This is a genomic window from Bradyrhizobium sp. 61, assembly GCF_023073075.1.
Taxonomy (GTDB): domain Bacteria; phylum Pseudomonadota; class Alphaproteobacteria; order Rhizobiales; family Xanthobacteraceae; genus Bradyrhizobium; species Bradyrhizobium barranii.
Map to the genome: position 1 here is coordinate 56,583 of NZ_JADPIU010000047.1, position 55,388 is coordinate 111,970.

A 55,388-nucleotide genomic window follows, 5' to 3' on the forward strand; every position below is an offset into this window, starting at 1 on the left:
GCGTTGTCGCTGACCTATCTCGCGGCGGCGGTCGCGGTGGCCGCCGTTGGCATGGCCAGCCATTCGATCGTCCTGGTCACGATCGCGATCTTCGCGTCGGGATTTTGCATCGTCGGGGGACAGATCGCCTCGAACGCGCTGACGGCGACCTTCTATCCGACGGCGATCAGATCGACCGGCGTGGGCTGGGCGCTGGGCATCGGCCGCATCGGCTCGATCGTGGGGCCTCTGATCGGCGGCGTCATGCTGGCCCGCGACATGGGACCGCAGCCGCTGTTTGGCGCTGCGGCCGTCCCGGCATTGATCGCCGCGGGGGCGGCCTTCGTGCTGGCACGGCGAGGCTAGCCGAGGCGATATCTCTTGTGCCGAAGTGCCAGCGCTGCTTTCCTGCAACGCTCGTGTGCGCTTGTTGCCAACGAAATGACGTTGCAAGTTGCGGCCTGCCGCAATAGCCAAGATGTCGACGTTTTCTTTGGACAAGCTCGTCGTTTGGACAGGTCTGCGTCATGACCTCCAATGACGCACCGTTGAGGAATCCCGCAATGTCCATGCTGCCCAATTCGCAAGAGGCCCGGGATGTGGCCTACCAGCTCCATTCCTATACCAATGCGCGCGCGCATCAGCAGGCCGGTCCGCTGGTGATCGAGCGCGGCGAGGGCCCTTACGTGTTCGACGCGTCGGGCAAGCGCTATTTCGAGGCCATGGCCGGCCTGTGGAGCGTCGGGCTCGGCTTCAACGAGAAGCGGCTGGTCGAGGCGGCGCACAAGCAAATGCTGGCGCTGCCGTTCTACCATACGTTCTCCGCCAAATCGCACGGGCCCTCGATCGACCTCGCGGAGAAGCTGGTAGCGCTCGCGCCGGTGCCGATGAGCAAGGTGTTCTTCACCAATTCCGGCTCGGAGGCGAACGACACCGTCCTCAAGCTGATCGCTTATCGCTCCAATTCGCTTGGCCAGCCGCAGCGCAAGAAGATCATCAGCCGGATGCGCGCCTATCACGGCGTCACCATTGCCTCGGCAAGCCTCACCGGCCTGCCGAACAACCACCGCTCGTTCGACCTGCCGCTGCCCAACATCCTGCACACGGGCTCGCCGCATTTCTACAAGGACGGCGCGCCCGGTGAGAGCGAGGAGGCGTTCGCGACGCGCCGGGCCGAGGAGCTCGACGCGCTGATCCAGAAGGAGGGCCCGGATACGATCGCGGCCTTCTTCGGCGAGCCGGTGATGGGCGCGGGCGGCGTCGTCGTGCCGCCGGCGACCTATTGGGAGAAGATCCAGGCAGTCCTGAAGAAATACGACATCCTGCTGGTCGCAGATGAGGTCATCTGCGGCTTCGGCCGCACCGGCAAGATGTTCGGCTGCGAGACCTACGGCATCAAGCCGGACGTGATGGTGGTCTCCAAGCAGATCACCTCGAGCTATTTCCCGCTGTCGGCGATCATCCTGAACGACCGCATGTTCGAGCCGATCGCGGACGAGAGCAACAAGATCGGCGTGCTCGGCCACGGTTTCACTGCGGGCGGCCATCCCGTCGGCTCGGCCATTGCGCTGGAGAATCTCAAGATCATCGAGGAGCGCGGCCTGGTCGCGCACTCCGCCGAGCTCGGCGGCTACATGCAGGGCAAGCTGCGCGAGCTCACCAGCGATCCGCTGGTCGGCGAGGTCCGCGGCGTCGGCATGATCGCGGCGATCGAGCTCGTGCTCGACAAGGGACGCAAGACCGCCGCCAGCACGCCCGGCGCCGTCGGCGGCATCGCCAGCCGCATGCTCCAGGAGCGCGGCGTGATCTCGCGCAACATGCTGGATGCCATCGCCATCTGCCCGCCGCTGATCGTCACCAAGGCCCAGATCGACGAGCTGGTCGCGGCGATCACGGGCGTGCTGAACGACATGAAGCCGGAAGTGGCGAAGCTGACGCCGGCGTAGGCTCTCTCCTCGTCATTGCGAGGAGCCCGCAACAAAATTGCGAAGCAATTTTGCGCTGGCGACGAAGCAATCCAGACCGTCTCCGCGGAAAGATTCTGGATTGCTTCGCTTCGCTCGCAATGACGGCGTTGATGCAGTGAGCCTCGATTTATCACCGTCACCCTGAGGTGCTCGCCTCTTCGGCGAGCCTCGAAGGGCGACGGCCGACTGGCCGCAGCGGGGGCCGCTCATCCTTCGAGGCTCACGCCTCGCGCCTCAGGATGACGGTTTAACCGGCTCCACCCGTTGGACCCCGATCACGCGGCCTTTCTCGATCGCGAGCGCCAGCTCGCCGCGCTTGAGCTTCAAGGCGGCGTCGCCGAACAGCTCGCGGCGCCAGCCGCGCAGGGCGGGGACGTCGGCCTCGTCGTCGGCTGCGATCTCTTCGAGATCGTCGACGGTGGCGATCACCTTGCTGGCGACCGCGTGGCGCTCCGCGGTCATGCGCAGCAGGACCTTCAACAGCTCGACGATGGCGGCGCCATTGTTGTTGTTGCGCGGCTTCTCCAGCTTCGGCAGCGTCGCAAAATCCCGCGCCAGCCCGCGCTCGACCGCGGCGACGATGTCCGCGCCCCATTTGGATTTCTCGAACCCCTTCGGCACCGAGCGCAGATGGGCGAGCTTCTCCAGCGTGTTCGGCGCGTGGGTCGCGATGTCGCTGATGGCTTCATCGCGCAGCACGCGGCCGCGCGGCACGTCGCGGCTCTGCGCTTCCTGCTCGCGCCAGGCCGCGACCTCCATCAGGACCGCGAGGTCCTTGGGCTTGCGGACCCGCGTCTTCAGCCGTTCCCAGGCGCGCTCGGGGTGGAAGTCGTAAGTGCGGGGCGAGGTCAAAACCTCCATCTCGATGGAGACCCACTCGCTGCGGCGCCGCTTCTTGAGGTCGGCATCGAGCGCGGCGAACACGTCGCGCAGGTGCGTGACGTCGGACACCGCGTAGTGCATCTGCTCTTTCGTCAGCGGCCGGCGCGACCAGTCGGTGAAGCGGTGGGTCTTGTCCGGGCGGTGGCCCGTGACCTTCTCGACCAGCGCGTCATAGGCGATGCTGTCGCCGTAGCCGAGCACCATGGCCGCGACCTGGGTGTCGAACACCGGGTGCGGGATGATGTTGGCTTGGTGCCAGATGATCTCGATGTCCTGGCGGGCGGCATGGAATACCTTCAGCACGCCCTCGTTGCCCATCAGGTCGAAGAACGGCTTGAGGTCGATGCCCTCGGCCAGGGTGTCGATGACGATCGCTTCCTCGGGGCTGGCCATCTGCACCACGCACAGCAGCGGGTAGTAGGTGGTTTCGCGCAGGAACTCGGTATCGACTGTAATAACGGGGTGCTTGGCCAGCCGGCTGCATGCAGCCGCGAGGTCAGCGGTGGTGGTAATCAAATCCATGAACGGCCCATGACACTTGGTATCAGCCGTTCTGCCGAAAGCGCTGTGATGTCAAGGGGCTCTAAGCGAATTCGAGCCTTGCATCGGGCCGGAATCGTCTCTTTCCGACGAAATTCCTATTCGTAACGGATCCGGTGCGAGGATTTGCGCGCGCAGGGCAGCGCCACCACGACCACGCACATGGCGACCAGCGCCAGCCCCAGGAACTCGAAAACCAACAGATCCACGGCGAAATCTCCAGAAACATTGATAGATTTGTCGGGGGTATGTTGAGGGTCTGTTAATGCTCGTGGTTACCGGCCGCCCGGCAAGCCGGATGGTGGACGGGGGGTTAACGGGGGCGGGCTCGACCATCACCCCATGAGCTTCGGCAAGGCGGCGGCGAGCGCGTCCACGGCGGCACGGACTTTGGGCGGAATCCGGGGCGAACGGGGCCACAGCGCGTGGCAGTCGTAGAGGAATTCGGGCTGGCCTTCGAGGAGGCCGACCAGCGCGCCGCTGTTGAGACGCTCGCGGACCAGCCAATAAGGCAGCCAGGCGAGACCCATGCCTTGCGAGGCGGCGTCCGCGATCGCCTCCATATCGTCGAGCCTCAGCCGGCCTGAAGGCATGATCTCGCGTGCCGGCTGGTCGGTCTGCGGAAACAGCCACGGCCGGACACGCCCAGAGCGGCGATAGATGATCGCCTGATGCAGGGCGAGATCGTCGAGCGATTTCGGTTTGCCGTTGGCGCGCAAATAGGACCGCGCGCCGCACACCACCATGCGCTGGCTTGCGATGCGCCGCGTGATCAGACCGGACTGGTCGTCGAGATCGCCGGTCCGGATCGCAAGATCGTAGCCGGCCTCGATGATGTCAGCGATCGGATCGCCAAAGGAGAGGTCGAGCTCGAGATGCGGATACTTTCGCGCGAGCTTCATCAACAGAGGGGCGATGCAGTGCCGTCCGAGCAGGGCAGGCATGGTCACGCGCAGCCTGCCGCGCGGCGCGGAGAGTTCATCGGCCACGACCGCGTCGGCGGCTTCGGCCTCGCTGAGTACCGCGCGGCAGCGCTCGTAATAGGCCTGGCCAGCCTCGGTCAGGCTCTGGCGCCGCGTGGTGCGGTTGAGGAGGCGGACGCCGAGACGTTCTTCGAGGAAGCGCACATGCTTGCCGACCATCGGCCCTGACATCTCGAGGGCGTCGGCCGCAGCCGCGAACGAGCCAAGATCGACGGCCCGGACGAACACGGCCATGCTGGTCAGGCGGTCCATGATTGAAAACTCCTGGTTTCGACTGTTCGCGTATTCGGGCCATTTATCCACTTCGGTGGGATCGGCATAGCTCCATTCAGTTCAATTGTTTTGGAGTGTATCCATGACCCGCGTCGTTCGCTTTCACCGGCATGGCGGTCCGGAAGTGCTGTGCATCGAGACCATTGACGTCCCACCGCCGGCGAAGGGCGAGGTGCAGATCCGGGTCAGGGCGCTCGGTCTCAACCGTGCGGAGGCCCTGTTGCGGACGGGCAGCTATATCGAGACCGCGACATTTCCGTCCGGCCTTGGCCTGGAGGCGGCGGGCATCATCGAGGCCGTCGGCGCAGGCGTGGCCGGCTTTGCACCGGGCGATGCGGTCAGCATCGTGCCGCCGCTGTCGATGGTGCGATGGCCGGCCTATGCCGAACTCGCGACGTTTCCAGCCGAGCTCGTCGTGAAGCATCCGCCCGAGCTTGGCTTCGAGGCGGCGGCTGCGGTGTGGATGCAGTATCTGACGGCCTACGGCGCGTTGGTCGACATCGCCGGACCTGGTCGAGGGGATGTCGTCGCCATCACGGCGGCGTCGAGCAGCGTCGGGCTTGCGGCCATCCAGATCGCGAACCGGATCGGCGCTGTCCCGGTCGCCCTGACGCGGACCTCGGCCAAGCGGCGCGCCTTGCGCGAGGCCGGGGCCGCCCACGTGATCGCCTCGGACGAGGAGGACATCGGGGCGCGGCTCGCGGAGATCGCCGGTGCAAACGGCGTCCGCGTGGTGTTTGACGCCGTCGGAGGTCCGGCATTCGAGCCGCTGACCGCGGCGATGTCACCGGGCGGTATCCTGATCGAGTATGGCGGGCTGAGCCCCGCGCCGACGCCGTTCCCGCTCTTCAACGTGTTGACCAAGAGCCTGGTCCTGCGCGGCTACCTCGTGCACGAGATCATCCGCGATCCCGTGCGCCTTGCGAAAGCAAAGGCGTTCATCCTCGACGGGTTGTCAGACGGCAGCTTGAAGCCGGTGATCGCCAGAACGTTCCCGTTCGAGGAGATCGTCGAGGCGCATCGCTTCCTGGAGTCGAACAATCAGTTCGGCAAGATCGTTGTGACGATCTAACCGCGCGCGGCGGGTGGGTCACGTCGCGGCGATCAGCCTCCCTCGAATATTCTCTTGCGGGCATTTTCGACGTGCGTGCGCATGGCGCGGCGGGCGCCGTCCTCGTCTTGTGCCTCGATGGCCTCGAACACGCGGCGATGCTCCTGCTGTCCCCTCAGAATGCGACCGCGCGGCTGAATGAGCGATAGGTTGCGGTTGAGATTGACGCCAATGGCGATCTGTTCCCTCAACGAGGTCAGCGTCTCGACAAAGAAGCGGTTGCCGCTCGCCTCCGCAATCGTGCGGTGGAAGAGGAGATCTTCCTCGACACCAAGGCCGCCCTCGCGCCCTTGGGCGACCATCGTATCCAGCCTGGTCAGCACCTGCTGAATGCGGCGCAGGCTTTGCCTGTCCCGATTACGGGCGGCGAGGGCCGCGGCATCGCCCTCGACGGCCATCCGGAACACGAAGCAGCGCTGGATGTCGGGGATGCTGCTGACAGGCGCGAAGTCGAAGGCATTGGCGGCCGGGCGCCGGGTCACGAACCAGCCCGCGCCCTGGCGTGATGCAATCAGCCCGTCGTCGCGCAATCGCGTCAGCGCCTCGCGAACGACGGGCCGCGACACGCCGAGGAGTTCGGCAAGGCCATGCTCGGGCGGTAGCCGGCAGTTCACGGGAAGGATGCCGATCGCGATCTGACCCAGCACGTGGTCGTAGATCCGGTCGCTCAATCGTCCAGTCGAGGACGACAGCGGCAACTCCACGGATTTCATCGCAGGCTTCTTCAAGTCCGGCTCCGCCCGGTTTTGCGTTCGGCTTCCAAACAAGTTTTTGACATTTCAGTCCGTGCACAAGGCGCTCGGCCGCCAGTTCAAAACAGCTACAGAACAGACCGCTTGACAACCAGCGAAGATTTCGTCGATGCTTGCCTTACAAATAAATAACAAGTTGCGCAAAAAATAAAGCGCGTGGGAGGCGAGAATGAAACCGAGGTCAGCAACCCCAATGGTCGCCGCCCTGTTGGGGGCGTGTCTTTGCAGCGGAGCCCTGGCCGCTCCGATCAGTCTTTCGATCATCGATACCGGCGGTGACCTGGCCTCGGTGCAGACCATCATCGAGAACTACAAGAAGGCGAATCCGGACAAGGTCAGCGAGATCAGAATCCAGCGCGCGCCCGCGCCGGAGCTTCCGGCCAAGATCAAGGCGCAGCAGGACGCCGGACGCCTCGATATCAATCTGGTGCTGACCGGGCAGGATGGCGGCGCGCTGCTGGCCCAGAACGGCCAGCTCATCGCCATCCCCGATTATCAGAAGAACTTTCCGCGCGACGGCCTCACCGATGCGGGCAAGGCGCTTTACGACGAGGGCAAGGGCGTCCTCATTCCGTCAGTCGGCAATGCCGGTGGACCGGTGCTGATCTACAATCCGGCGAAGGTGCCGAGCCCGCCGAAGACCGCGCAGGAATTGCTGACTTGGGTGAAGGCGAACCCGGGCAAATTCATGTATGCGCGTCCGGCGAACAGCGGGCCGGGCCGCGCGATCCTCCAGGGCTTTGCCTTCATTCTTGGGGACTCCAAGCCGCTCGACCCCGAAAAGGGCTGGGACAAGAGCTGGGATTTCCTGAAAGAGCTCGGCAAGTCCGTTGAATATTATCCGACCGGTACCGCGATCACGTTGAAGGAGTTCGCGCAGGGGCAGCGCTGGATGATCGCCGGGATCATGGAATGGGACATGAAGCCGCGCGCGCAGAGCGTGATCCCGCCGGACTCGAAGATCGCGATCTTGGAGAACACCACGTTCGTGGTGGACGGTCACTATTGGTGCATCCCGAAGGGCGTGCCGCAGGAACAGGTCGATGTCATCGTCGACCTCATGAAGTTCATGTGGAAGCCGGAGCAGCAGGCGCTCACCTGGAAGGCCTTCATCGGTCCAGTCGTGAAGGCCGCAGCCCTCGCATCGGCGCCCAAGGAAATTCAGGACGAGGTCAAGGAGCTCTGGCGTCCTGAATACGATCAGATCGGGACCAAATGGAAGGTATCGCCTCCACTGGGCGTGACCGAACTGAGCTACGCGATGGAACGGTGGGACCGTGAGGTCGGTGCCGATCAGGTCAAGAAATAACAATAACCGGGACCAAGACGCGAGGGCGCGCAGGCGCGGCCCTCGCGCGCGTATGCGGGGCGGGGAATGGCCGACTCTATCGATAAGCTGCAGATGTCGATCACCAAGCGTTATGGCGGCAAGGTGGTGCTCGACCACTTTCCGCTGGAGGTCGGCGGCCGCGAGTTCGTCACCTTCCTGGGGCCGAGCGGCTGCGGAAAGTCTACGGCGCTCGGCATCATCGCGGGCCTCGTGCCGCCGAGCGACGGCGAGATCCATCTCAACGGACGACGGATTGACGATGTCTCGCCCGAAAAGCGCGGGTTCGGCATGGTGTTCCAGAACTACGCGCTGTTTCCGCATCTGACTGTGTTCGGCAACGTCGCCTTCGGCCTCTCTCTCCAGAAGCGGCCGTCTGCGGAAATCGAGCAGCGCGTGCGGGACATGCTCGGTTTGGTGCGTCTTGCCGGTTATGAAGAACGCTACCCCGGTCAGCTCTCGGGCGGACAGCAGCAGCGTGTCGCCATCGCGCGCGCTCTTGTGCTGCACCCTCGGTTGATGCTGTTCGACGAGCCGTTGTCCAACCTCGATGCAAAGCTCCGCGTCGAGATGCGCGCCGAGATCAAGCAGCTGCACGCACAGCTCGGCCTGACCTCCATCTACGTCACCCACGACCAGGCCGAAGCTCTCTCGCTCTCCGACCGTATTGTGGTGCTGCGTGAAGGCGTGCTCATGCAGGTCGGTACGCCGCAGGAAATCCACGACCGTCCCAAGAACGTCTTCGTGGCGGATTTCATGGGCTTTCGAAATTTCCTCGATGTGACACTCGGCAAGGAAGCGGGCGGTATGATCGAAGCCGGTTTCAAGGGGCAAATCCTGCAGGCCAGGGCCAGGGATAGCTTCCGCCCGGGCGAGCACGCCGTTCTGGCTATCCGGCCGGAAGATGTGCGTCTCGGCAAGTCTGGTGATGGCGTCAACGTGCTGCGCGGCAAGGTCGAGCTGGTCGAATATCTCGGACGCGAGCAGGAGGCCGAGATCGCGCTCGATGGCGGCGCACGGCTCTGGGTCCGTTCGCACGAGAAGCTCGTTTTGAGCGAGATGCTGGATCTGACCTTGCCGGCGGACAAGTTCGTCCTGCTGCGTCGCGAGTGAGGGGACAGATCGTGGGCCGCATCCGCTCTGATTCTCGCAGCGAACTGGACCTCGTCGCGATCCTCTGCCTTGCGCCGTCGCTGCTCTACGTGCTCGCGATGTTCGTCTACCCGTTCCTCTACGGGATCTACATCAGCTTGCAGCCGAAGAAGCGCGACGCCGGGATATTCTCGAACTATGTCGCGTTCTTCAACGACGCCTACCAGTACAATACGATCAAGACGACCTTCATGTTGGCGTTGCCGACGACGGTCGCGGTCGTGTCGGTTGCGCTGTTCCTCGCATACGGCATGCGGCGTGGCATCTGGTTCGAGCGCACCATCACGACCATTCTCGTGCTTCCGATCTCGCTCGGTGTCGTCTTCCTGTCGGAAGGGATCCTCGGCTTCTACGGCCACAATGGCTGGCTCAACCAGTTGCTGCTTGCGGTCGGATTGATCCAGAACCCGCTCGAGCTGACGCATAATTCTATCGGCGTCACCTTCTCGCTGTTCATGCAGAACTTTCCGTTCTGCTTCCTGATGTTGCTCGGGTACATCTCCGGCATCGACCCGAGCCTGGAAAGCTCCGCACGCATGCTGGGCGCCGGGCCCTGGACCATCTTCCGGCGTGTCATGTTCCCGTTGATCGCACCGGGCCTGATCATTGCGTTTGCCCTCGTCTTCGTGATGAGCTTTGCCGTGTTTCCATCCGCGGTGATGGTTGGCCAGCCGGCCGGTTCGACGCGGACGATCTCGATCGCGGCCTACCAGCAGGCCTTCGAGCAATACGACATGTCCTACGCATCCGCGATCGCGGTCATCATGGGGCTCTGCCAGCTCGCGGCGCTGGTGGTCATCGTGCTGGTGCGCCGCCGCATGACGATTGCAACAACCATGGGCGTCGGCAAACGCTGAGGGGGCGCCAATGCGCGGGCGGATGTGGAAATTGGCGATCTACCTGTTCCTACTGGGGTTCATCCTGAACCTGCTCGGAATCGTGACGCATGTCGTGGTCAGCTCGTTCGCCAAACGCTGGTTCGGCAAGCCGTTGCCGCCGGCGTTCACGACGGATTGGTTTACCTACGCCTGGCGGGAGTTCGAGCTCTCCCACGTTCTCTTCATCACGCTGTTCATCGCGCTGGCCGTGGTCTTCATCGCGCTCGTGATCGGATTTCCGGCGGCCTACGTGCTGGCGCGGCGGAATTTCAACGCCAAGCCGGTCCTGCTGCTGCTCTACTTTTTGCCGCTGCTGATCCCGCAGATGACCTACGGCATTCCGCTTGCCACGACGCTTTATGGGTTTGGTGTCGGCGGGACGGTCATTGGCGTCATTCTCGCCGTGCTCGTCCCCATGGTTCCTCTTGCCGTCTTCATTCTGTTGCCGTTCTTCGAGCAGATCAGCTTGAACCTTGAATGGTCGGCGCAGATGCTCGGCGCGAGCCGGCTGCAGATATTCCGCCGCATCCTGTTGCCGCTGATGCTGCCCGGCATTTTGACGGCGGGCCTGCTGGTTCTCGTGAATACGATCTCGAACTTCGAGCTGGCGTTTCTGCTTGCGGGCGGGGGATCGCAGACCCTGGTCGTGGCGCTGTATTACAACGTCTTCGCTGGCGGTGTGCGGCCGGTCTATTCGATCGATGCGATGGCTGTCATCTACATGTGCACCGTCATGGCCGTGCTGCTGGTTGCATTGCGGTTCGTGCGTCCGACGCAGATGGTGTTCAGGCTCGACGGCCGACGCAACTGACGCAATCACGGCCCCTGAAATGATTTCGGCGCCCCACACCGTGGAGCGCCGAGCTTGTTTGGCTGATCGCCTTCCTTACGGCAGCTTCAGCGAGGTCTCTGCGTTGTACGGCTTCAGCGTCTCGTCGGCGGCCTTCTGGGCGGCGACGAGGGCCTCCTTCGGCTGCTTCTTGCCGTTGAGGACCAGCATGACCTCGTCCTCCAGCGTCTTGCGGACCGGCACGGTCTTGTAGGTCGCGAACCAGGGTTTTGCGACGTCGAGCTGCTCGACGGCGCTCTTGGCGTCCGGGTTCTTGTTGAGGAAGTCGACCATGTCAGGCGTCTTGTAGGCGGCCATGTTGGGCGCGAAGTAGCCGGTGGCGCGGCTCCACCAGGCGCTCTTCTCGGGCGAGGTCATCCACTTGATGAGGGTCCAAGCGGCCTTCTGCTTGTCGGCTTCGAGGCCGGCCGGAACGATCAGCGAGGCGCCGCCGATCGGCACAGCGTTGCGGACGTTGCGCGGGATGAACGCGACCTTGTAGTTGAACTTCGCGTTGTCGCGCACATAGGTCAGCGAGCCCGTGGACAGCATCATCATCGCGGCATTGCCGGAGATGAAGGAGGTGCTGACGGCAGGTCCGGGCGTGGCGCCGGGGGCGTGGACCTTGTGCTTGTAGACGAGGTCGTTCCACCAGGTCAGTGCGCCGAGCATCGAGGGCGTGTCGTAATAGACCTCGCCGCCGAACTCCTCGTTGTAGTAGCGCCCGCCATTGGTCATGGTGAGCGTTTCCATCATCCAGCCGCAATAGTCATAGGCGCAGGGGATCGCTATGCCCCATTGGGTCACCTTGTCGCCCTCGCGCTTGGTGAGCTTCTTGGCCCAGTCGGTGAGCTCGGCCCAGGTCTGCGGCGGCTTGCTCGGATCGAGGCCGGCTTCCTTGGCCTTGTCGGCGTTGATGTAGAGCAGCGGCGTCGAATTGTGGAAGGGCACGCCGTAGACCGAGCGGTTGATCACCGCGTTGCCTTGCAGCGCGGGGAAGAACTGGCCGAGGAACTGGTCCTTGGTGGTGCCGTCGGCGGCGATCAGGCTGTCGAGATTGGTGAGCTCGTTCTCGATCTGCATGTCGAGCAGGAAGTTCGCGGACATGATCACGGCTGACGGCGGCTTGCCTGCCTTGATGGCGGCGCGCGTCTTGATCAGCGTGTCGTCATAGGAGCCGGTGTAGACGGCGGTCGCCTTGATCGCCGGATGGGTCTCGTTGAACTCCTTGATCAAGGTGCCCATGTCGCGGGCGAGCTTGCCGTCGACGGGAACGGGGAAGAACAGGTCGATCTCGGTCGGACCTTCGGCCATTGCCGGGACGGCGAGGGCGCCTGCCATAGTGCCAGCCATGGCAAGGCCAAGCATGAGCCTGCGGGTAAACAGCATCGAAAAATCTCCTATTTGATGCCTGAGGTGACGAAAGAGCTGATGAAGCGTTTCTGGAAGATCAGGAAGGTGATGAGCAGCGGCGCGATCACCATCAGCGTGCCGGCGGCAATCGTGCCCCAGGCCTGCGTGCCTTCGGCGGTCGCGGTGAAGACGGACAGACCGACCGTGAGCGGCCGCTTGTCCGGCGAATTGATCACCATCAGCGGCCACAGGAAGTCGTTCCAGTGGCTGGTGACGGAGATGATGGCGAAGGCCGAGAAGCTCGGCATCGACAGCGGCACGTAGATGTGGCGGATGCGCTGGAGAAGGCTGGCGCCGTCGATCAGGGCGGCGTCTTCCAGCTCGGTCGGAATCGCTTCAAAAGCCTGCCGCATGAGGAAGGTGCCGAAGGCCGAGGCGAAGAACGGCATCATCACGCCGGCGAGCGTGTCGTAGAGCCCGAGCTGCGCCACCAGGCTCAAATTCGGCACGATCAGCAGCACCGGCACCAGCATCAGCTGCATCAGGAACAAGTAGAAGATCAGCGTCTTGCCGGCGAATTCGAGCCGCGCAAAGGCAAAGCCGGCCAGCGTGATCGTGACGAACTGCACCAGCAGGATGCCGGTGCAGATGATCGTGGTGTTGAGGGTGTAGCGCGGGAAATCGCCGATCTCCCAGGCATCCCTGACATTGTCGAGCGTGGGCTTGAGGCTCGGGATCAGCTCGGCCATCACGTTGATGCCGTCCGACGCCGGGCGCAGCGTCGCCACGCCCATCCACAGGAACGGGATCAGCCAAACGATCGCGAGCAGCACGGTCAGCAGAAAGCCGAGCTTTGGCGTGATCTCGCGGCGCGTGGCGAGCGGGGCGTCCCTAAGCAGCCAGTCGATCAGCGTCATGCTCCGCCCTCACGATTGGCCATCGTCCGGAAGGAGAGCGCGGTGAGGCCCATCAGCGCCGCAAGCGTCAGCAGCGTTGCCGCCGAGGCCTTGCCGATGTCGTAATGCTCGACCGCCTGCTGGTAGATGTAGAACAACACGAGATTGGTCGAGTTCGACGGTCCGCCCTTGGTCATGACGAAGACGTGGTCGACCTGCGTGACCGCGTTGAGCGTGGCGATGACGATGACGAACAGGAAGGTGGGCTTGAGCTCGGGGAGGATGATGTAGCGCAGCCGCATGAACGGGCCGGCGCCATCGAGATGCGCGGCTTCCATGACATCCTCGGGCACGGCCTGGAGGCCGGCGAGGAAGAACAGCATGTAGTAGCCGGCGTTCTTCCAGATGGTGATCACCATGATCGCATAGAGCGCGATGTCGGGGTCTCCCAGCCAGTTCGGCACCACCGGAAGCAGGCTGCCGATGTAATAGTCGAGCAGGCCGACATTGGGCAGGAAGATGAACAGGAACAGCGCGGAGGCCGCGACCATTGGGATCAGCACCGGAAGGAACAGCGCGGCGCGCAGCGCGCTGCTCACCGCATTGGTGCGCGACAGCGCTAGCGCGAACAGCAGTGCAAGTCCGATGCTCGGGATCGCTGTGCCGATGGCGTAGACGAGATTGTTGACGACCGCACCGGTGAAGGCGGGGTCGGCTAGCACCGCACTGACATTGTCGAGGCCGACGAAGCGGACCGGCGCCTTCGGCGTGGCGCGCTGGTAGAGCGCGTCGATGAGCACGCGCCCCATCGCGCCGTAGGTGAACAGCGCGAGGAAGACCAGCGATGGCAGAAGCAAAAGGTAGGCGGGCAGCGAGGCTTTGAATCGGCCAAGAAACCGCTTCAGGACGTGCAGACGCGGTGCCGCCGAAGTCGCGACCGGGAGAGCCGCGGGTTCAGCGAGGCTCATCTCATCGCGCCGGGAAATTGAGCGCATAGTCGCGGTCGTTCATTCCCGTCGGTGCGGCGAATGGAAAGCGCAGACTGGTGTCGAGGAAGTCGTGGCTGTGCACGACCAGGTTCTCGCCGTCGATCAGCACCACGCCATAGGCCGGCGGCTCATGGCTGGCGAGATGGTCGGTCGCGGCAGCGTCAAGCTCGAACCAGACCTGGTGGTTGGTGCCGCGGAGCGTCGAGAACGGGATCTTGCCGTAGCTGCCGAAGATCGGCCGGTGCACGTGGCCGAAGAAGAGATGGCGGATGCGTGCGCGATAGGGCGCGATCACCTCGGCGAATTCGGCGCTCTGCGCCAGTGCGATCTCGTCCATCGCGTGGACGCCGACCTGGAAGGGCGGATGATGCATGAAGACGACGAACGGCATGTCGGCGGGCGCGGCCGCCAGCGTGCTCGCGAGCCAGCCGAGGCGCTTGGCGCACATCTCGCCGGCGTGGCTGGTTTCGTCCAGCGTGTCGAGGAACACGAACAGGCCGTGCTCGGTGGTGCGGGTGCCCTGGACGAAGCCGTTCGGGTCGCGCGGCGCGGCCTTCAGGCCGTCGAGGCAGGCCACGCGCTTGTCGTGATTGCCGACCATGGCGACATAAGGGATTTTCAGCGCGGCCATCGCTTCGGCGAAATTGGCGTAGGATTCAGGCTCGCCCCAATGGGTGAGATCGCCGGTCACGACCGCGAAGGCGGCATCGGACTGGTGCTTGTTGATGTCGGCAACCGCCGCATCCAGCCGGGCGCGCGGATCGAGGCCATAGAGCTTCAGTCCGGGGTTCGCGAGATGCGTGTCGGTGATGTGGATGAATTTGAAGGGCATGGCGCGTCAGGACTGTTGGAGGATGGGCGCCTCCGGCAGGACGTCCCTGACAGGCCGTTAGAGCGCCAGTGTTTCAGTTTGATGACAGCGGTTCCTACGGCGCGTGGAAGGTGTGGACATACTTGGGACGACCGGGCGAGCGTACTCTGGGGCCGAATGACCTCTCACGATTGAGGCGCAAGATGCGGTCTACCTTGCCGCGAAGATGCGGTCGTGGTTTGCTCATACTGCTCACCGAATTTGCATCACGAGACCTCCGAATGTTGCCGCCGCGTGGCCTCCCCAAGCTGGGTTTGCTTGCCGTCTCCCTGCTGCTTGTCGTCCTCTCCGCCGTCCCCGATGCGGCGCGCGCCGAATTCAATTTCGCCCGTTACAAGGAGACCGATCTCGACGAGTTCCTGGCACGGCGGCGACCGGCCACCGGCCTCGACGTCTACCCGATGTCGCCGCTGAAGCTCGACGTCACGCTGGCCTCCAACGGCGAGCCGTGCGCAAGCGGCGCGCTCAAGCGATCGCTGATCATGAGCGGCATGCCCAAGACCGACGCCGACGCCTTGCAGGCGACCAACTGCATCGCGGTCCGCTCCGCCAAGGGGCGCGAGCTGAAGGTCTTCATCCAGGATGTGGTTTACGGCTTTCTCCCGAACGAGGTGCCGGTCGGGGACAAGCTGTCGATCTATGCGATCCATGCCTTCACGTCCCCCGAAGGGCCAGGACTGCTCGTCAATGAATTCCTGACCCCGCGCAGCTTTCCGCGCGCCGACAAGCCGGCAGACAAGACGATGACCTCCTGTGGATGCTGGACCCAGGACGAGCATCCCGGCGTCGATTTCACCTCCGACAAGGCAGGCGGCGCGGTGGCGGCGATGGCGGACGGCGTCGTCGTCAAGATCGAGACCAGCGAGCAGGCGCCGGCCGACCTGCCCGTGATCGGCGGTTGCGGCCGCTATGTCGTGCTCAAGCACACCTATCCCAATGGCGGCGTCGTCTACACGCGCTACGTCCAGCTCGGCCGCATTGTCGGGCCGAAGGGAGAGGCGCTTGCGGTGGGCGCGAGCGTCAAGGCAAAGGACACGATCGGCGAGATCGGCCCGAACAAAGTTCTGCATTTCGAGATCCGCCCCGTTGCGCCCGGCACGACGACGACGAACAAGGCCTGGGCCGAGCGGTACGCCAACGTGCCCGACATGGAGTGGTCCCGCTACGATCCCGTCGATCCGCAGAAGTTCGACGCGGCGTCGTTCGGTGGGGTCAGGAAGGCGACGAAGTAGGAAGGTGCGTAGGGTGGATTAGCCGAAGGCGTAATCCGCCACTGTGAACCAACTCCAGGTTGTGTTATCGATGGTCCATGTCCGACTACCGCCGCGCATTCATCCCCGGAGGGTGCTGGTTCTTCACCGTGAACCTGCTCGATCGGCGGAAAGCTCTTTTGACCCACCACATCGAAATCTTACGGGACGCGGTCGCCGCAACGCGACAGAGCCATCCTTTCGAGATCGACGCTTTCGTAGTTCTACCGGATCATCTCCACGCAATCTGGAAGCTGCCGCCGGACGATGCCAACTTTTCGGTCCGCTGGAGGCTGATCAAGACGCGATTTGCCAAAGCACTCCCAGCGAACGAGCGGCTGAGCGTTGTCCGTGCGGCGCGGAACGAACGCGGCATCTGGCAACGCCGGTTCTGGGAGCATCTGATCCGCGACGAGGCCGACTACGCCCGCCACGTCGAATATTGCTATTACAATCCCGTCAAGCACGGTCATGTCTCGAAGGTTTGCGATTGGCGGTACTCGTCATTTCACCGCGACGTGCGGACTGGCTTATTTCCCGAGGATTGGGGTGGTGACGCCAAGATCGCAGGCGAATTCGGTGAGCGGGCGTGACGATCGCGTTAGCTCGTAGGGTGGATTAGCGAAGCGTAATCCACCTCTGTACTCTCGTCTGGTTGAGAGAAGCGGTGGATTACGCCTTCGGCTAATCCACCCTACGCACCGAGCTACGTCCCGCAGAACGTCTGCAGCACTCGCTGGTCCGGCAGCGGCGGATCGGCGTAGGCGGCATCGTCCGGCTGCTCCTCGAACGGCTTGGCCAGCACCTTCACCAGCTCTTCGAACGGCGCGTAGTCGTCGTTGTTCACCGCGGCCTGGATCACGGCCTCGACGCGGTGGTTGCGCGGGATGAAGATCGGGTTGACGGCGTGCATGGCGGCCTGCCGCTCGGCTGCGGCCTGCGGCTCCAGCGCGGTGCGCTCGCGCCAGCGTCTGGCCCAGTCGTCGAGGGCTGAGGGGTCCATGAACTGCGCGCGGACGTCGGCAGCGGCGGCCTCGTCGACTGCGGCGTCACCGAGCTTGCGGAAGGTGAGGGTGAAGTCGGCCTGGTTCTTGGCCATGGCATCCAGCAGGTCCTGGATCAGCGCCTCGTCGCCGTCGCGTTCCGTGAACAGGCCGACCTTCTTGCGCAGGCCTGCTTGATAGGCGTTGCTGAAGGTCTCGGCGAAGGCGCCAAGAATGTCCTGGGCTTCGGCGACTGCCTTTTCCTGGTCGTCGGAGAACAGCGGCAGCAGGCATTCGGCGAGCCGGGTCAGATTCCACAGCGCGATGCGTGGCTGGTTGGCATAGGCGTAGCGGCCCATCTCGTCGATCGACGAAAACACCTGCGCGGGGTTGTAGGCGTCCATGAAGGCGCAGGGGCCGTAATCGATGGTCTCGCCGGAGATGGAGCTGTTGTCGGTGTTCATCACGCCGTGGATGAAGCCGACCAGCAGCCAGCGCGCGATGAGATCGGCCTGACGCGCGACGACGCCGGCGAGCAGGGCGTGATAGGGGCGCTCTGCCTGGAGCAGATCCGGATAGTGACGAGCGATGACGTGGTCGGCGAGCCGGCGGATCGCGCCGGTGTCGCGGCGGACGGCAAAGAACTGGAAGGTGCCGACACGGATGTGGCTCGCGGCGACGCGCGTCAGCACGGCGCCGGGCAGCGCGGTCTCGCGGATGACGTGCTCGCCGGTGACGACCGCGGCGAGCGAGCGCGTGGTCGGGATGCCGAGCGCAAACATGGCTTCGCTGACGATGTATTCACGCAGCACCGGACCCAACGCAGCACGGCCGTCGCCGCGGCGGGAGAACGGGGTGGGGCCCGAGCCCTTGAGCTGGATGTCGCGGCGGACGCCGTCTTGGTCGATGACCTCGCCGAGCAGGATCGCCCGGCCGTCGCCGAGCTGGGGCACGAATTGCCCGAACTGGTGGCCGGCATAGGCCATGGCGATTGGATCGGCGCCAGCGGGAACCGTTTTCCCGGCCAGGATTTCGGCACCCTCAGGGGTCTCCAGCAGATCCGGGTCGAGCCCGAGCTGGACCGCCAGCGGGCGGTTCAGCTTGATCAGCCGGGGGGCGGCCACAGGGGTCGGCGCGACCCGGGCAAAGAAGCTGTCCGGCAGTGCCGAATACGAGTTCTGGAAGGGGAAATGGACGGTCATGGATGTAAAGATAGGCGGGGAACGCCTGATGGCAAAGGCTTGAGGCCCAATCGGCCAAAAATGGGCGCTTCTGGCCCCAAAACAGCCCGTTCCCTTAGTTGCCGCCTCCGGCCTCGTCGGGTAAACCCTGCCGCAACTTCGGACCGGTCGTTTCAGGCCGTCCGATTCGACCCCTCCGACATTAATTTTGGGACGACCATGCATCGCTACCGGTCACATACATGCGGCGCGCTCCGCGAGAGCAACATCGGCGAAACAGTTCGCCTCTCGGGCTGGGTCCATCGCGTTCGCGACCATGGCGGCGTGCTGTTCATCGACCTGCGCGACCATTACGGCCTGACCCAGTGCGTGGTCGATCCGGACTCGCCGGCGTTCGCGCTGGCCGAAAAGCTCCGCTCGGAATTCGTGGTCAAGATGGACGGCAAGGTCCGCCGCCGCCCCGAGGGGACCGACAATGACGATCTGCCGACCGGCAAGATCGAGATCTATGTCAGCGAGATCGAGGTGCTCGGTCCGGCCGGCGACCTGCCGCTGCCGGTGTTCGGCGATCAGGAATATCCCGAAGACATCCGCCTGAAGTATCGCTTCCTCGATTTGCGCCGCGAGAAGCTGCACCAGAACATCATGACGCGCGTCGAAATTATCAAGTCGATGCGTCGGCGCATGGAGGGGCAGGGGTTCTTCGAGTTCAACACCCCGATCCTGACTGCGTCCTCGCCGGAAGGCGCGCGCGACTTCCTGGTGCCGTCGCGCATCCATCCCGGCAAGTTCTATGCGCTGCCGCAAGCGCCGCAGCAGTACAAGCAGCTGCTGATGATGTCGGGCTTCGACCGCTACTTCCAGATCGCGCCCTGCTTCCGCGACGAGGATCCGCGCGCCGACCGTCTGCCGGGTGAGTTCTACCAGCTCGACGTCGAGATGAGCTTTGTCACGCAGGAAGACGTCTTCGCGGCGATGGAGCCCGTGATCACCGGCGTGTTCGAGGAGTTCGCCAAGGGCAAGCCGGTGAGCAAGAACTGGCGCCGTATCCCGTTCGCCGAAGCGCTACGCAAATACGGCAGCGACAAGCCGGACCTGCGCAACCCGATCGAGATGCAGGACGTCTCCGAGCATTTCCGCGGCTCCGGCTTCAAGGTCTTTGCGCGCATGCTCGAAGACCCCAAGAACCAGGTCTGGGCGATCCCGGCGCCGGGCGGTGGCAGCCGCGCGTTCTGCGACCGCATGAACTCGTGGGCGCAGGGTGAAGGCCAACCCGGTCTCGGCTACATCATGTGGCGCGAGGGCGGCGAGGGCGCGGGTCCGCTCGCGAACAACATTGGGCCAGAGCGTACGGCTGCGATCCGCGCGCAGATCGGCGTCAAGGAAGGCGATGCCGCCTTCTTCGTCGCCGGCGACCCCGACAAGTTCTGGAAATTCTCAGGTCTTGCCCGCAACAAGGTCGGCGAGGAATTGAACCTCACCGACAAGGAGCGGTTCGAGCTCGCCTGGATCGTCGACTTCCCGATGTACGAGTACAACGAGGACGACAAGAAAGTCGACTTCTCGCACAACCCGTTCTCGATGCCGCAGGGCGGTCTCGACGCGTTGAAGGGCCAGGACCCGCTGACCATCAAGGCGTTCCAGTACGACATCACCTGCAACGGCTACGAGATCGCCTCGGGCGGCATCCGCAACCACGTGCCGGAAGCGATGGTGAAGGCGTTCGAGATCGCGGGTTACGGCGAGCAGGAAGTGGTCGACCGCTTCGGCGGCATGTACCGCGCCTTCCAATACGGCGCGCCGCCGCATGGCGGCATGGCCGCGGGCGTCGACCGCATCGTGATGCTTCTGTGCGGCACCAATAATCTGCGCGAGATCTCGCTTTTCCCGATGAACCAGCAGGCCATGGATCTGCTGATGGGCGCGCCGTCGGAGCCCAGCACCAAGCAGCTCCGCGAGCTGCATGTGCGGGTGAATCTGCCGCAGAAGTGATCTGAGCCGGTTTTCGGTCCCGTACCCCGGACGCAGCGCAGCGCGACTTCGGCGGTGCGCTGCGGAGCCGGGGCCCACGTCTCGGCGAGCAGCGGCGCTTCTGGGTCCCGGCTCTGCGCAGCAGCGTAAGAACGCTGCAGCGCGTCCGGAACACAAGACCACCGCCGTCGCCTACAGCCCCGTCGACGCCTCGATCCTGAACTGCGCCAGCGCGACGATCGGCTCGCTGTTCAGTGCGTCCATGAGCTGAAGCACCGGCACCTTGCCGAGCGGGGTCAGCTTGATCGTCAGCGTCTGACCTGAGGTCTCGACGAAGCCGGCGAGTGCATCGACCGCCGCTTTGGCATCGAGATTGGCGGCCGTGACCTTCTCGCCCTGCGCGCGGATCATCTCGGCGATGGTACTGCGGGCGGCGTCGCGGCTGACATTCTGCATGCGCGAGAACTGCGCCACGACGAGATCGACGACGCCGCTGTCGCGCAAGGAGAGCTCGATCGTACCGGTCTCGACCTGCGCCGCCTGGCCCATGGCCTGCGCCGGGTCGGTCGTGAACAGACCGCGCGGCACGTTGGTGAGCGCGAAGCGGGCCTGCGCCTTGGCGAGGTTGCCGAGATCAATGGTGGCGGGCGCAAGCGCAAACGCGCCCGAGGACTCCGTCCAGGCGGCGCCGAGATCGAGGTCGATCGCCAGCTTGTCCACGCCCGCCATGATCAGCGGCCGCTGCGCCGGATTGGAGGGATCAGTCGGCGTGACCATCTTCACGACCAGATTGGCCTTGCTCGGGATCGATCCGACCAGCTGGCCCCAGTTGAGGCTGATCGTGTCGATGGTGACGAGCTGCCGCGTGTTCTTGTAGGGCGAGACCACGCCCTTGATCTCGGCACCTTCGAGCACCCGGAACAGGCCCAGCATCTGGTCGGGCGAGGGCGCCTGCCCGGGATTGCTAAGGCCAGCGGCCCAGCGCATCAGGTTCGTAATGCTGAACGATTTGAGCGCGAAGCGCTCCATCTTGAACTGCCCTTGCGGCGACGGCGTATCGACGCCCTCGACGGCGAACTCGCCCTCGCGGTACCTGACCGCATTGATCTTGGCTGTTCCCTGCGGCGTCCCGATCGACGTCTTGCCCATCTCGGCCTTGCCGATGCGAACACCCTCGTAGACCCCGGCGAGTTTCTCCAAAAGGTCGCGCGCCTGCGCTGGCGTCTGGGGCGCCGATTGATCCTGCGGCAGCGCGGCGAGCACGTCGGCCAGCCGGAATTTCGACGGCTGCACGGCGATGTCCTCGATGGCGAAGCCGTCGATATCGACGCGCATCGCCTGTGCCGATTTGAGCGTGTACGGGCCTGCCGAGACTTGCCGGTAGACCCGGCGATAGTTGTCGTCGCCGCTCGTCTGCGGATCGAGCGCCGCGAGGATCGCGGTGGCATCGAAATCGTTGACGATGATGTTCGACAGCTCGCCTGTCAGCTTGTCCGGCTTGCCAGGCTGCTTCACCTCGACCGAGATGACGGCGCGGTCGGCCTTCATCGCATCGATCTTGCCGTGCTTGAGGTTCTGGATCGCCAGCCCGGTATAGGTGAACTCGCCGCTGCCGGCGGCAGCGTTGCTGGAATCGAAGCTCATCGTCAGTGTCGGGGCCGTAAGCGACGAGGCCGTGACGCCCGTGTACTGGCTGAGCGCATAGCGGTACATCTCGATCAGGGAGTTGTCCGCTGGCGCAGCCGCGGCGCGAACGGGACCGGCGTAGTCGCGCATCGTCAATTGCGGGATCTTGTAGGAGACTTTCAGTTTTGCCGGGGGAGCCTGGTCCAGTGCGACCTCAACACCGGTGATGTCGATGCTGTCGGCCGAAAACCTGATATCGTCGATCAGGCAAACGCCCGTCCCTTTGATGCCGGCGATCTTGATCTGCGTCTGCGGCAGGTTGCCGGGAGTGACCGCGATATCCTCGATCGTCAGCGTCCGGGTCGCGAGTTCGAACGTGATCTTGCCGTGGCTCGCCTTGCCGCCACTGGCGCGGATCTGCTCGAACGCCGCCTCGACCTCGGCGGTGGCCCGATGCTGGGCGTAGAGATTGAAGCCGAACCATCCGCCCGCGGCAAGCACGGCTGCCACGATCAGGCCGATCAGGATCCGCTTCATTCCCAGCTCCAGTTGCCCGTTTTGCACTGCGCAACCTGCCATATTCGGGAAATGCCGCGCGGTCTAGGGAAAGCTAGCGCTATCAGGTATTTGACCATGCGCCCTGTTGATGGGGCCGTAATCGGATGTTGCCACCGGGGCGCCCGCCGTGCTTCATCCCGTTTCCATGACCCGGAAATACCGTCCGCTTGGGCGACGGCTCCGGATGAGGCATTTTGAAGCCGGTAACGCGAGGCGAGACACCGCATGTCGTCTTATTCTGATGATCTCCACCAGGCGGCGCTGGCCTATCACCGTCTGCCGCGCCCCGGAAAGCTCGAGATCCAGGCGAGCAAGCCGCTCGCCAACCAGCGCGACCTCGCGCTTGCCTATTCTCCGGGCGTTGCCGCCGCCTGTACCGAGATCGCCAAGAACCCGGCGGAGGCCGCTACGCTCACCACCCGCGCCAATCTGGTCGCGGTGGTCTCCAACGGCACCGCGGTGCTTGGCCTCGGCAATATCGGCCCGCTGGCCTCCAAGCCGGTGATGGAGGGCAAGGCCGTCCTGTTCAAAAAATTCGCCGGCATCGACGTGTTCGACATCGAGATCGCCGCCGACACCATCGAGCGCGTGGTCGAGACCGTGGCGGCGCTCGAGCCGACCTTCGGCGGCATCAATCTCGAGGACATCCGCGGACCGGAATGCTTCGAGATCGAGGCGCAGCTGAAGGAGCGCATGAAGATCCCGGTCTTCCATGACGATCAGCACGGCACCGCCATCATCGTCGCCGCCGCCATCACCAATGGTCTCAGGCTGAACGGCAAGAAGCTGTCCGACGTCAAGATCGTGGCGTCGGGGGCGGGAGCCGCCGCGATCGCGACGCTTAACCTCCTGGTGTCGATGGGCGCGCAGCGCAAGAACATCTGGGTCTGCGACATCGACGGCCTCGTGCATGAGGGCCGCAACACCACGATGGACCGCTGGAAGGCGGTCTACGCACAGAAGACCGATAAGCGCACGCTGGGCGACGTCATCGGCGGCGCCGACATCTTCATCGGGCTGTCGGCACCGGGCGTGCTTAAGCCGGAGATGGCCAAGGCGATGGGCGACAAGCCCCTGATCATGGCGCTCGCCAATCCGACCCCGGAGATCATGCCGGAGGAGGCGCGCAAGGTGCGCCCCGACGCCATGATCTGCACCGGCCGCTCCGACTATCCGAACCAGGTCAACAACGTCCTCTGCTTCCCCTTCATCTTCCGCGGCGCGCTCGACGTCGGCGCCAGCGCCATCAACGAGGAGATGAAGCACGCCGCGGTCGAGGCCATTGCGCAGCTCGCGCGCGAGGCGCCGTCGGATGCGGTCGCGCAGGGCTTTGACACCGGCGAAACGCAGGGCTTCGGCCCCGGCTCGCTGATCCCGAGCCCCTTTGATCCCAGGTTGATTCTGCGCATCGCGCCCGCCGTCGCCAAGGCGGCGATGGAGTCGGGCGTCGCGACGCGCCCCATCACCAACTTTGACGAATACACCGCGCTGCTCGAGCGCTTCGCCTTCCGCTCCGGCCTCGTCATGAAGCCGATGTTCGCCAAGGCCAAGACCCAGCCGGTGCGCGTGATCTACGCCGAAGGCGAGGACGAGCGCGTGCTGCGCGCCACGCAAGTGGTGCTGGAGGAGAAGCTGGCGACGCCGATCCTGGTCGGGCGTCCGTCGGTCGTCGAGGCGCGCATCAAGCGCTTCGGCCTGTCGATCAAGGCAGGCAAGGATTTCGACCTCGTCAATCCCGAGGACGATCCGCGCTACCGCTCCTATGTCCAGTCCTATGTCGAGGTCGCCGGCCGCCGCGGCGTGACGCCGGATGCGGCGCGCACGGTGGTGCGCACCAACAACACGGTGATCGCCGCGCTCGCGGTCATGCGCGGGGAGGCGGATGCCATGCTTTGCGGCGTCGAAGGCCGCTACATGCACCACCTCCGCCATGTCCGCGAGATCATCGGCTTCTCCGCGGGGATCATCGACTATGCGGCACTGGCGCTGCTGATCACCAGCAAGGGCGCCTTCTTCATCGCCGACACGCAGGTTCGGCCCAATCCGAGCGCCGAGGAGCTCGCCGAGATCGCCTCGCTGGCGGCGGTCCACGTCCAGCGCTTCAACATCAAGCCGAAGATCGCCTTCGTCTCGCACTCGGATTTCGGCAGCTACGACACCGAGTCCTCGCGCAAGATGCGCCGGGCGACCCAGTTGTTGAAGGAGAAGCATCCGGAGATCGAGGCCGACGGCGAGATGCAGGGCGACACGGCACTTTCAGCTGCTGCGCGGAAAATGGTGCTGCCGCACTCCAAGCTCGAGGGCGAGGCCAACATCATGATCATGCCGAGCCTCGACACCGCCAACGTCGCCTATCAGATGATCAAGTCGCTGGCGGATGCGCTCCCTGTCGGCCCGATCCTGATCGGCCCGGCGCGCCCCGCCCATATCCTCACGCCCTCGGTGACCGCGCGCGGCATCCTCAACATGACGGCCGTTGCGGTCGTGGAAGCGCAGGAGCGCGCTGCACGGCAGCAGCCGACGTTGTTTACGTAAGATGCCGTCTTACCCTCTCCCCCTGTGTGGGAGAGGGTGGATTGCGGCGTTAGCGGCGAGACGGGGTGAGGGGTCTCTATCCACGAGTCCCACCGCTATTGAGCTCGCGGAGAGATACCCCTCATCCGGCGCCATAGCCGAAGCTTCGCTTCGGCGTTCTTAAGAACGGCGGCCGCAGGCCGCCTATGCCACCTTCTCCCGCAAGGGGAGAAGGTGCACCGCCCGCGTCGCCAACTTTGAATTGCTCGCAGTTCGCCATTTCCCCGTTTGTAAACCGGCGCACGACTCTTCATAATCGCCCGGTACTCTCGTCAAGACGCCTTTTTCAAAAAGCCTGAGCCAAGAGGCCGATCATGCCAGCGTTCGTGACTTTCGGGCGAATCCTGTTCGCCGTGCTGTTCATCTACACGGGCGCGACCAAGTTCTTTCCCCTCCAGGCGACGGCCGATTTCATCGCCACCAAGGTGGTGGTGCCTGAGGTCATCGAGTCCTACACCAAGCAGATCGAGACGGCGACCGCCATGACCACGCCGCAACTGCTGGCGATCGCGGGCGGCGGGCTCGAGATCATTGCAGGCCTGATGATTGCGCTGAACTTCGGCGCGCGCTTTTTCGCATTGCTCATGATCATCTACATCGCGGTCTCGACCGTCCTGTTCTCCGATTTCTGGAATCAGGCCGCGCCCGACAACGCCAGGATGGTGGTCGATGCGCTGAAGAATCTCTCGATCATCGGCGCGCTGTTCATGATCATGGGCTACGGCCGCGCTACGCGCTCGGCCGAGACGGCCTACGGGGACGTGTAAAGCGAGTTGATGGCTCGTTCGTTTGCGACGAGTGCATGAACCATCATTCACAGATTATGGTTTTGAGATCACAGCGGTTCCACAAAATCGTGGCCGTTCCGGATCGACCGGTCTCTCCACTTGTCGGAATCCGTCTGAGCCCAATAGTACCGACGGTTCCGATTGCACAGGCGCAATCGGCACTGGGTGATTGGGGGCGGACTTGGTTCAATCGAAGCGCAAGACGGCGGCACGCGCTGTTGTCGTTCTTGGGGGCGGCGCATGTCGCGGCGGTTTCTATAACCACGGCCTGTGCAGCAGACTTGCCCGTGAAGGCGCGGCCGCTAGCGGCGCCCGTGGCGAACTGGACCCAGTTTTACGTCGGCGGCGGACTGGGCTTCGACTTCGCGACGGGGCGGTCGAACCTGACGCCGGTCGGTGGTGGCCCGGATTTGTTCAGCCTCGACGGCTTGCAGGGCGCCGATCTCGGACTATCGGTTTTCGCCGGATTTGACGTCCAGGTTGCGCCGCGTTTCGTGGTCGGCGGTTTCGTCGATTATGACAGGTCGCGCCAGCGCACGACGGCCAGTGCGTCGAGCCCGTTCTTCGGCCAGAGCCTGAGTGCTGCGCTGCCGTCGCTGGATCAGGGTTGGACGATCGGCGGCCGTGCTGGATTTCTGGTGACGCCCGATATCCTGCTCTACGGCCTCGCCGGCTACAGCGAGATGCGCATCAACAATTGGAACTTGAACTACGTGATCCTCGGGGGAGGGCCTTCGTTCACGGTGCAGGAATCGGGGCTGACGTCGCACGGTTACACGGTCGGCGCCGGCGCGGAATATCGCCTCGCGAGCAACGTGTCACTGCGCGGCGAATACCGCTACGTCGCGCTTGGCCGCAACACGACGGTCGATCCGCTCGGCGCGGTCTGGACCACGGACCTGTCCGAGCATGTGGTCAGGATCGGCGCGGCCTATCGCTTCGGCCAGTTCGGCGGACCTGCGACCGCTTCAGTGGCGCCCGCGCCGAATCCGACATGGACGGGCGTTTACGTCGGCGCGGGTATCGGGGGCGACGTCATCACGCCCCATGTCGCAGGCTCGTTCGCCGGTGTGCTGGATTTCAATGCGTCCGGTTTGGGCGGCGCCGACGTCGGCGGCACTTTCACGATCGGCTACGATCGCCAGGTCGCGCCGAGATGGGTCCTTGGCGCATTCGGCTTGATCGATGCCGGAACCAATGGCGGCGCCAAGGTCAACGCATCGGGCGGAGGTGTTGCGATCTCGTCGGATCTGGCGGCGGTGAAGTGGGGTTGGAGCGTCGGCGGACGCGTCGGCTACCTCGTGGCGCCGGAGACGCTCGTCTACTTGCTCGGCGGCTACAGCGGAACGACGGCGCAGTCGATCTCGTACAATTTCCTCGGATTTCCCGGCAGCGCTCCGACGCGGGAATATCACGGCGCGACCTTCGGTGGCGGCTTCGAGCGCTTCTTCACCGACAGCATCTCCGCCCGCGCCGAATATCGCGTCACGCATCTCGGGGCGCGAGACGATCTGGCGTCCGATTTCATGACCAGCCTGAGCGCGGGCGGCACGGTGCACACGCTGCGCGGTGTGCTGGCCTATCACCTTCCGACGCCGTAGCGGGGGCGACCGCGCTCTTCGGGCTCGGTGTGTTCAATCCGCCGTGCCCGGGGGCGCGATCTCGCGCATCCACCGCGAAATTGTTGTGTTGCTTGCTCCATCGGTGCCGCGCTGCACGCCAAGCAATGCGGCCTCGCGCGCCGCGCGCGGCGTGATGCCATAGGCGGCCTTGAAAGAGCGCGTGAAATGCGCGTCGGTGCCGAGCTGCCAGCGCCGCGCGACCTCGCTGATTCTCAGGCTGCGCGCATCCGAATTGGCGAGGTCGAAGAATGCGCGGTGCAGCCGGCGGCTGCGGATGTAGTCGGCGATGCCGCCGACCGGTGCGAACAGCCGGTACAGCGAGGCCCGGGACAGTCCGAAATGGGCCGCGACCGAAATGGCCGACATATCCCGCTGGGCAAGGCCGACCTCGATATGTTGGCGGATTCGTATCAAGGACGGGCTCGCCAAGGCTGAATGGTCGGCGTCATCCTCGACCCGCTCGAGCTCGTTGCGCAGGCATGCTGCGAGGAGCGAGACCGTGCCCTCGACCACTGACTGGCATTCGTCGAGCGTCATGCACGGCGCAAATTCGAGCAGGGCGGTGAGATGTCCTGCGAGAAGCCTGGCGATCACACCGCTCTCCGGCAAGACGAGGCCGTGCAGGTCTTCGATCCGCAAGAGACGAGCACCGAACATCGGGCGCGGCACGACCAGCGTGACATTCTCGAATGCCGTCGCTTTGGTCGCCAGGGTCTGGGCAAGGTCGAACAGGCAGATGTCGCCGGCGCGCACGCGGATCGGCCGGGCGCCCGCGATACCGTCGAAGCTGCCCTTCACATAGAGCTGAAGGATGATGTGATCGACGCCGCTGCGTGCAATCGTCTCCGGCGTGCGGAGGAAGCGCTGGCCGCTGGCGCGGCTCAGCCCGATCAGCACCGGTCCCATGGCAAACGATCTGATGTCGGCGCGGAACGGACCCGGTTCGTCGGCGGCGAGCTCGTCAACGTCGAACAGGGTTGCGACCGCCTCGCGCCAGGCTGCGACGTTCGCGTGTGTCTCCATCTGATCGGCCGTGAAGCCGAATGCCGGCAGCAGGGAGGAGGCCGGGGCAGCATCGCCCATCGATCCAGCGGCTTCGTTCGGACCTGTCGTGGTGCGGTCGTCGGTCATAGTGGCGTGGTCGTATCTCGATCGTCGTAGATGGCCGGGGCAAGGGCGGCACCGTCCTGCCGGGCCATTGATGGCAGGCCTCTCCGAGCGCGCGCCCCGGGGGTATAGGGAGATATCCGGGGCAGGGAAAGGCGTTCGTTTGTATACGAATCCTGCCGGTATCGGTGGGGTGCGCAGGACCCGATCAGCGTCCCCGCCGGGCTCCCAGGCCGTCCGGCTTTTGCTCTTTTGTCTCAGTCTATTGATGCGGCGTTTCCAGACGGTCCGCTCGTATTGACGCTACGTCATGGACGCTCGAATAGCGCCCCAGGGAACGGGAGACCGGGCCCACGACGGCATGATGCCGAAGGCGGGGTTAAGGACTGGAATGGTGTTGCGTGTTGATCCCGGAGCGGTCGTCGGAGGCCGGTCCGCTGACGGGTGGGTGATTGCATCGGCACGGTCGTTGACCGCCTGGCTCGCCACTTCGGCCCTGGTGACGGCCGCGCTGGTCGCGACCGCATCCCCTGCCGAAGCGATCGATGCAACCTGGCTCAGCACGCCCGGCTCGGGCACCTACGCGGCGGGATCGAACTGGAGCGGCGGCAGCGTTCCTGACGGCACCGCGTCGTTCGGAGCGTCCACCATCACGAACCTGAGTATTCTGAGTACGCAATCGGTCGGCGGATGGACCTTCAACGCCGACGCAGGAAATTACGTCATTGACGGCGAGGTGTCGTTGCGCTTTCTCGGCGCCGGCATTGTCGTCAACGGCGGCAGCGTCGTGCTCGACATCAATGTCAGCGGTGTCAGGTTTGGAAACAACAGCACGGCCGGGACTGCAACGATCAACGTCAACGATTCCACGCTGTCCTTCACCCAGAGCGCCACCGCCGGCAGCGCCACGATCCGCAGCGATAGCGAGATCAGTTTCAAGAACACCAGCACCGCCGGCAATGCCGGTATCAGCAATACGCGCAGGGTCTATTTCGACGATGCGAGCACGGCGGGCAATGCCACGATCACCAACACCGGCAGGGGAACAATCTATTTCCACGGCGCGAGCAGCGGCGGCACGGCGCGCTTCATCAACAACGCCGAAATCGACGTGTCGGACCGCTTGTTTCCCTTCATCACGATGGGGTCGATCGTAGGCTCCGGCACCATCTATCTAGGTTCGACGAACCTCGAGATCGGTGGCAACAACCTTTCGACCGTCTATTCGGGCGTACTGCGCGACGGCGGCAGTGGCGAGGGCTCGGGCGGCTCGCTGACCAAGGTCGGCACGGGCACTCTCACCCTGACAGCCACGAGCACCTATACCGGCGGTACCGTTGTTGCCGGCGGCGTGCTCGACGTGGAGGGATCCCTCAACGGGACCTCGTCCGCGACGGTGCAATCCGGCGCCGTGCTGATGGGCGCGGGCAGCATCGTGTCGCCGACGGTATCGATCGATAGCGGCGGCACCCTTGCGCCCGGTAACGGCAGCGCCGGGACGATGCTGACGATCGCGGGCAGTCTCGCCTTCGCGTCCGGTGCGTTCTACCTGGTGCAGGTGAACCCATCGGTGGCCGCTTCCACGACAGCAACGGGGACAGCAGATCTCGGCGGTGCCACCGTGAAGGCTGTGTTCGCGCCGGGAAGCTACGTCTCCAAGACCTATACGATCCTTAGTGCGGCAGGCGGCGTCTCCGGGACGTTCGCATCCACCATCGTCAACACCGGCCTGCCGTCGAACGTCCACAGCTCGCTGAGCTACGACGCCAACAACGTCTATCTGAACCTTGCGCTGGATTTCGCGATCGCTCCAAACCTCAACATCAACCAGCGCAATGTGGGCAACGGGCTGACGAACGCGTTCAACCGGAACGGGGGGATCCCGGGCGTCTACGCCGCTCTGTCGGCCGGCGGGCTGACGCAGGCCTCCGGCGAACTCGCGACGCGCGTACAGCAGACGACGTTCGAGGCGATGGGGCAGTTCGTCGGTCTGCTCGCCGCGCCCGGTCTGCCGGACTGCGTCGCGACTGATTTGCGAGGCAAGCCGCGGCCGTGCCGTGCGCCCGCACGCTGGAACGTTTGGGCGTCCGGCTTCGGCGGGGCGCAGGACAGCGATGGACATGCCGGGCTCGGATCGCACGATGCGACGAGCCGCGTGTTTGGGACCGCCGTCGGGGCCGATTACCGGCTTTCGGCAAATACGCTAGCCGGCTTTGCGCTGGCCGGCGGCGGGACCAATTTCAGCGTGAATGGTCTCGGCAGCGGACGCTCCGATCTGTTCCAGGCCGGTGCCTACCTGCGGCACGTCGACGGTCCGGCCTATTTTTCCACGGCGCTCGCCTATGGCTGGCAGGACGTCACCACCGATCGCACCGTGGCGATTGCCGGTTCAGAGCGCCTGCGCGCCAAGTTCAACGCATACGCGTGGTCCGGCCGCGCCGAGGGCGGTTATCGTTTCGCTGCGCCGTGGATGAACGTGGGCGTCACGCCCTATGTGGCTGGGCAATTCGTCACCATCGCCTTGCCGTCCTATGCGGAGTCCGTGCTGTCAGGCAACGGCGCGTTTGCGCTGACGTATGATGCGAAGAGCGTGACTGATCCTCGCGCCGAGCTTGGCATCCGCACCGACAAGGTTTTCGGCGCGAGCGACGGTGTTCTCACGCTGCGCGGACGGCTCGCATGGGGACATGATTTCAATCCCAACCGCACCATTGCGGCGACCTTCAGGGCACTGCCTGACGCGAGCTTCGTCGTGAACGGCGCCGCGCAGGCCGCGGACTCCGCGCTTGTGACGGCGGCCATCGAAAGGAAATGGCTGAACGGCTGGTCGACCCTGGCAGCGTTCGAGGGCGAGTTCTCGAACGTCACGCGGTCCTATATGGGCAAGGGTGTCGTTCGTTATGCGTGGTAAATGTGTGAGATAGTTACCGGTAATAATATACCGGTACTGTGCATGGGGTTGTTTTCGAGTTTTTAGGTGGAGCCTCTCGCCGGCCGCCACGGCGTGACGGTGACATCATGCGCCGCGTCGAGCAGATACGGCGCCCCCGGCTTCATCCCGTGTGACGCCAGCACCTCATGCGGCGTCCGCTCCGGCACGCCGACAAAGCAGCCTTCGCCACCGGGCAGCCGCACATGCGGGGCTTCCGACAGCCAGAACGTGTCGTAGCGGTCCATGAACATGTCGAACACGACGGGGCCGCCGATGATTGCGACCGTGCCGGAGGCGACATCGGCGAAAGCGCAGGCCTCCTCGAAGCTCGCATGCTCGGGATTCCACAGCGTCGCGTTCGGCATCCCCGGGTCGACGGTGAGCGCCTTGATCTTGCGGGTGAGGATCAGCCGCTTCCGCTTCGGTGAATTCGGCTGCTGCTCGTGCGAGTGTCCGCCGTGCACGACGACCGCGGCTCGATCGAGCGCTTGCTCGAAAAAGCGCTTGTCGCCTTCGAACACCAACGTTGAGGGCATGATGTGCGACGGATCGGCAAGCATGCCGTCCGCCGATATGATGACGTAACCTTCAAACCGGAAAGACAATTGCGGTCTATTCCGAGACCGTCGTCACGACGGAATTGACCGGGCGCGTGCTCACCGTCGGTAGCTTGACGTCCTTGAGCAGCTCCTGGTCGTATTCGGGCAGCGTCGAGGCCGGGAACTTGGCGCGCATCGCCACCACCTTGTAGCCGCCGGCCTTCAGGCGCTTGAGCAGCTCGGGCAGGGCCTCCGCTGTGTGCTTCTGGAAGTCGTGCATCAGGATGATGCCCTTGCCCTTGGTGTCGAGCTTCTTCATGACGGTCTCGATCACCTTCTCGGGCTTCGAGGCCTTGAAGTCGAAGGAGTCGATGTCGCAGGAGAAGATCGCGACGTTGCGGTTGCCGAGATAGGTGACCATCTCCGGCGGGTGCTGGAGCGCCGGGAAGCGGAAGAACGGTGAGGGCGAGATGCCGCCGAGCGCCCACTTCACCGCCGAGAATCCCTTCTCGATCTCTTCCTTGCGCTGCGCTTCCGTGAGCTTCTTGTTGTTGAGGTTGGCGTGCGACCAGGTGTGGGCGCCGACGGTGTGGCCGGCCGCATAGACCTGCTTCAGGATCTCCGGCTCATAGGTCGCGTGCTTGCCGATCGAGAAAAAGATGCCGGTGGTGCATTCGTCGGCGAGAGCCTTCAACACGGCCGGCGTGTTCTTCGGCCAGGGGCCGTCGTCGAAGGTCAGCACGACCTCCTTGTCGCGCAGGAAGTCGAGCTCCTTGAAATGCTCGAAGCCGAAGCCCGGACCACCCGTGGTGTCGATCTCGACCGTGCGGGCAACCCCGAGCGCGCCGGGCGTGTTGCAGGCCGCGCGGGCGGGCTGGGGCGCCTGTTTCGGCGGGGGCGGGAAGGCCGCTTGCGTCGGCGCAGCGGCTGCCGCCGCGGGAGCGGGCGCCGGTGCCGCGGCGGGGGCTGCAGCAGGTGCCGCCTGGGTGGCGGCTGCGGGCTTTGCGGCCGGGGTCTGCGACCACGCTGCGCCTGCCATCGCAACCGACATCGCGCTTGCCAAAATCAGTCCTGCCGCCACACGCATGGTGTTGTCCTCGAGATTGATCCCGTTGTTCCGCCGCAGCTTTTCGCCTCTGGCAAAACCATCCTGCCCCTTGATAGTCCTAGCCTAGATGGTGGGCCCTCGTCATTGCAACGGCTGTTTGGCACCCCGCCACAATTGTGCCCAACCGGATGCGGGCTGCGGGTGTCAGCTGTCGGCCAGCGCCTTCGCAATCGCCGTCTTGACCCGTGTGTCCGTCGGATCGACCGCAGACGGATACACCTCGGCAATGTAGCCGTCGCGCCCGATCAGGTATTTGTGGAAGTTCCAGCGCGGAACGTCGCGGGGGCGCGCCTCGGCCGCCCATTTGTAGAACGGATGCGCCTTGGCGCCGAGCACCACGGCCTTGGCCGCGATCGGGAAGGTAACGCCGTATTGGTGGTGCGCGGTCTCCGTGATCTCGCTGGTGCCGCCGGGCTCCTGGCCGCCGAAATCGTTGGAGGGCACGCCGATCACAGTGAGCCCGCGCTCGCGAAACTCGCTCCAGAGCTCTTGGAGGCCCGCGTATTGCGGAGTGTAGCCGCAGAGCGAAGCGGTGTTGACCACCAGCAGCGGCTTGCCCGTGAACGCGGCAAGGCGGATGTCGTCGCCTGATAATGCAGGGAAGGAGAAGGCATAGGCCGAGATCCGGCTCATGCCGCCATCGGCACGGCTGCGTCCAGCAGACGCGGTCGTCGCGACAAGCGCGGCGAGCATGGTCCTGCGGTTCAGCATGGCAACGTCCCCCGACGTGATCCGGGACGCACCTTACTGCGTCGGCGCGACGCGCCTGGTCAACACCGCGTTATCGGACGCGGCAAGGCGCCACTTCGCTCGAAAGCGCTCTAGTACAGGCGGACGATGAAGTCGGTGCCTTCGCCGGTCTCGCCCTGGTTGATGCCCTGGTCGGAGATGATGATCGAGCCGCCCGACGTCAGCATCTCGTTGATCTTCGCCATGGTGTCCGCAGGGATCGAGATACGGTCGAGTGCCTCGGCCGGGCTGTCCGGCATGACCACGGGCTTGGCTGTAACGGGCTTGGCGGCGACGGGGATCACGGCGGCGCCACGCTGGCGGAGTGTCACGCGGCTGTCATCTTCGCGCGCGGCGGCGCGGGCGGAGACCGGCAGCGACACCACCGACCAACGCAGCGCGTTGGTGTCGGTCTTGTCCACCTCGGCGGTGAACACGTGCGTGCCGAGCGGCCGGTCGCTCGCAGCGATCGTGACGGGAACCTCGAACAGCGGCGCAAAGTTCTGCCGCACGTAAAGCTTGGAATCCTTGCGGCTGATGAACACCGCGATCTGGCCGGCCCGTTTGGGCGTCTCCGCCTTCGCGGCAGGCGCAGGATCGGCGACGCGGGTCTCGTCCTTCTTGGCGTCGGGCGAGGCGGTGAGCGCCGGTGCGGCAGCGGGCGCATCGGGTTTCTTCGCGGGCTCGGCGGCTTCAGCCTTGGGCGCTTCTGCAGCCTTGGGCGCTTCTGCGGCCTCAACGGGCTTTGCGTCGGTGCTTGCGGGCTTGGCTGCTTCTTCCGACTGCGGCTTGACCGGGGAAGATGCCTCGGCGCTCTTTTCAGACTTGGCCTCAACCTTGTCGGCTGGTGCGGCTGCTTCCGCGCGCGCCGGTGCATTGCCGGTGGTCGCATCCGACATCACGGTATGGCCGAGCGACAAACGCAGCTCGAGCGCGCTCTCCGCGCTGGCGGTCTTCGTCTCGACGGGTTTTGCTTCGCTGACTTTGGTTGCTGCGGCGCCCTTGTCGGCCTTGTCGCCGACATTGGTCTGCGGCTCCAGGCTGACGGCAGGCTGCGGCGGCACGCGCACCGAGGCGAGCAGGGGATGCGAGAAATTTTGCGGCGACATCTGGCCGGGCGAGACGATCACGCGCGCGCCCATCCTGGTCCAGTTCCACATCTTCACCGCGAACGCCATCGGCATGCGGATGCAACCGTGCGAGGCCGGATAGCCCGGCAGCACGCCGGCATGCATGGCGATGCCGGACCAGGTGATCCGCTGCATGTACGGCATCGGCGCGCCGCTATAGATGTTGGACTGGTGGAATTTGTGCTTCTGGATCACGCTGAACACGCCCATCGGCGTCGAGTGGCCCTTCATGCCTGTCGACACCGGGGATTCTGCGAACACGCCGTTGGTGTCGAAGACCGTCACCTTCTGCCGATCGATCGACACGACGATCACGAGCGGACCTTGCGGCTTGGTGCCGGCTTCCTTCTCGGCGACGACCGCCTTCTTGCCAGCCGTACTGCGCTTCTGGGGCTTCTGCCGGGGAATGTCGGGATAGCGCTCCTGCCGGGCGGCGTAGGACCCGTCGGAGTAGTCGTTCCAGTAGTAGAACGCCGCGTCCGCCTGGCTGGTCCAGCCAATCGCACCGGCCGCCGTCAAAATGGCGACCTGCCACAGCCGGACCGGCCTGGCAGAAAAACTGGCCCCGTTCACGCTATTCATTCCTCGAATCCACAATCCAACTCAGAAATTAGTCTCGCAGAGGGGATACGCGTTCACTAGCACGGCAGTTCTGCCGTCAGCGAATTTTGTCCATGACGTAGCAAAAAAGCCTCACGGAGCGGTAAACGGCGGCCGCGACGGCTGCCGGTCGTCTTCCTGACCGGCTGTCGCATGCCTACATTGCGGGGACTTGTTACCGGAGAACTTCATGTCATCTCGTTTCCCCGGTCTTTCCGGCATCCGCTTGAAAGGCCTCGCTTTATTCCTCCTGTTGCTGGCTGTCCCAGCGAGCTCTGCAATCGCCGCCGACGAGCCGGATCTGATCTTCCGCCGCTCGACGGTGTTCAAATGGATGAGCCCGAATGACAAGCTCGCGACCTACGGCCTCGACGACCCCGAGGTCGAGGGCGTGGCCTGTCATTTCACGGTGCCGGAGAAGGGCGGCTTCAAGGGCTGGCTCGGCCTTGCCGAGGAGGTCTCGGATATCTCGCTGGCCTGCCGCCAGGTCGGTCCGATCAAGTTCAAGAACAAGATGGAGCAGGGCGACGACATGTTCCGCCAGCGCCGCTCGCTGTTCTTCAAGAAGATGCAAATCGTGCGCGGCTGTGACGCCAAACGCAATGTGCTGGTCTACATGGTCTATTCGGACCGGCTGATCGAGGGCTCGCCGAAGAACTCGACCTCGACGGTGCCGGTCATGCCGTGGGGACCGGCTGACGCAAACGTCCAGAAGTGCGGCGAGTTCTTCACTCAGTGACGCGCTTGCGTTCACCCAGTGACGCGCTCGCGTTCACTCAGTGACAAGAGTGCGGCTGGCGCGCGGCTTTGCGAGATGCGAGCCGGTCAGCCGCACGAATGCTTGTGGCGCGGCCTCGTGGCCGCGGCCCGACTGCAGCGACATTGCCCCGATTGAAGCGACCCGGCTGGGTTGGTCGGCGCGGTCCGTCCGCAGGTCCGCGTCGCGCGGCGTTGCGCGATCTTGCGCCGTCATGATGGCATCCCTCAACTGAATGCGCCCGGTGGTTCCGGGCTTCTCGGTTTCGATGGCTTGGGTCGCAGTCGAATCGCGCCCGGTTCGACGGAACCCAGCCCCCGTTCGGGCTTCTCTTCAGCAGAAAAACGTAAAATGCATGTGAAGTGCGGAAGGCGCGCGTGTGACGGCGCGCAGTGTGGGCCTGCTTCCAAGCGCGAACAGAGCCTGCAAGACCACTTTCAGGCGCCGCGCGACCCCTCTGAAAAGACTGGGATTTTCCGCTGAATGTTTCGTCGCCTGGCGCATGACGAAACAATTCTCACAAAGACGAAACCATTTTCCGCTTTTGGCGCATCACGCGCGAAACGACGCATGGTTATCAGCTTCACAACGACGACGCACCGCCGGCCAAGGAATTGGGACACGAGATCATGCGCACGCTCAGCTTCATCCTTGCCTTCGCTTTCGTGCTCGCCGGCTCTTCGTTCGCGGGGGCGCCGGACGGCAATCTCCCGGGTGTCGGCACCTTCCAGTACAGCGGCTCGCCGGTCACCACCACGGCGCCGCAGCCGATCGTGGTCGCTGCGCGTTTCTGATCGACAGCCAAGAAAATCAAAAGAAAAATCACAAGAAAAACCAGCCGATAAAGGCCATCATGATTGTCCGATTCTGCGCCGCAGCGTTCGTTTCGCTTCTGACGATCAGCGCTGCCCACGCGCAGGTTCGCGCTCCTTCGAGGCTACCGGATCCCCGCAGCGAGTTCATGCGTCAGTGTGCGCCGCGGATGCTCGGGCGCTGGGAGCATCCCGAGGAGGTCTGCGGCTGCCTGCATGATCACGCCGTTGCTGCCGTCGAGGACCGCGATCTGCGCGAGGCGCTGTTGCGCGGCATCAGCGAGACCGGCGTGCCAACGATCGAGACTGATTGGGTGCCCGCGTCCAAGCAGGGCGAGATCGGCTCGACCTTCACCAAGATCGCCAAACCGACCTTGCAGTGCATGTTCGACCCGGCGAAGTCGTAACCATCACTTCGATTTCGGACCGTAGCGCGGCACGCAGGCGATGGTCCGCGCCACGCCCTTGTCGGTCATTCTCGCACCGCGCACTTCCTTGACCTGCCCGGCGGGGCAGGTTCCGTCATCCACTTGCACGCGCTGGCCGAGCTTGAGATCCGTGATGTCCTGTTCACGTCCGACGGTGACGGCATGCGCCGCCGTCGCGAGGGCGAGGGAGATCAGCAGCGAGAGGCAGGTCGCGCGGCGCAGCAGCATGATGTGAGGTCCCGGCATCGATGCCGCAATGTAGGGAGCGGCAGGCGATTCTCATAGCGAACGTTTCTCATAGTGAACGTTCGTCACGCCCGCCGGGCCGATTTGCTCCTCGCGCGCAAGGCGCCGCGCGACTCCCGCGCGAGCCGTTCGGCGGAGGCCACGAGTTGCGGAACCGCGTGGCCGGAAAATCCCAGCACGAACCCGGGCAGGGGACGCGCGCGCGAATAGGTGTCGGCCAGCAGCCAGCCTTCTGCGCCCGCGGCCTGCTTCGCCTGCGCCGCGACCGTAAGCTCGACCGACGGATCGAACCGGGCGACGAGGTGCAGCCCTTGCGACGGTACAGGCACCGACAGCGCGCCGTCGGATGCTGCTTCCAGGGTCTCAGCCAGCGCGTCGCGCGCCTCGCGATAGAGCTTTCGTACCCGCTTCAGGTTGGCGGCGAACGCGCCGGAATTGAGCATGTCGGCCACCGCGCCCTCCATCAGCGTGCCGGGAAAGCGGTCGAGCGCGGCGCGCGCGGCCGTGACGTCCGCGATCAGGCGCTCGGGCAGCGCGCAATAGCCGATGCGCAGGCCCGGAAACAGCGTCTTGGCGAACGTGCCCATGTAGATCACGCGCTGGAGATGATCGATGCCAGCAAGCGACATCAACGGCGCGCCGTCATAGCGGAACTCGCTGTCGTAATCGTCCTCCAGCACGAAGGCGCCGGCCTGCCTCGCCCAATCCAGCAGCTCCAGCCGTCGCGGCATCGACATCTGCACGCCCAGCGGAAACTGGTGCGACGGCGTCACATAGGCCGCGCGTGCGGACGATGCGGCGGTGCGGCCCTTGGCGACACGTATCCCGTGCTCGTCGACGGGAACGGGTACGGCGCGATAACCGCAATGCGAAATGGTTTTTCGCGCGGCGGGGTAGCCCGGGTCCTCGCACCAGACCTGGTCGTTGGGCTTCAGGATCGCGCTCAGCACGATGCGTAGCGCATGCAGCGTGCCCGAGGTCAGCATGATCTGATCCGGATCGCAGCGCAGGCCACGCGCCGACAGCAGATGATCGGCGATCGCGGCGCGCAGCTCGCGGCTGCCGCGCGGATCGCCATAGTGCAGATGCTCAGGTCCGAACGCGCGCATGCGCCGCCCGAGGAAGGCACGGAAGCGCTGCACCGCGCGCTCGTCGATATGAGTGCAGCCGAGCGAGAACGCGCCCTGCCGCGGTGCTTCGACCACGGCCTTCGGCTTCTTCGAATCGGCCGCAGGCGCCGGAATGCGCGCGGCGACGAAGGTGCCGGAGCCAACGGTCGCGTCGGCAAAGCCGTCGGCGATCAGCCGTTCATAGGCAGTGACGACGGCGTTGCGGCGGAAGCCGGTCTGCTTGGCCAGTGTCCGCGACGGCGGCAGCGGCTCACCGGGTTTGACCAGGCCGCCGACGATCATCTCGCACAGCGCCTGGTACAGCCGGTGCGCCGATGACGCGCCCGCGGTGATGTGCGGGCCGGTCAGGTCGAGGGGCAACTCCGCCTTGGCCGGCGAGGGGACTAAATTGGTCGGAATTTTTCGCATGGAATTGGCACTATCGCAGACCAAATCCGCGGCTACAACTCTCCTGGAATTGTTCCAAGCCCGACAGGAGCGGCCGTGAGCCAGACCGAAAGCCAGAATTCCTATCCGACGTCAGCGCGCAACCAGGTGAAGCGCCGTCACGACCGCGGGTTCTACGACCACGACACGGTTCACCGCATCCTGGATTCCTCGATGCTCTGCCACGTCTCCTATGTCATCGACGGCCAGCCCTATAGCACGCCGACTTTCTTCTGGCGCGAGGGAACGAAGCTGTACTGGCACGGCTCGAGCGCGAGCCGCATGCTGCGCAACCAGACCAGGGGCGAGCGCGTCTGCCTCACCGTTGCCCATCTCGACAGCCTCGTGCTTGCGCGTTGCGGCTTCAACCATTCCGCCGACTACCGCGCCGTGATGGCGTTCGGCACTGCCTATCTGGTCACCGATCCCGAGGAAAAGGAGCGGGCAGTGATCGCGATGGTCGATCGCTTCTTCCCGGACCGCACCGCGACCCTGCGTCAGAGCAACACGCAGGAGATCAAGGCGACCTCCTTCATCGCGATGGAGATCGAGGAAGCTTCGGCCAAAGTCCGCGCCAAGGGTGTGGCTGACGACGACGAGGACTACGAATTGCCGATCTATGCCGAGCGCATCCCCGTGCGCACCGTCTTGGGCGCGCCGGAGCCGTGCCCGCGCCTGCTGGATGGTGTAACCCGGCCTGCGACGCTGAATGGCTATTCGGAAGGCCGGCTGCTCGAAGATGCATTGCGGGATGCTTATTTTGTGGAGTACCCGAACGGCTGAAATCGGCTAGCTTGCGCGCACCATTGACCAACTGGATGCTTGGAGTTGCCTGATGAATGCCGAAACGCAGCAGAGGATTCTTGACGCCGTCGATGTCGGCTTCGAAGCCCAGCTTGCGACCACAAGCGATTTCGTTGCGATCCCTTCGACCCGCGGGGCCGAGGGGCCGTGCCAGGACATGATCGGCGACCTCCTGCGCGAACGCGGCTACGAGGTCGACGACTGGCACATCGATGTCGATGACCTCAAGGATCTGCGTGGTTTCGGTCCGATCGAGCACGATTTCTCCAAGGCGCGCACGGTGGTTGGCACCTACCGTCCGCAAACGAATGGCGGCAAATCGCTGATCCTCCAGGGGCACTGCGACGTTGTGCCCGCGGGGCCGCTGGAACTGTGGGACACGCCGCCATTCTCGCCCGTCATCAAGGACGGCAAGATGTTCGGCCGCGGCGCCTGCGACATGAAGTCGGGCACGATCGGCGCGCTCTACGCGCTGGACGCGATCAAGGCGGCGGGTTTCAAGCCGACGGCGCGGATCCACTTCCAGTCCGTGATCGAGGAGGAGAGCACCGGCGTCGGCGCGCTCTCGACATTGCAGCGCGGCTATCGTGCCGACGCCTGCTTCATCCCGGAGCCGACCGGCGGCAAGATGGTGCGCTCGCAGGTCGGCGTGATCTGGTTTCGCCTGCGCGTGAAGGGCCATCCGACCCACGTTGCCTTCGCCGGCTCCGGCGCCAACGCAATCATGGCGGCCTATCATTTGATCCAGGCGCTGCAAAAACTCGAGATCGAGTGGAACGAGCGCGCGAAAGCTGATCGGCACTTCAAGACGCTGAACCATCCCATCAACTTCAACCCCGGCATCATCAAGGGCGGCGACTGGGCCTCCAGCGTGCCGGCGTGGTGCGACGTCGATTGCCGTATCGCGGTCCTGCCGGGCTGGTCGATCGCCGATCACCAGAAGGAGATCATGGCCTGCGTTGCGGCTGCCGCGCGCAACCACCGCTTCCTTGCCAACAATCCGCCGGAGGTCGAATGGTCGGGCTTCCTGTCGGAGGGATATGAACTGACCGACGCCGCGGCGCCCGAGGCCGCGTTCGGCAAGGCCTTCAACACCGTCTATGGCGGCGAAATCCAAGACCTCGTCTTCACCGCGCTGACCGACACCCGCTTCTACGGTCTCAATCACGGTATCCCGAGCCTCTGCTTCGGCGCGAGCGGCGGCGAGATGCACGGCTTCAACGAATTCGTCGACCTGGAGTCGCTGAAGAGGTCGACCAAGGCGATGGCCCTGTTCATCGCGGATTGGTGCGGGGTGGAGAAGGCGTAGGTCTCTCCGCCGTCATTGCGAGGAGCCCTTGCGACGAAGCAATCCAGACCGTCGCTGCGGAAGCAGACTGGATTGCTTCGCTGCGCTCGCAATGACGGGCGGACGGTCCTGTAGGGTGGGCAAAGGCGCTCTTGCGCCGTGCCCACCATCTCTCTTCTACCCCGAACGAAGTGGTGGGCACGCTTCCGCCTTCGCTCTTCGAGCTACGGCGGACAAGTCGCTTGGCCCACCCTACGGCATCTCGGCCAGGACGGCCGCTGCCCGAAACACGGACGCGTCCAAATGCTTTAAGCTTAAAAGAAAGACTAGGACGCCGTCCTGACTGGTGGCAGACTGGCGCCCAGTTCGACTGGCCGAATACTTGGGTGTCTCGATGCGCGATTGGGATGATGCTTATGCCAATTCGGCCCATATTCCGGGCTCGGACAAGATGCCGGCCCAATGGGCGGAGCGGGCGGCGGCTTATCGCACCGGCCTGAAAGACTTCCGCGCGGACGTCTCCTACGGCCCGGGCGAGCGCCAGCGTCTCGACCTGATCCTGCCAGACGGCGACAGCAAGGGCCTCGTCGTCTTCGTGCACGGCGGCTACTGGATGCGCTTCGACAAGTCGACCTGGACCGATCTGGCCGAAGGCGCGCGGCATCACGGCTGGACGGTGGCGCTGCCGAGCTACACGCTGACGCCGGCCGCACGCATCTCCGACATCACCGCAGAGATCACCGCCGCGGTCGCCAAGGCGGCTTCGCTCGTCTCCGGCCCGATCCGGCTCGCCGGCCATTCCGCGGGCGGCCATCTCGTCACGCGCATGCTGTGCAACGACAGCCGGCTCGAGCCTGCCGTCTACAACCGCATCGCCGGCACGCTCTCGATCAGCGGGCTGCATGATCTGCGACCGCTGCTGAAGACGAAGATGAACGAGACGCTGCGCATGACCATGGAGGAGGCGACGCTTGAAAGCGCGGCGCTGCACCTGCCGCGGGGACATTCGCCGGTCACGGCCTGGGTCGGTGGCGGCGAACGGCCCGAATTCATGCGTCAGTCCGATCTGATCGCCAATGTCTGGACCGGCTTCGACGTGCCGACGCGCCTCGTCGTCGATCCCGGGCTCAACCATTTTACGGTGATCGACGGACTGAAGGATCCGTCGTCCCCGATCACCGCGCGCCTGATCGGCCTCGACTGACGCGGCGAGGATCGATCGATCGAAAGGGCCTGCCATGACGTCCAGCGATTACGATCCCACGAGCGAAGGTGCCGAGACCGATTTCGCCCGGCGTATGTCCTACGGCGACTATCTGGCGCTGGATGCGATCCTCGGCGCGCAGCATCCGCTCTCGGAAGCCCATGACGAGATGCTGTTCATCATCCAGCATCAGACCACGGAGCTGTGGATGCGGCTTGCCATCCACGAGCTCAGCGCCGCGCGCCGCGCCATCGCCAGGGACGAAGTGCAGCCCGCGATGAAGATGCTGGCGCGGATGTCGCGCATCTTCGAGCAGCTCAACGGCGCCTGGGACGTACTGCGCACCATGACTCCAAGTGAGTATACGCGTTTCCGCTCGCAGCTTGGCCAGTCCTCGGGCTTCCAGTCGCGTCAGTACCGGCTGATCGAATTTCTGGTCGGCAACCGCAACCACGCCATGCTCAAGCCGCACGCGCACGATGTGGAAACGACCAAACTGCTCGAAGGCGAGCTTGCCACGCCGAGCCTGTACGACGAGGTGCTGCGGCTCGCCGACCGCAGCGGGCTCAAGATGCCCGCGTCCGTGCTGGCGCGCGACGTTCGCGAGACCCACAGCTTCAACGAGGGCGTGCTCCAGGCCTGGCGGATCGTCTACGAAGCGCCGGAGACGCATTGGATGCTCTACGAGCTTGCCGAGAAGCTGGTCGACTTCGAGGACTACTTCCGGCGCTGGCGCTTCAACCACGTCACGACGGTCGAGCGCGTCATCGGCTTCAAGCGCGGCACCGGCGCCACCGGTGGCGTCAGCTATCTCAAGCGCATGCTGGAGGTCGAGCTGTTCCCCGAGCTCTGGCGCGTCCGTACGATTCTGTAGAGATCCCATGACCAAGCTCCGCGTCTATGACGACACCAGGGCCTTGTTCCATTTGCCTGAGGGCGTGATCTATCTCGACGGCAATTCGCTCGGCGCGCTGCCGCTGGGCGTCGCCGAGCGCGTCGGCAACGTCATCACGGCCGAGTGGGGCAACGAGCTGATCCGCGCCTGGAATAGTGCGGGCTGGTATACCCAGCCGCGCCATGTCGGCGATCGCATCGCGCGATTGGTCGGTGCGGAAGCCGGCTCCGTGATGGTCGGAGACACGCTGTCGCTCAAGGTCTACCAGGCACTCGCCGCCGCGCTCGACATGAACGCATCGCGCAAGGTGGTCCTGTCGGATACCGGCAATTTTCCCACTGATCTCTACATGGCCGAGGGCCTGATCGCGACGCTCGGCCGCGGCCATCAATTGCGCCTGGTGGCGCCGGAGGAGATCGAGGCCGCGTTGTCGGAGGAGATCGCGGTCCTCTACCTCACCGAGGTCGACTATCGCACCGGACGGCGCCATGACATGGCGACGCTGACCGCGAAGGCGCATGCGCTCGGCATCGTCACGGTCTGGGACCTCGCGCATTCGGCCGGCGCGCTGCCGGTCGATCTCGCTGGCTGCGGCGCCGATTTCGCCGCCGGCTGCACCTACAAATACATCAACGCCGGCCCCGGCGCGCCGGCCTTCCTCTACGTCGCGCCGCGCCACGCCGACGGCGTGCGCGCCGCGCTGTCGGGGTGGATGGGCCACGCCAAGCCGTTTGCGTTCGAGCTTGGCTACGCGGCGGCTGGCGGCGTCGAGCGCATGCGCGTCGGCACTCCGCCGGTGCTCGCAATGGCGGCGCTGGAGGCCTCGCTCGACATCTGGGACAGGGTCGACATTCGTGAGGTTCGTGCGCGCTCGCTGGCACTCGGCGATCTCCTGATCGCCGAGGTCGAACGCCGCTGCCCGGAGCTCAAGCTCGTCACCCCGCGCGCGCACGAGCGCCGCGGCTCACAAGTGTCCTTCGCCTTCGACGGCGGCTACGCTGCCATGCAGGCCCTGATCGCCCGTGGCCTCATCGGCGATTTCCGCGCGCCTGACATCATGAGGTTCGGGATTACACCGCTCTACATTGGGGAGAGCGAGATCATGCGAGCAGCCGAGATCATCGAGGAGGTGATTGCAGGCGAGATCTGGCGTCGGCCGGAATATCAGGTCGTCAACGCGGTGACCTGAAGAAGGTCTCGTGCCCCGGACGCGGCGCAGCGCCCCCGGCAATGCGAAGCATCGTCCGGTGCGGTGCGCTGCAGAGCCGGGGCCCACGCTGCACTGAACTCCGTATCGAGATGGGTCCCGGCTCTGCGCGGCAACGCTGACACGTTGCAGCGTGTCCGGGACACGAAAACTGCGATCAAGCTATTTGAGTCTACCCCACAACGCCGTCACGATCGCATCCAGCCCATCCGTCAGCGCCGCCGGCCCCGGCTGCAAGATGATCGGCGACTTGATCTCGACGATGCGATCATCCCGCACGGCGGGGATCTCGTTCCAGCAATCGCGCGCGCGGATGCGGGCAGGGACGACCTTCTTGCCGCACCAGGAGGCGAGGATCACTTCGGGCGCTGCCTCGCGGACCGCCTCCGCCGAGACGATGCGATCCTTTGCCGCCTGCCGATGTCGCAGCTCCGGAAACACATCCTCACCGCCGGCGATCTCGATCAACTCGGACACCCAGCCGATGCCGGAGATCAACGGATCGTCCCATTCCTCGAAATAGACCTTTGGCCGCGCCGAGGGGCGAGGTGTTGCCGCTATCTCTGTGAGGCGCCGTTCAAGCCCGTGAGCGAGTACCTCGGCGGGCTCAGCCGCGCCGACCAGCGCGCCGAGTGTGCGGATCATCGCCAGGATTCCGGCGATGTCGCGCTGATTGAAAACATGGACGTCCACGCCCGCGCGCACGAGATCGGCGACGATGCCGGCCTGGAGGTCGGAGAAGGCCAGCACCAGCTCCGGTTCCAGCGCCAGGATCTTCGGAATGTCCGCGGAGACGAAGGCCGACACCCGCGGCTTCTCCCGCCGTACCTGGGGCGGGCGGATGGCGTAGCCGGAGACGCCGACGATGCGGTCCTGCTCGCCGAGCAGGTACAGCGTTTCGACCGTCTCTTCGGTCAGGCAGACGATGCGGCGGGGCGGGAAGTGGCGCATGGGAAGAGCATATGCGCAAATGCCGTCGCCGATGTCAGCAGGGCCATTACCTCGGACGTCATTGCTTTGCCGCCCGAAGCAATTCACGCTGAAACAACAATGAATTGGGAGGAGATCCGATGACGCCGCTCGAGAAGCTTAAAGCGATGAAGATGCCGTTTGCCGAGCTCAAGGGCGTCGAATTCGTCGAGGCCGAGAAGGACCGCGTGGTGGCACGGATGACGGTCAGGCCCGACCTCTGCACGCTCCACCACACCATCCACGGCGGCGCGGTGATGGCGCTCGCCGATTCCGTCGGTGCCGCCGCGACCGTGATCAATCTCCCGGAGGATGCCAAGGGCACCACGACGCTCGAGAGCAAGACCAACTTCATCGGCGGGGCGAAGGAGGGAACCACGGTTATCGCCACGGCTACACCGGTCCATCGGGGACGGCGGACCCAGGTCTGGAGCACCCGGCTGGAGACCGAGGACGGCAAGCTGGTTGCCGTGGTGACCCAGACCCAGCTGGTCCTCGTATGACTACGGGGGCTTGATTTTGTTAACGAATTGGTCGCCTTCGATGCCTGAAACTTGGGCAGGTCCCCGTCTTGAAAAATATGCTGCGACGCACAATATTGGGGACCTAGGGATTCGAACGCCTCCTCGAGGGACACCAAGAGGAGTTTTGACGTGGTATTTGAAGACACGACCCGCACGACGCCCGTTCCGGGCTATGTGCGGACCTTGAGCCAGCAGGAAGAATTGCCGCTTCTGCGCGATCACCTCCTGCGGCTTGATTCCGCAAGCCGGCACGACCGTTTCAACGGCTTTCTCGACGACAGCTTCATCGAGCGTTACGCCGCCCGCTGCGCCGAGGACGGCACCGTGATTGTCGCCTACATCGTCGACGGCGTGGTCCGCGGCGCGGCCGAGCTGCATCCGCCGGAGGATGATTCGCTGCCCGAGGTCGCTTTCAGCGTGGAAGCCTCGGCACGGCGCCAGAATGTCGGCACCATCTTGTTCAGCCGGCTGATCGCGGAGGCGCGCTGGAAAGGCTACAAGCGCCTGCGCATCACGACTGGCGCCGAGAATCACGCCATGCGGGCGCTCGCCAGGAAGTTCGGGGCGAATCTGCAATTCCGTCATGGCGAATCGACCGGCACGATCGATCTCGCCAAGACGCCCGAGGCCGAGCTCGCTGAACTCGCGGCCTCGCCCTTCACGGCCGGCCGCGCTCTTCTCAGCTTCAACTCGACCTGCTGGAAGATCATCTCCAGCATGTACGGCAATCGCGCCGCCTAAATCCGAACGCGGACTGGAATCAAAAAAGCGGACCGGCAAAACCGGTCCGCTTTCGTATTGGGGATAGGGAACTGAGCGCTCAGGTACCGGTGCGCTTGTCGTTGCCGAAGCGGCGGACGACACGGCGTTCGACCACCACCGAGCGCTGCGCACCCTGTTCGCCTGCGATCACGCGTGTGGCGGTGATGCGGCCGTTGGTGCGGGCCTGCTTCTTCACCTCGGCCTGCACGATTTCGATCGGCATCCCCATCAGCGCTGCCGCGATCTCGGCCTGCTGCTCATGATCGTCGGTGATGCCGACGGCGGCGAAGATCGCCTCGTCCAGGGTCGGCGGATCGTGGCGCACGCGCCGCGTGCCATATTTGGTGTTCCAGTCTGCGCTCATAACGGCCTCGGTTTGATGCCGGGATACCTAGTGCCGGAGATGTTGCATTGCAATATGAATTTGGTGTGGCATCACAGCTATGCGCTCACAGCTTTTCGAGCCTGTCGGCCTCATAGAGGTCGAGCGTGGTTGGCCCCGTGGCCAGCGAGCGCAAGGTGCGCACGAACTCGCCGGATGCAGGTACCGCAAAGTGGGCGGCGAGCGCGGCGCGGTCGGCCCATTGCTCGAAGAACACCAGCCTGAGCGGATTCTCGCAGTCGACATGCACTCCATGGGAGATGCAGCCGGGTTCCTGTCGCGACCGATGAACATGCTCGAGGCTCAGGCGGCGAGCCTCGTCGAACGTCTCGGTGCGGACCGTTACGCTGCCAGTCACAACGATCATGCGATGTCTCCCGACGTGATTGCCGCTAGGGCAGGGATGCCTCGCGGGGCGTTTCTTTCATCGGTGCCTGCGGCCAGCGTGTCAGCGCCGCGTGTCCGGCCTCGGTCAGCCCGTAGATTCCCCGCTCAACGCGTTCGAACCAGCCATACACATTGCTAAGCAAGATCTTGCCGGCATCGGGACAGCGTTCGCGCAGTTCGCTCACGCGCCGCGGACCTCCCGCGAGCGCCGAGGCGCAGGCCAGCGCCTGCTGGCGATAGGCCGTCATGATCGGCGCGCGGGTGCTGCCACCGAGCACGGGATCGCCCTGGCGGCGCTGATGTTCGGCGACCAAGCGCGAACGGACCTTCGGCTCGCGGCGCGGCGCTGCCGTCGGCGGCTTCACCAGCACCTCGACCTGGCCGCGGTCAGTCACCCCAAGCATACCGAAGCCGAGGCGGCGGCAGAGATTGCGATAACGCGCATCGCTCTCGCGCCCCTTGCCGCGGATCGACATTTTTGCGGCGATCCAGACCTCGTCGGCTGCCGATGCACGATCGACCGCCTGGAGGATCAGCTCGAGATTGAAGGCGAGCTTGAGCTCGCCGATCACCACCACAGGCGGATCACCGGCGCTGAGACCGACGAGGTCGCAGCCGCCGATCTCGCCCTTGACCGTGAAGCCGAGCTCTTCGAGGAAGCGTTTGACGGGTAGATAAAGCGCGGTTTCCAAGGAAAGCGTCCGGGTCTTGCGTTCCGATCCGAGAATCAGTCGCGGCCAGTCTAGCCCGGAACGCAGTTGTGGCTCTGCGCCATTTGATCGGGAACCGATGGTGCGGTTATCCTGCGACCGGGACAGTCGGGCGCTTTACGAAGATGACGATCAGGAATGGCCTCTATCACATTCGCATTGAGATGCTGGATGCCGTCCAGGGCGGCAACCAGGGCGTCATGGTCCTGCGCGACGGCACCATGCGAGGCGGCGATTCATTCTTCTTCGCCTATGGCAGCTACACCGCGGCCGACGGCAAGTGGAAGGGCGAGCTGACCGACGAGGAGCATTCGCCCTCGTTCGACGAGCGCCCGGTGTGGGGCCGCAAGGTCGTGACGATCGGCTTCAGCGGCACCTACGCCGACGAGACCGCCTATGGCGAAGGCATTGCGCTCGCCGGCAAGCAGAGCATCCGCTTCAAAGGCAATCTGCGGCTATTGGTGCCGGACTAGACGCGGCCGCTCACCGGGATCAGCGCGCCGGTGACGCCGCTCGCGGCCTCGCTGGCGAGGAAGAGGATCACCTCGGCGAGTTCCTGCGGTGTCACCCATTTGGAGAAATCCGCTTTCGGCATGTCGGCGCGGTTGGCCTTGGTGTCGATGATCGACGGCAGCACCGCATTCACGGTCACCTTGCCCTTCCACTCGTTGGCAAGCGCCTCGGTGAGGCGATGCACGCCGGCTTTCGACGCCGCATAGGGGCCCATGCCGGAACCTGCCTGAAGCGCGCCCATGGCGCCGATATTGACGATGCGGCCAGCCCCGGACGCGGCGAGATGCGGCAGCGCCGCGCGCGAGGTGTTGAGGGCCGTCAGCACGTTGAGCGCATGCATGCGCTGCCACGTCTTGATGTCGCCGTCGCCCACGGTCTCGAACGCGAAGCCGCCGGCGATGTTGATCAGCGCATCCAGCCTGCCGAAGTGCTTTGCCGCCGCCTCGACCGCCGTCTTCGCTTGTGCTGGGTCGGACAGATCAACGCCGCCGATCTCGATGCGTTCGGGCGTTGCCGACATCTGCGAGGGCGCGTGATCGATGCCGGCCACACGCGCGCCGCGCGCCAACGCTGTCTCGGCGACAACCTTGCCAAGGGCGCCGAGCGCGCCCGTCACGATCAGAACCTTGCCTTGCATCGTCGTTCTCCCGGCACCGCCGTTTACGATTGCAGATAACGCGCCTTCAGCGCGGTTTGCTCCGGTGTGCCGAGCTTGAGGCCGTCGCGCAAGTAGGTTTCGAGATCGCCATATTCGTTGGAGACGGCCTCGAAGGCAGCAGCAAGGTATGAGGCTTCGACGCTGCCGATCGCATCGAGGACGTCGGCGGGAAGATCGGAAGCGTTCGATGCGTCCCGCTTGTAGTGCTGGTTGGTCAACAAGTAGTCCTCGGCAATGACCTCGTCGGTCACGCCGAGCGCATGCAGGATCAGCGCGCTTGCAAAGCCGGTGCGGTCCTTGCCGGCGGTGCAGTGGATCACCAGCGGCGCGCGGTCTTCCAGGAGATGGCCGAACAGCGCGCGAAAACTGTGCGTGTTGTGGCGGACATAGTTGCGGTAGGACTCCCGCATGAGCTCGAGCGCGACCGGCGCGGTGAGCCTGCCCTCAGCAAGCTCGGCGCGCAGCGCGGCGACGACCGTCGGCTCGATCGGCAGCGAATGCACGGTGATCTCGTTCACGACGCAGACGCCGGCCGCGCGCTCCTCGACGCCGCGAAAATCAAAGGCGCTGCGCACGCCCAGCGCGCGGACGATCTCGACGTCGGCGGCCGTGAGCTGGCCGAGATGGTTGGAGCGGAAGATGTGGCGCCAGCGCGTGGTGCGGCCATCCGAAGTCGGATAGCCGCCGAGGTCGCGAAAATTGCTGGCGCCTTGCAGGGCGAGGTGGCGGGCAGGGGAATCTGGCATGAGATCAACTTGGGTTATGTTTCCACTGGACGCACTACGGCGTCCTTGAGTGCATTCAGGGGGCAATCATGGGTCGGCACAAGGCCGTTGTTTTGGCGATCACCATGCTGTCGGGCGGAATTATCGGTGCGGGACAGGCGGATGCGCAGACGTTCCGGACCTATCGCTGTGCCGATGGTACGCAGTTCATCGTGGGATTTTATGACGATGACAAACGCGCCTTCCTCCAGATCGACGGCGAACCTGTCACGCTGAAGAAGCGGCTGGCGCTTTCTGGCACCCGCTATTCGGGGGCAGGGATCACGCTGAGGATCGGCAAGACCGGAGCGACCACGGTCCAGCATCTGAAGCGGCCGGTCACTTCCTGCACGGTGATCGAAAAGCCCGCCCTCTAGCCGGGAGTCCAGCAGGAATCAAAAAGGGCCGAAACCTCGTTGTTTCGACCCTTTTTCAAACTTCCGTCGGACGCTTGCGCGAGCGCGGCGGTATCATACCAAACACAAACATTAGCGTTCCCATTTGGGCTTTGCTTCGTCGACCGCATCCTGGTGGTACCAGCTGTCGCTGCAGATCGAGACGTTCGCAGGAAGCGAAGCATGATCGGCGGGAAGGCGGGTGTCGCTATAGCGACGTCCGGCGAGAGCCGCGCGGCCCCCGACAGGGAATTGGTAGATCGTTGCAGATCCGTGATTCAGACCATTATTCATCATTGCGATTGCTCCTGGGTCGAAGCGCCTTGGCCTCCATGGTGCGCCCGACTCGTTCGATTGTGGTTACTGGATTCCCCATATCGGCCGCGCATCCCGAATTGGAAAGTGCTGAAAAGGAAATCAGTTGCTGCCCAATCTGTAGGCATGTGACCCTCTGCATCCCCTAAGGCACCGTGTCGGTGGCTAACGCCTGGGCCATTCCAAAGGTTGCTAGGCAGGGCCCAGGACTTTGCGAAAGTTGCCGGACGTTGATGCGCGTTTCATCGGCAACCTCCGGCAACGGAGCGTCTGCTCCAGAATCAGGCGTTTTCCGCGGGATTTTTGCGGTGCAGCTTCACGCGAAGGTGCGCGGCTATGACGCACGCCGCCGGGGATGGTTTGCCGTCGGCGGGCCGACCCCGGACGCGGTGGAAAACCTCCCGCGCTGCGGCCTTTTGGCACGCAAAATGCTTGTAGTGGGTCGGCCGATGATGGCCGGGTACAAACGTGCGGGGGCTCTCAACCCCACCTTTCGCATCATCTACAGAGAGGCTCAATGACCAAGTATAAGCTCGAGTACATTTGGCTCGACGGATATACGCCGACTCCGAACTTGCGCGGCAAAACACAGATCAAGGAATTCGCGTCGTTCCCGACGCTCGAGCAGCTTCCGCTCTGGGGCTTCGATGGCTCCTCCACGCAGCAGGCCGAAGGCCACAGCTCCGATTGCGTGCTGAAGCCGGTCGCCGTGTTCCCGGACGCCGCGCGCACCAACGGCGTGCTCGTGATGTGCGAAGTCATGATGCCCGATGGCAAGACCCCGCACGCGTCCAACAAGCGCGCCACCATCCTCGATGACGCCGGCGCATGGTTCGGCTTCGAGCAGGAATACTTCTTCTACAAGGACGGCCGTCCGCTCGGCTTCCCGGCCTCCGGCTATCCGGCCCCGCAGGGTCCGTACTACACCGGCGTCGGCTTCTCGAACGTCGGCGACGTCGCCCGCAAGATCGTCGAAGAGCATCTCGACCTCTGCCTGGCGGCCGGCATCAACCATGAAGGCATCAACGCGGAAGTCGCGAAGGGCCAGTGGGAATTCCAGATCTTCGGCAAGGGCTCCAAGAAGGCCGCTGACGAAATGTGGATGGCCCGCTACCTGATGCTGCGCCTGACCGAGAAGTACGGCATCGACATCGAGTTCCACTGCAAGCCGCTCGGCGACACCGACTGGAACGGCTCCGGCATGCACGCCAACTTCTCCACCGAGTACATGCGTACGGTCGGCGGCAAGGAGTATTTCGAGGCGCTGATGGCGGCCTTCGACAAGAACCTGATGGACCACATCGCCGTCTACGGCCCGGACAACGACAAGCGTCTGACCGGCAAGCACGAGACCGCGCCGTGGAACAAGTTCAGCTACGGCGTTGCCGATCGCGGCGCGTCGATCCGCGTTCCGCACTCCTTCGTCAACAACGGCTACAAGGGCTATCTGGAAGACCGCCGTCCGAACTCGCAGGGCGACCCATACCAGATCGCTTCGCAGATCCTGAAGACGATCGCGTCCGTGCCCGCCGACAAGAAGGCCGCGGCCTAAGATCCTCCCGGCCCGGGCCGGGGGGCTGGCCCGGGTTGGTCTTCAATCCGCCGGAGCTGCAAAGCTCCGGCGGATTTTTGCATTCCGATGACAGCCGTTGTTGTGGGTCTGCCGGCCATGCCGGCTTGAAGTCTGTCCATCGCCGGCGAAACCGGGATAGAATGCCCCGGGAAGCGCGGGGCCGGGGACACGGCTGGTGTTTGAAGGCTTCTACAAGGTGCGATTTCAGCTCGGCGACGCGGTCGGCCGGAGCGTGATGCATGTCGGCAATGGCAAGATGCTCGGCGGCAATTCGGCCTTCGCTCATATCGGCAGCTATGCGAGGACCGAAGCCGGCGTCGACATCGTCATCAAGACGGTCCGCCACAACCCGGACCCGAACTACCGCGCCATGGCCGGCACCGACGATGCTACCTTGCTTGCGAAAGGCTGGGCGGACGGCGATCTCTATCGCTTCAAGGGCGAACTGAAAGAGCTGCCCGGCGTGCCCTTCCAGTCGGTGATGACGCCGATCACCGAAGACGAGGTGCCGATCGCGGGCGGCGTCGGCGAGGCCGGCATCGCCGACGGGCTCTATTCGATCCACCTGCGCATGCTCGACGGCGTCGATGGCGGCCTGACCGGCGTGATGCTGCTCAACCAGGGCCGCATCCTCGGCGGCGATGCCTCGTTCTACTATCTCGGCAGCTACACCGCGGCCAACGGGCGCTGGAAGGGCCAGATCCTCAATCAGGAGCACACGCCGGCCAAGGACGATCCGATCTTCGGCGGCCACGAGGTCGGCATCGGTTTCTCCGGCGCCTATGACGCGGAGCAGGCGGTGCTTGAGGCAACGGCGCTCGCCGGCAAGCGCAGCCTGCGTCTGACCGCCGCGCTCAAGCTGATGCACCGCGCCTGATCGCGACAGGAATAGCCCATGGAAAACATTCGCATGCTCTCGACGCTCGGCCTGATGGGCGCGATGCGCAGCCTGTCCTCCGCCTTCGAGGCCGCTCACGGCATCCATGTCGATGCCGACTTCGCGCCAACCCTGGCACTGCTGAAACGGCTACGCGACGGCGAGGCCGCCGATCTCGTCATCCTTACCCGTGAGGGGCTCGACGAGATGATCGGCGAGGGCCGCGTGGCCGCAGGTAGCGCGGCCGATCTGGCGCGCTCCTTCGTCGGCATCGCCGTGCGGGCAGGGCAGGCGCATCCCGATATCTCCAGCGAAGCTGCATTGCGCAAGTCGCTGCTCGCGGCGCGATCCGTTGCCTATTCGCGGCTGGGCGCGAGCGGCGTCTATTTCGCCCAGCTGATCCAGCGATGGGGCATCGCAGCCGAGATCAACGCCAAGGCCACCATCGTCGAGCAGGGCTTTACGGCGGAGCGGCTCGTCAGCGGTGAGGCCGACCTCGCCGTGCAGCAGATCAGCGAGCTCAAGCAGGTCGAGGGCATCGAGGTCGTCGGCCCGATCCCGCACGATTTGCAGACACCGGCCGTGTTTTCCGCCGGCCGCATGGCCAACGCCAGACATGCCGAAGCGGCCGATCGGCTGCTGCGCTATCTGGCATCGCCGGAGGTCGTCCCGGTGCTGCGCCAATCGGGACTCGAGCCTTGAATTTGCCGGAGCAGAGACGCAACGTGGCGCCCATGCGGACTTGTCTCCTTGCCATTCTCCTGACGCTTGCAGCGCCGTTATCGGCGCATGCGCAATCGGCCGATCTCGTCCTGTGCGACCGGCTGGCCGCCGATCCCAGCGATCCCGACAAGCCGGCCGATGTGAAGGGCGTGACGGAGCTTGCCGCGTCCGACATTGCGACCGCCGTCAAATTCTGCAAGCAGGCCGCACCGTCGTCGCGGCGTGCGATGTTCGCGCTCGGCCGCGCCTATGCCGCCAACCGGCAGACGGCGGAGGCGATCGCCGCCTGGCGCAAGGCGGCCGACAAGGGCTCGAGCGCGGCGATGGTCGAGCTCGGTGTCGCCTACGGCACCGGCTCCGGTGTTGCGAAAGACGAAGCACAAGCACGCAAGCTGTTCGAGCGGGCGGCGCAGGCCGGCAATCCTCGCGGTGTCAGCAATCTTGCCGCGCTCGGCGGCGCCGGCGGTGCTGCGCCGGCCGACCCCGCACAGGCGCGCGCGCTGCTCGGCAGGGCGGCCGAGACCAACGCGGAGGCGCAGTACCAGCTTGGCCTGATGCTCTCCAACGGCAACGGCGGGGAGAGGGACGACGTCGCGGCGCGCGCGATGTTCGAGAAGGCGGCGGCGCAAAACCATCCCGGCGCGCTGGAGCGGATGGGCGCGTTCGCGCAGGAAGGCCGCGGCGGCGCCAAGGACAAGGATGCCGCCAAGGCCTATTACGAACGTGCCGCCGCGCTCGGCGACGAGGACGCCAAGAAGGCGCTGGAGCGGCTGCGCTGCCCCTATGCGATCAAGGACAAGCAGGGCAAGCTCGTCACCACGCTGTGCTTCTAGCTCACTTGTAGTAGTAGGCGACGTTGTTGCGGGCGTCGCGATAAGTCGTCTCGAGAAAGTCCGGATATTGGGCGGCCGCGCGCGCGACGGCGCGCACGATGCAGTCCCAGAAATCGCCATTCCAGTTGAAGTGCTCGAAGGTGGCATCTTCGAACTTCACGGCGGTGATGATGGCCTGCCGGATTGCTGCGTCATCGGCGCGCGGATGGGCGCGTTTCACATAACCGAACATCGGCCCTTCATGGGCGTGGTCGCGGTCGTAGCGGTATTTCGCGCGGAACTGCTCCGGCGTGAGCGTGCGATTGACGCGGACCTCTTCGTCGGTC

General features: G+C 64.6%; 55 protein-coding genes (2 of these 55 cut by a window edge). 30 read left to right on the top strand and 25 right to left on the bottom strand.

Annotation, left to right across the window (positions count from 1 at the left end):
- Both IVB46_RS13665 and IVB46_RS13670 read left to right on the top strand, forming a co-directional pair.
- Positions 1-345, top strand: the end of a protein-coding gene (locus IVB46_RS13665; RefSeq protein ID WP_247311326.1) for an MFS transporter. It extends 987 nt beyond the left edge of the window; 345 of the gene's 1,332 nt are visible here — the last part of the coding sequence; its start codon lies off the left edge, out of view; the stop codon is at positions 343-345.
- A gap of 197 nt (positions 346-542) precedes the next feature.
- Positions 543-1,925, top strand: a complete 1,383-nt coding sequence (locus IVB46_RS13670) for an aspartate aminotransferase family protein (RefSeq protein ID WP_247311323.1) — start codon at positions 543-545, stop codon at positions 1,923-1,925.
- 255 nt (positions 1,926-2,180) lie between these two features.
- Here IVB46_RS13670 and rnd read toward each other — a convergent pair whose 3' ends face one another.
- The gene (rnd, locus tag IVB46_RS13675; protein ID WP_063983660.1) at positions 2,181-3,350 is read right to left on the bottom strand and encodes a ribonuclease D; all 1,170 of its coding nucleotides are present in this window, start codon (positions 3,348-3,350) and stop codon (positions 2,181-2,183) included.
- 353 nt (positions 3,351-3,703) lie between these two features.
- A complete protein-coding gene (locus IVB46_RS13680; protein WP_247311319.1) occupies positions 3,704-4,603 on the bottom strand; it encodes a LysR family transcriptional regulator in 900 nt (299 codons plus the stop codon).
- Positions 4,604-4,706: 103 nt separating this feature from the next.
- On the opposite strand from IVB46_RS13680, the gene IVB46_RS13685 reads away from it, so the two are divergent.
- Positions 4,707-5,696, top strand: coding sequence for a zinc-dependent alcohol dehydrogenase family protein (locus IVB46_RS13685; RefSeq protein ID WP_247311316.1), 990 nt, complete (start codon positions 4,707-4,709; stop codon positions 5,694-5,696).
- Between the two features lie 32 nt (positions 5,697-5,728).
- Here the strand turns inward: IVB46_RS13685 and IVB46_RS13690 are convergent, their stop codons facing one another.
- Complete coding sequence (locus tag IVB46_RS13690) at positions 5,729-6,406, bottom strand: FadR/GntR family transcriptional regulator (protein ID WP_247311314.1); 678 nt, start codon at positions 6,404-6,406, stop codon at positions 5,729-5,731.
- A 250-nt stretch (positions 6,407-6,656) separates the two neighbouring features.
- On the opposite strand from IVB46_RS13690, the gene IVB46_RS13695 reads away from it, so the two are divergent.
- The 4 genes from IVB46_RS13695 to IVB46_RS13710 all read left to right on the top strand — a co-directional run bounded on the left by IVB46_RS13695 (position 6,657) and on the right by IVB46_RS13710 (position 10,655).
- Positions 6,657-7,796 (top strand): extracellular solute-binding protein, encoded by a 1,140-nt coding sequence (locus IVB46_RS13695; protein WP_247311311.1) that lies wholly within the window; start codon positions 6,657-6,659, stop codon positions 7,794-7,796.
- A gap of 66 nt (positions 7,797-7,862) precedes the next feature.
- On the top strand, positions 7,863-8,927 hold the full coding sequence (locus tag IVB46_RS13700; protein ID WP_247311308.1) for an ABC transporter ATP-binding protein: 1,065 nt from the start codon (positions 7,863-7,865) through the stop codon (positions 8,925-8,927).
- 11 nt (positions 8,928-8,938) lie between these two features.
- Positions 8,939-9,823 carry a sugar ABC transporter permease gene (locus IVB46_RS13705; protein WP_247311305.1) on the top strand — a complete coding sequence of 295 codons (885 nt, stop codon included), beginning with the start codon at positions 8,939-8,941 and terminating at the stop codon, positions 9,821-9,823.
- Between the two features lie 10 nt (positions 9,824-9,833).
- Positions 9,834-10,655: an ABC transporter permease subunit gene (locus tag IVB46_RS13710; protein ID WP_247311301.1), complete on the top strand. Its 822-nt coding sequence runs from the start codon at positions 9,834-9,836 to the stop codon at positions 10,653-10,655.
- Between the two features lie 75 nt (positions 10,656-10,730).
- On the opposite strand, the gene IVB46_RS13715 is transcribed toward IVB46_RS13710, so the two are convergent.
- The 4 genes from IVB46_RS13715 to IVB46_RS13730 are packed head-to-tail and all read right to left on the bottom strand — an operon-like array spanning position 10,731 to position 14,743.
- A complete protein-coding gene (locus IVB46_RS13715) occupies positions 10,731-12,062 on the bottom strand; it encodes an ABC transporter substrate-binding protein (RefSeq protein ID WP_247311298.1) in 1,332 nt (443 codons plus the stop codon).
- 11 nt (positions 12,063-12,073) lie between these two features.
- Positions 12,074-12,943, bottom strand: coding sequence for a carbohydrate ABC transporter permease (locus tag IVB46_RS13720; RefSeq protein ID WP_085402888.1), 870 nt, complete (start codon positions 12,941-12,943; stop codon positions 12,074-12,076).
- Complete coding sequence (locus IVB46_RS13725; RefSeq protein WP_247311295.1) at positions 12,940-13,890, bottom strand: sugar ABC transporter permease; 951 nt, start codon at positions 13,888-13,890, stop codon at positions 12,940-12,942. The genes IVB46_RS13720 and IVB46_RS13725 overlap by 4 nt, the downstream gene beginning before the upstream one ends.
- Before the next feature lies 1 nt (position 13,891).
- Positions 13,892-14,743: a phosphodiesterase gene (locus tag IVB46_RS13730; protein WP_247342964.1), complete on the bottom strand. Its 852-nt coding sequence runs from the start codon at positions 14,741-14,743 to the stop codon at positions 13,892-13,894.
- Positions 14,744-15,003: 260 nt separating this feature from the next.
- Here IVB46_RS13730 and IVB46_RS13735 point away from each other — a divergent pair, with 260 nt between their 5' ends.
- Both IVB46_RS13735 and IVB46_RS13740 read left to right on the top strand, forming a co-directional pair.
- Complete coding sequence (locus tag IVB46_RS13735) at positions 15,004-16,014, top strand: M23 family metallopeptidase (RefSeq protein ID WP_247342967.1); 1,011 nt, start codon at positions 15,004-15,006, stop codon at positions 16,012-16,014.
- 77 nt (positions 16,015-16,091) lie between these two features.
- Positions 16,092-16,625 carry a transposase gene (locus tag IVB46_RS13740; protein ID WP_247311286.1) on the top strand — a complete coding sequence of 178 codons (534 nt, stop codon included), beginning with the start codon at positions 16,092-16,094 and terminating at the stop codon, positions 16,623-16,625.
- A 113-nt stretch (positions 16,626-16,738) separates the two neighbouring features.
- On the opposite strand, the gene IVB46_RS13745 is transcribed toward IVB46_RS13740, so the two are convergent.
- Positions 16,739-18,217: a protein adenylyltransferase SelO gene (locus tag IVB46_RS13745; protein WP_247342970.1), complete on the bottom strand. Its 1,479-nt coding sequence runs from the start codon at positions 18,215-18,217 to the stop codon at positions 16,739-16,741.
- A gap of 198 nt (positions 18,218-18,415) precedes the next feature.
- Between IVB46_RS13745 and aspS the strand changes: the two genes are divergently transcribed.
- The gene (gene aspS, locus IVB46_RS13750) at positions 18,416-20,188 is read left to right on the top strand and encodes an aspartate--tRNA ligase (protein WP_135215317.1); all 1,773 of its coding nucleotides are present in this window, start codon (positions 18,416-18,418) and stop codon (positions 20,186-20,188) included.
- 171 nt (positions 20,189-20,359) lie between these two features.
- Here aspS and IVB46_RS13755 read toward each other — a convergent pair whose 3' ends face one another.
- Positions 20,360-22,330, bottom strand: coding sequence for a hypothetical protein (locus tag IVB46_RS13755; protein ID WP_247311280.1), 1,971 nt, complete (start codon positions 22,328-22,330; stop codon positions 20,360-20,362).
- 246 nt (positions 22,331-22,576) lie between these two features.
- On the opposite strand from IVB46_RS13755, the gene IVB46_RS13760 reads away from it, so the two are divergent.
- The 3 genes from IVB46_RS13760 to IVB46_RS13770 all read left to right on the top strand — a co-directional run bounded on the left by IVB46_RS13760 (position 22,577) and on the right by IVB46_RS13770 (position 27,314).
- A complete protein-coding gene (locus IVB46_RS13760) occupies positions 22,577-24,886 on the top strand; it encodes an NADP-dependent malic enzyme (RefSeq protein WP_063983646.1) in 2,310 nt (769 codons plus the stop codon).
- 353 nt (positions 24,887-25,239) lie between these two features.
- Positions 25,240-25,692, top strand: coding sequence for a DoxX family membrane protein (locus IVB46_RS13765; RefSeq protein ID WP_063983645.1), 453 nt, complete (start codon positions 25,240-25,242; stop codon positions 25,690-25,692).
- Between the two features lie 335 nt (positions 25,693-26,027).
- Entirely contained in the window at positions 26,028-27,314 is a 1,287-nt protein-coding gene (locus tag IVB46_RS13770; protein WP_247342973.1) for an outer membrane beta-barrel protein, read from the top strand.
- A 33-nt stretch (positions 27,315-27,347) separates the two neighbouring features.
- Here the strand turns inward: IVB46_RS13770 and IVB46_RS13775 are convergent, their stop codons facing one another.
- Positions 27,348-28,466, bottom strand: coding sequence for a helix-turn-helix domain-containing protein (locus IVB46_RS13775; RefSeq protein WP_247311274.1), 1,119 nt, complete (start codon positions 28,464-28,466; stop codon positions 27,348-27,350).
- Positions 28,467-28,911: 445 nt separating this feature from the next.
- Here IVB46_RS13775 and IVB46_RS13780 point away from each other — a divergent pair, with 445 nt between their 5' ends.
- A complete protein-coding gene (locus IVB46_RS13780; RefSeq protein ID WP_247342975.1) occupies positions 28,912-31,353 on the top strand; it encodes an autotransporter domain-containing protein in 2,442 nt (813 codons plus the stop codon).
- A gap of 62 nt (positions 31,354-31,415) precedes the next feature.
- Here IVB46_RS13780 and IVB46_RS13785 read toward each other — a convergent pair whose 3' ends face one another.
- From IVB46_RS13785 to IVB46_RS13800, 4 genes are all read right to left on the bottom strand, one after another.
- On the bottom strand, positions 31,416-31,979 hold the full coding sequence (locus IVB46_RS13785) for a dihydrofolate reductase (protein ID WP_247311264.1): 564 nt from the start codon (positions 31,977-31,979) through the stop codon (positions 31,416-31,418).
- A 7-nt stretch (positions 31,980-31,986) separates the two neighbouring features.
- Positions 31,987-33,000: a polysaccharide deacetylase family protein gene (locus tag IVB46_RS13790; RefSeq protein ID WP_028147793.1), complete on the bottom strand. Its 1,014-nt coding sequence runs from the start codon at positions 32,998-33,000 to the stop codon at positions 31,987-31,989.
- A gap of 165 nt (positions 33,001-33,165) precedes the next feature.
- Positions 33,166-33,732 carry a glutathione peroxidase gene (locus IVB46_RS13795; RefSeq protein ID WP_247311262.1) on the bottom strand — a complete coding sequence of 189 codons (567 nt, stop codon included), beginning with the start codon at positions 33,730-33,732 and terminating at the stop codon, positions 33,166-33,168.
- A 110-nt stretch (positions 33,733-33,842) separates the two neighbouring features.
- Positions 33,843-35,462: a L,D-transpeptidase gene (locus IVB46_RS13800; RefSeq protein ID WP_247311259.1), complete on the bottom strand. Its 1,620-nt coding sequence runs from the start codon at positions 35,460-35,462 to the stop codon at positions 33,843-33,845.
- A 208-nt stretch (positions 35,463-35,670) separates the two neighbouring features.
- Here IVB46_RS13800 and IVB46_RS13805 point away from each other — a divergent pair, with 208 nt between their 5' ends.
- The gene (locus tag IVB46_RS13805; protein ID WP_028157500.1) at positions 35,671-36,219 is read left to right on the top strand and encodes a CreA family protein; all 549 of its coding nucleotides are present in this window, start codon (positions 35,671-35,673) and stop codon (positions 36,217-36,219) included.
- Positions 36,220-36,252: 33 nt separating this feature from the next.
- Here the strand turns inward: IVB46_RS13805 and IVB46_RS13810 are convergent, their stop codons facing one another.
- Positions 36,253-36,453 carry a hypothetical protein gene (locus IVB46_RS13810; protein WP_063986413.1) on the bottom strand — a complete coding sequence of 67 codons (201 nt, stop codon included), beginning with the start codon at positions 36,451-36,453 and terminating at the stop codon, positions 36,253-36,255.
- Positions 36,454-36,866: 413 nt separating this feature from the next.
- On the opposite strand from IVB46_RS13810, the gene IVB46_RS13815 reads away from it, so the two are divergent.
- A complete protein-coding gene (locus tag IVB46_RS13815) occupies positions 36,867-37,031 on the top strand; it encodes a hypothetical protein (RefSeq protein WP_166096179.1) in 165 nt (54 codons plus the stop codon).
- Positions 37,032-37,090: 59 nt separating this feature from the next.
- Positions 37,091-37,456, top strand: coding sequence for a hypothetical protein (locus tag IVB46_RS13820; protein WP_063983641.1), 366 nt, complete (start codon positions 37,091-37,093; stop codon positions 37,454-37,456).
- Positions 37,457-37,459: 3 nt separating this feature from the next.
- On the opposite strand, the gene IVB46_RS13825 is transcribed toward IVB46_RS13820, so the two are convergent.
- Together IVB46_RS13825 and IVB46_RS13830 are read right to left on the bottom strand one after the other, a co-directional pair.
- A complete protein-coding gene (locus IVB46_RS13825; RefSeq protein ID WP_247311256.1) occupies positions 37,460-37,705 on the bottom strand; it encodes a DUF6719 family protein in 246 nt (81 codons plus the stop codon).
- 83 nt (positions 37,706-37,788) lie between these two features.
- Positions 37,789-39,261 carry a PLP-dependent aminotransferase family protein gene (locus IVB46_RS13830; protein WP_247311253.1) on the bottom strand — a complete coding sequence of 491 codons (1,473 nt, stop codon included), beginning with the start codon at positions 39,259-39,261 and terminating at the stop codon, positions 37,789-37,791.
- 75 nt (positions 39,262-39,336) lie between these two features.
- Between IVB46_RS13830 and IVB46_RS13835 the strand changes: the two genes are divergently transcribed.
- The 5 genes from IVB46_RS13835 to kynU all read left to right on the top strand — a co-directional run bounded on the left by IVB46_RS13835 (position 39,337) and on the right by kynU (position 44,659).
- Positions 39,337-40,062, top strand: coding sequence for a pyridoxamine 5'-phosphate oxidase family protein (locus tag IVB46_RS13835; RefSeq protein ID WP_247311250.1), 726 nt, complete (start codon positions 39,337-39,339; stop codon positions 40,060-40,062).
- 52 nt (positions 40,063-40,114) lie between these two features.
- A complete protein-coding gene (locus tag IVB46_RS13840) occupies positions 40,115-41,392 on the top strand; it encodes an ArgE/DapE family deacylase (protein ID WP_247311248.1) in 1,278 nt (425 codons plus the stop codon).
- A gap of 373 nt (positions 41,393-41,765) precedes the next feature.
- Positions 41,766-42,575, top strand: coding sequence for an alpha/beta hydrolase (locus IVB46_RS13845; RefSeq protein WP_247311245.1), 810 nt, complete (start codon positions 41,766-41,768; stop codon positions 42,573-42,575).
- Positions 42,576-42,609: 34 nt separating this feature from the next.
- The gene (kynA, locus tag IVB46_RS13850) at positions 42,610-43,449 is read left to right on the top strand and encodes a tryptophan 2,3-dioxygenase (protein ID WP_247311242.1); all 840 of its coding nucleotides are present in this window, start codon (positions 42,610-42,612) and stop codon (positions 43,447-43,449) included.
- 7 nt (positions 43,450-43,456) lie between these two features.
- Positions 43,457-44,659, top strand: coding sequence for a kynureninase (gene kynU, locus IVB46_RS13855; RefSeq protein WP_247311239.1), 1,203 nt, complete (start codon positions 43,457-43,459; stop codon positions 44,657-44,659).
- Between the two features lie 180 nt (positions 44,660-44,839).
- Here kynU and IVB46_RS13860 read toward each other — a convergent pair whose 3' ends face one another.
- The gene (locus IVB46_RS13860; RefSeq protein WP_247311235.1) at positions 44,840-45,628 is read right to left on the bottom strand and encodes a cobalamin-binding protein; all 789 of its coding nucleotides are present in this window, start codon (positions 45,626-45,628) and stop codon (positions 44,840-44,842) included.
- Between the two features lie 119 nt (positions 45,629-45,747).
- Here IVB46_RS13860 and IVB46_RS13865 point away from each other — a divergent pair, with 119 nt between their 5' ends.
- Together IVB46_RS13865 and IVB46_RS13870 are read left to right on the top strand one after the other, a co-directional pair.
- The gene (locus tag IVB46_RS13865; RefSeq protein WP_028157491.1) at positions 45,748-46,149 is read left to right on the top strand and encodes a PaaI family thioesterase; all 402 of its coding nucleotides are present in this window, start codon (positions 45,748-45,750) and stop codon (positions 46,147-46,149) included.
- Positions 46,150-46,299: 150 nt separating this feature from the next.
- Positions 46,300-46,911, top strand: coding sequence for a GNAT family N-acetyltransferase (locus tag IVB46_RS13870; RefSeq protein WP_247311232.1), 612 nt, complete (start codon positions 46,300-46,302; stop codon positions 46,909-46,911).
- Positions 46,912-46,990: 79 nt separating this feature from the next.
- Here IVB46_RS13870 and IVB46_RS13875 read toward each other — a convergent pair whose 3' ends face one another.
- The 3 genes from IVB46_RS13875 to IVB46_RS13885 form a co-directional block, all read right to left on the bottom strand.
- On the bottom strand, positions 46,991-47,296 hold the full coding sequence (locus IVB46_RS13875; protein ID WP_063983633.1) for a hypothetical protein: 306 nt from the start codon (positions 47,294-47,296) through the stop codon (positions 46,991-46,993).
- Between the two features lie 85 nt (positions 47,297-47,381).
- A complete protein-coding gene (locus IVB46_RS13880) occupies positions 47,382-47,681 on the bottom strand; it encodes a putative quinol monooxygenase (RefSeq protein ID WP_038931808.1) in 300 nt (99 codons plus the stop codon).
- Positions 47,682-47,706: 25 nt separating this feature from the next.
- The gene (locus IVB46_RS13885) at positions 47,707-48,393 is read right to left on the bottom strand and encodes a DUF2161 family putative PD-(D/E)XK-type phosphodiesterase (protein WP_247311229.1); all 687 of its coding nucleotides are present in this window, start codon (positions 48,391-48,393) and stop codon (positions 47,707-47,709) included.
- A gap of 143 nt (positions 48,394-48,536) precedes the next feature.
- Here IVB46_RS13885 and IVB46_RS13890 point away from each other — a divergent pair, with 143 nt between their 5' ends.
- Positions 48,537-48,884, top strand: a complete 348-nt coding sequence (locus IVB46_RS13890; protein WP_247311226.1) for a GrlR family regulatory protein — start codon at positions 48,537-48,539, stop codon at positions 48,882-48,884.
- Here IVB46_RS13890 and IVB46_RS13895 read toward each other — a convergent pair.
- Both IVB46_RS13895 and IVB46_RS13900 read right to left on the bottom strand, forming a co-directional pair.
- Positions 48,881-49,561: an SDR family oxidoreductase gene (locus tag IVB46_RS13895; RefSeq protein WP_247311223.1), complete on the bottom strand. Its 681-nt coding sequence runs from the start codon at positions 49,559-49,561 to the stop codon at positions 48,881-48,883. The genes IVB46_RS13890 and IVB46_RS13895 overlap by 4 nt on opposite strands.
- Positions 49,562-49,584: 23 nt before the next feature.
- Complete coding sequence (locus tag IVB46_RS13900) at positions 49,585-50,328, bottom strand: tyrosine-protein phosphatase (RefSeq protein WP_247311221.1); 744 nt, start codon at positions 50,326-50,328, stop codon at positions 49,585-49,587.
- A gap of 68 nt (positions 50,329-50,396) precedes the next feature.
- Here IVB46_RS13900 and IVB46_RS13905 point away from each other — a divergent pair, with 68 nt between their 5' ends.
- Positions 50,397-50,723 (top strand): MliC family protein, encoded by a 327-nt coding sequence (locus IVB46_RS13905; protein ID WP_247311219.1) that lies wholly within the window; start codon positions 50,397-50,399, stop codon positions 50,721-50,723.
- A gap of 111 nt (positions 50,724-50,834) precedes the next feature.
- Here the strand turns inward: IVB46_RS13905 and IVB46_RS13910 are convergent, their stop codons facing one another.
- The gene (locus tag IVB46_RS13910) at positions 50,835-51,038 is read right to left on the bottom strand and encodes a DUF2735 domain-containing protein (protein WP_247311217.1); all 204 of its coding nucleotides are present in this window, start codon (positions 51,036-51,038) and stop codon (positions 50,835-50,837) included.
- A gap of 535 nt (positions 51,039-51,573) precedes the next feature.
- Here IVB46_RS13910 and IVB46_RS13915 point away from each other — a divergent pair.
- From IVB46_RS13915 to IVB46_RS13930, 4 genes are all read left to right on the top strand, one after another.
- Positions 51,574-52,608 carry a glutamine synthetase beta-grasp domain-containing protein gene (locus IVB46_RS13915; RefSeq protein WP_038943077.1) on the top strand — a complete coding sequence of 345 codons (1,035 nt, stop codon included), beginning with the start codon at positions 51,574-51,576 and terminating at the stop codon, positions 52,606-52,608.
- 196 nt (positions 52,609-52,804) lie between these two features.
- A complete protein-coding gene (locus IVB46_RS13920; RefSeq protein ID WP_247311212.1) occupies positions 52,805-53,506 on the top strand; it encodes a GrlR family regulatory protein in 702 nt (233 codons plus the stop codon).
- Positions 53,507-53,524: 18 nt separating this feature from the next.
- Entirely contained in the window at positions 53,525-54,208 is a 684-nt protein-coding gene (locus IVB46_RS13925) for a substrate-binding domain-containing protein (RefSeq protein WP_247311209.1), read from the top strand.
- Positions 54,209-54,240: 32 nt separating this feature from the next.
- Complete coding sequence (locus tag IVB46_RS13930; protein WP_247311206.1) at positions 54,241-55,062, top strand: tetratricopeptide repeat protein; 822 nt, start codon at positions 54,241-54,243, stop codon at positions 55,060-55,062.
- 1 nt (position 55,063) lies between these two features.
- On the opposite strand, the gene IVB46_RS13935 is transcribed toward IVB46_RS13930, so the two are convergent.
- On the bottom strand, positions 55,064-55,388 hold the 3' portion of the coding sequence (locus IVB46_RS13935; protein WP_247311204.1) for a hypothetical protein. Its footprint extends 134 nt past the window's final position; only the last 325 of its 459 coding nucleotides appear in the window; the start codon falls outside the window, past its right edge; the stop codon is at positions 55,064-55,066.

What these genes read in the sequence shown, in the direction of transcription:
- IVB46_RS13735 (WP_247342967.1), top strand. Translation starts at nt 15,004, where the DNA reads ATGTTGCCGCCGCGTGGCCTCCCCAAGCTGGGTTTGCTTGCCGTCTCC.
- IVB46_RS13875 (WP_063983633.1), bottom strand. Translation starts at nt 47,296, where the DNA reads ATGAGCGCAGACTGGAACACCAAATATGGCACGCGGCGCGTGCGCCAC.
- IVB46_RS13830 (WP_247311253.1), bottom strand. Translation starts at nt 39,261, where the DNA reads ATGCGAAAAATTCCGACCAATTTAGTCCCCTCGCCGGCCAAGGCGGAG.
- kynA (WP_247311242.1), top strand. Translation starts at nt 42,610, where the DNA reads ATGACGTCCAGCGATTACGATCCCACGAGCGAAGGTGCCGAGACCGAT.
- IVB46_RS13815 (WP_166096179.1), top strand. Translation starts at nt 36,867, where the DNA reads ATGCGCACGCTCAGCTTCATCCTTGCCTTCGCTTTCGTGCTCGCCGGC.
- IVB46_RS13760 (WP_063983646.1), top strand. Translation starts at nt 22,577, where the DNA reads ATGTCGTCTTATTCTGATGATCTCCACCAGGCGGCGCTGGCCTATCAC.
- IVB46_RS13740 (WP_247311286.1), top strand. Translation starts at nt 16,092, where the DNA reads ATGTCCGACTACCGCCGCGCATTCATCCCCGGAGGGTGCTGGTTCTTC.
- IVB46_RS13800 (WP_247311259.1), bottom strand. Translation starts at nt 35,462, where the DNA reads ATGAATAGCGTGAACGGGGCCAGTTTTTCTGCCAGGCCGGTCCGGCTG.
- IVB46_RS13775 (WP_247311274.1), bottom strand. Translation starts at nt 28,466, where the DNA reads ATGACCGACGACCGCACCACGACAGGTCCGAACGAAGCCGCTGGATCG.
- IVB46_RS13890 (WP_247311226.1), top strand. Translation starts at nt 48,537, where the DNA reads ATGACGATCAGGAATGGCCTCTATCACATTCGCATTGAGATGCTGGAT.
- IVB46_RS13865 (WP_028157491.1), top strand. Translation starts at nt 45,748, where the DNA reads ATGACGCCGCTCGAGAAGCTTAAAGCGATGAAGATGCCGTTTGCCGAG.
- IVB46_RS13695 (WP_247311311.1), top strand. Translation starts at nt 6,657, where the DNA reads ATGAAACCGAGGTCAGCAACCCCAATGGTCGCCGCCCTGTTGGGGGCG.
- IVB46_RS13810 (WP_063986413.1), bottom strand. Translation starts at nt 36,453, where the DNA reads ATGACGGCGCAAGATCGCGCAACGCCGCGCGACGCGGACCTGCGGACG.
- IVB46_RS13845 (WP_247311245.1), top strand. Translation starts at nt 41,766, where the DNA reads ATGCGCGATTGGGATGATGCTTATGCCAATTCGGCCCATATTCCGGGC.
- IVB46_RS13915 (WP_038943077.1), top strand. Translation starts at nt 51,574, where the DNA reads ATGACCAAGTATAAGCTCGAGTACATTTGGCTCGACGGATATACGCCG.
- IVB46_RS13680 (WP_247311319.1), bottom strand. Translation starts at nt 4,603, where the DNA reads ATGGACCGCCTGACCAGCATGGCCGTGTTCGTCCGGGCCGTCGATCTT.
- kynU (WP_247311239.1), top strand. Translation starts at nt 43,457, where the DNA reads ATGACCAAGCTCCGCGTCTATGACGACACCAGGGCCTTGTTCCATTTG.
- IVB46_RS13795 (WP_247311262.1), bottom strand. Translation starts at nt 33,732, where the DNA reads ATGCTGAACCGCAGGACCATGCTCGCCGCGCTTGTCGCGACGACCGCG.
- IVB46_RS13765 (WP_063983645.1), top strand. Translation starts at nt 25,240, where the DNA reads ATGCCAGCGTTCGTGACTTTCGGGCGAATCCTGTTCGCCGTGCTGTTC.
- IVB46_RS13925 (WP_247311209.1), top strand. Translation starts at nt 53,525, where the DNA reads ATGGAAAACATTCGCATGCTCTCGACGCTCGGCCTGATGGGCGCGATG.
- IVB46_RS13895 (WP_247311223.1), bottom strand. Translation starts at nt 49,561, where the DNA reads ATGCAAGGCAAGGTTCTGATCGTGACGGGCGCGCTCGGCGCCCTTGGC.
- IVB46_RS13685 (WP_247311316.1), top strand. Translation starts at nt 4,707, where the DNA reads ATGACCCGCGTCGTTCGCTTTCACCGGCATGGCGGTCCGGAAGTGCTG.
- IVB46_RS13860 (WP_247311235.1), bottom strand. Translation starts at nt 45,628, where the DNA reads ATGCGCCACTTCCCGCCCCGCCGCATCGTCTGCCTGACCGAAGAGACG.
- IVB46_RS13805 (WP_028157500.1), top strand. Translation starts at nt 35,671, where the DNA reads ATGTCATCTCGTTTCCCCGGTCTTTCCGGCATCCGCTTGAAAGGCCTC.
- IVB46_RS13825 (WP_247311256.1), bottom strand. Translation starts at nt 37,705, where the DNA reads ATGCTGCTGCGCCGCGCGACCTGCCTCTCGCTGCTGATCTCCCTCGCC.
- IVB46_RS13715 (WP_247311298.1), bottom strand. Translation starts at nt 12,062, where the DNA reads ATGCTGTTTACCCGCAGGCTCATGCTTGGCCTTGCCATGGCTGGCACT.
- IVB46_RS13710 (WP_247311301.1), top strand. Translation starts at nt 9,834, where the DNA reads ATGCGCGGGCGGATGTGGAAATTGGCGATCTACCTGTTCCTACTGGGG.
- IVB46_RS13790 (WP_028147793.1), bottom strand. Translation starts at nt 33,000, where the DNA reads ATGCGTGTGGCGGCAGGACTGATTTTGGCAAGCGCGATGTCGGTTGCG.
- IVB46_RS13900 (WP_247311221.1), bottom strand. Translation starts at nt 50,328, where the DNA reads ATGCCAGATTCCCCTGCCCGCCACCTCGCCCTGCAAGGCGCCAGCAAT.
- IVB46_RS13745 (WP_247342970.1), bottom strand. Translation starts at nt 18,217, where the DNA reads ATGACCGTCCATTTCCCCTTCCAGAACTCGTATTCGGCACTGCCGGAC.
- IVB46_RS13730 (WP_247342964.1), bottom strand. Translation starts at nt 14,743, where the DNA reads ATGCCCTTCAAATTCATCCACATCACCGACACGCATCTCGCGAACCCC.
- IVB46_RS13930 (WP_247311206.1), top strand. Translation starts at nt 54,241, where the DNA reads ATGCGGACTTGTCTCCTTGCCATTCTCCTGACGCTTGCAGCGCCGTTA.
- IVB46_RS13720 (WP_085402888.1), bottom strand. Translation starts at nt 12,943, where the DNA reads ATGACGCTGATCGACTGGCTGCTTAGGGACGCCCCGCTCGCCACGCGC.
- IVB46_RS13670 (WP_247311323.1), top strand. Translation starts at nt 543, where the DNA reads ATGTCCATGCTGCCCAATTCGCAAGAGGCCCGGGATGTGGCCTACCAG.
- IVB46_RS13880 (WP_038931808.1), bottom strand. Translation starts at nt 47,681, where the DNA reads ATGATCGTTGTGACTGGCAGCGTAACGGTCCGCACCGAGACGTTCGAC.
- aspS (WP_135215317.1), top strand. Translation starts at nt 18,416, where the DNA reads ATGCATCGCTACCGGTCACATACATGCGGCGCGCTCCGCGAGAGCAAC.
- IVB46_RS13910 (WP_247311217.1), bottom strand. Translation starts at nt 51,038, where the DNA reads ATGATGAATAATGGTCTGAATCACGGATCTGCAACGATCTACCAATTC.
- IVB46_RS13725 (WP_247311295.1), bottom strand. Translation starts at nt 13,890, where the DNA reads ATGAGCCTCGCTGAACCCGCGGCTCTCCCGGTCGCGACTTCGGCGGCA.
- IVB46_RS13905 (WP_247311219.1), top strand. Translation starts at nt 50,397, where the DNA reads ATGGGTCGGCACAAGGCCGTTGTTTTGGCGATCACCATGCTGTCGGGC.
- IVB46_RS13755 (WP_247311280.1), bottom strand. Translation starts at nt 22,330, where the DNA reads ATGAAGCGGATCCTGATCGGCCTGATCGTGGCAGCCGTGCTTGCCGCG.
- IVB46_RS13840 (WP_247311248.1), top strand. Translation starts at nt 40,115, where the DNA reads ATGAATGCCGAAACGCAGCAGAGGATTCTTGACGCCGTCGATGTCGGC.
- IVB46_RS13820 (WP_063983641.1), top strand. Translation starts at nt 37,091, where the DNA reads ATGATTGTCCGATTCTGCGCCGCAGCGTTCGTTTCGCTTCTGACGATC.
- IVB46_RS13700 (WP_247311308.1), top strand. Translation starts at nt 7,863, where the DNA reads ATGGCCGACTCTATCGATAAGCTGCAGATGTCGATCACCAAGCGTTAT.
- rnd (WP_063983660.1), bottom strand. Translation starts at nt 3,350, where the DNA reads ATGGATTTGATTACCACCACCGCTGACCTCGCGGCTGCATGCAGCCGG.